37 protein-coding genes, 2 tRNA genes and 1 pseudogene are annotated in these 43,734 nt (G+C 40.1%); 4 read left to right on the top strand and 36 right to left on the bottom strand.

Features of this window, described 5'->3' with window-relative positions:
- Positions 1–245 precede the first annotated feature (245 nt).
- From spx to HMPREF2637_RS10640, 8 genes are all read right to left on the bottom strand, one after another.
- A complete protein-coding gene (gene spx / locus HMPREF2637_RS10675; RefSeq protein ID WP_002886328.1) occupies positions 246–644 on the bottom strand; it encodes a transcriptional regulator Spx in 399 nt (132 codons plus the stop codon).
- Positions 645–810: 166 nt separating this feature from the next.
- On the bottom strand, positions 811–1,950 hold the full coding sequence (gene recA / locus HMPREF2637_RS10670; protein WP_002886327.1) for a recombinase RecA: 1,140 nt from the start codon (positions 1,948–1,950) through the stop codon (positions 811–813).
- 40 nt (positions 1,951–1,990) lie between these two features.
- Positions 1,991–3,256, bottom strand: coding sequence for a competence/damage-inducible protein A (locus HMPREF2637_RS10665; RefSeq protein ID WP_064524947.1), 1,266 nt, complete (start codon positions 3,254–3,256; stop codon positions 1,991–1,993).
- A 96-nt stretch (positions 3,257–3,352) separates the two neighbouring features.
- The gene (locus tag HMPREF2637_RS10660; protein WP_064524950.1) at positions 3,353–3,907 is read right to left on the bottom strand and encodes a DNA-3-methyladenine glycosylase I; all 555 of its coding nucleotides are present in this window, start codon (positions 3,905–3,907) and stop codon (positions 3,353–3,355) included.
- 8 nt (positions 3,908–3,915) lie between these two features.
- Positions 3,916–4,506, bottom strand: coding sequence for a Holliday junction branch migration protein RuvA (gene ruvA / locus HMPREF2637_RS10655; protein ID WP_002886323.1), 591 nt, complete (start codon positions 4,504–4,506; stop codon positions 3,916–3,918).
- Between the two features lie 158 nt (positions 4,507–4,664).
- Positions 4,665–4,886: a hypothetical protein gene (locus tag HMPREF2637_RS10650; protein ID WP_002886321.1), complete on the bottom strand. Its 222-nt coding sequence runs from the start codon at positions 4,884–4,886 to the stop codon at positions 4,665–4,667.
- 130 nt (positions 4,887–5,016) lie between these two features.
- Entirely contained in the window at positions 5,017–6,960 is a 1,944-nt protein-coding gene (mutL, locus tag HMPREF2637_RS10645) for a DNA mismatch repair endonuclease MutL (RefSeq protein WP_064524953.1), read from the bottom strand.
- Positions 6,961–7,009: 49 nt separating this feature from the next.
- Entirely contained in the window at positions 7,010–7,315 is a 306-nt protein-coding gene (locus tag HMPREF2637_RS10640; RefSeq protein ID WP_064524956.1) for a hypothetical protein, read from the bottom strand.
- 178 nt (positions 7,316–7,493) lie between these two features.
- Between HMPREF2637_RS10640 and HMPREF2637_RS10635 the strand changes: the two genes are divergently transcribed.
- Together HMPREF2637_RS10635 and HMPREF2637_RS10630 are read left to right on the top strand one after the other, a co-directional pair.
- Complete coding sequence (locus HMPREF2637_RS10635) at positions 7,494–7,931, top strand: LytTR family DNA-binding domain-containing protein (RefSeq protein ID WP_002886318.1); 438 nt, start codon at positions 7,494–7,496, stop codon at positions 7,929–7,931.
- Positions 7,928–8,383, top strand: coding sequence for a DUF3021 domain-containing protein (locus HMPREF2637_RS10630; protein ID WP_064524959.1), 456 nt, complete (start codon positions 7,928–7,930; stop codon positions 8,381–8,383). The genes HMPREF2637_RS10635 and HMPREF2637_RS10630 overlap by 4 nt, the downstream gene beginning before the upstream one ends.
- Positions 8,384–8,416: 33 nt before the next feature.
- Here the strand turns inward: HMPREF2637_RS10630 and mutS are convergent, their stop codons facing one another.
- From mutS to argR, 3 genes are read right to left on the bottom strand one after another with little or no spacing between them, the layout of a single operon-like run.
- Positions 8,417–10,948 carry a DNA mismatch repair protein MutS gene (mutS, locus tag HMPREF2637_RS10625; protein ID WP_371106637.1) on the bottom strand — a complete coding sequence of 844 codons (2,532 nt, stop codon included), beginning with the start codon at positions 10,946–10,948 and terminating at the stop codon, positions 8,417–8,419.
- Between the two features lie 19 nt (positions 10,949–10,967).
- Positions 10,968–11,327 (bottom strand): YlbF family regulator, encoded by a 360-nt coding sequence (locus tag HMPREF2637_RS10620; RefSeq protein WP_070840199.1) that lies wholly within the window; start codon positions 11,325–11,327, stop codon positions 10,968–10,970.
- Positions 11,327–11,755, bottom strand: coding sequence for an arginine repressor (argR, locus tag HMPREF2637_RS10615; protein ID WP_171963598.1), 429 nt, complete (start codon positions 11,753–11,755; stop codon positions 11,327–11,329). Before argR ends, HMPREF2637_RS10620 begins: the two co-directional genes overlap by 1 nt.
- 154 nt (positions 11,756–11,909) lie before the next feature.
- Between argR and argS the strand changes: the two genes are divergently transcribed.
- Positions 11,910–13,601 (top strand): arginine--tRNA ligase, encoded by a 1,692-nt coding sequence (gene argS, locus HMPREF2637_RS10610; protein WP_045772358.1) that lies wholly within the window; start codon positions 11,910–11,912, stop codon positions 13,599–13,601.
- A gap of 875 nt (positions 13,602–14,476) precedes the next feature.
- Here the strand turns inward: argS and purB are convergent.
- The 6 genes from purB to purD form a co-directional block, all read right to left on the bottom strand.
- Positions 14,477–15,775, bottom strand: coding sequence for an adenylosuccinate lyase (gene purB / locus HMPREF2637_RS10605; RefSeq protein ID WP_070840197.1), 1,299 nt, complete (start codon positions 15,773–15,775; stop codon positions 14,477–14,479).
- 276 nt (positions 15,776–16,051) lie between these two features.
- Positions 16,052–16,279, bottom strand: coding sequence for a phosphoribosylaminoimidazole carboxylase (locus HMPREF2637_RS10600; RefSeq protein ID WP_070840195.1), 228 nt, complete (start codon positions 16,277–16,279; stop codon positions 16,052–16,054).
- 8 nt (positions 16,280–16,287) lie between these two features.
- Positions 16,288–17,238 (bottom strand): ketopantoate reductase family protein, encoded by a 951-nt coding sequence (locus HMPREF2637_RS10595; protein ID WP_070840193.1) that lies wholly within the window; start codon positions 17,236–17,238, stop codon positions 16,288–16,290.
- Complete coding sequence (gene purK / locus HMPREF2637_RS10590) at positions 17,239–18,330, bottom strand: 5-(carboxyamino)imidazole ribonucleotide synthase (RefSeq protein WP_064524976.1); 1,092 nt, start codon at positions 18,328–18,330, stop codon at positions 17,239–17,241.
- Positions 18,317–18,808 carry a 5-(carboxyamino)imidazole ribonucleotide mutase gene (gene purE, locus HMPREF2637_RS10585; RefSeq protein ID WP_064524981.1) on the bottom strand — a complete coding sequence of 164 codons (492 nt, stop codon included), beginning with the start codon at positions 18,806–18,808 and terminating at the stop codon, positions 18,317–18,319. Before purE ends, purK begins: the two co-directional genes overlap by 14 nt.
- Before the next feature lie 199 nt (positions 18,809–19,007).
- Positions 19,008–20,270 (bottom strand): phosphoribosylamine--glycine ligase, encoded by a 1,263-nt coding sequence (purD, locus tag HMPREF2637_RS10580; protein ID WP_064524986.1) that lies wholly within the window; start codon positions 20,268–20,270, stop codon positions 19,008–19,010.
- A 306-nt stretch (positions 20,271–20,576) separates the two neighbouring features.
- On the opposite strand from purD, the gene HMPREF2637_RS10575 reads away from it, so the two are divergent.
- Positions 20,577–21,416, top strand: coding sequence for a CHAP domain-containing protein (locus HMPREF2637_RS10575; protein ID WP_064524991.1), 840 nt, complete (start codon positions 20,577–20,579; stop codon positions 21,414–21,416).
- A 327-nt stretch (positions 21,417–21,743) separates the two neighbouring features.
- On the opposite strand, the gene HMPREF2637_RS10570 is transcribed toward HMPREF2637_RS10575, so the two are convergent.
- From HMPREF2637_RS10570 to HMPREF2637_RS10480, 19 genes and pseudogenes are all read right to left on the bottom strand, one after another.
- Entirely contained in the window at positions 21,744–22,604 is an 861-nt protein-coding gene (locus HMPREF2637_RS10570; protein WP_064524994.1) for a DNA adenine methylase, read from the bottom strand.
- Positions 22,597–24,258 (bottom strand): AAA family ATPase, encoded by a 1,662-nt coding sequence (locus tag HMPREF2637_RS10565; protein WP_064524995.1) that lies wholly within the window; start codon positions 24,256–24,258, stop codon positions 22,597–22,599. Before HMPREF2637_RS10565 ends, HMPREF2637_RS10570 begins: the two co-directional genes overlap by 8 nt.
- 380 nt (positions 24,259–24,638) lie before the next feature.
- Positions 24,639–25,984 (bottom strand): annotated as a pseudogene (locus tag HMPREF2637_RS10560) (IS1182 family transposase); the annotation flags it as partial.
- A 132-nt stretch (positions 25,985–26,116) separates the two neighbouring features.
- Positions 26,117–27,664, bottom strand: a complete 1,548-nt coding sequence (purH, locus tag HMPREF2637_RS10555; protein WP_064524998.1) for a bifunctional phosphoribosylaminoimidazolecarboxamide formyltransferase/IMP cyclohydrolase — start codon at positions 27,662–27,664, stop codon at positions 26,117–26,119.
- A gap of 75 nt (positions 27,665–27,739) precedes the next feature.
- A complete protein-coding gene (gene purN, locus HMPREF2637_RS10550) occupies positions 27,740–28,294 on the bottom strand; it encodes a phosphoribosylglycinamide formyltransferase (protein ID WP_064525001.1) in 555 nt (184 codons plus the stop codon).
- The gene (gene purM, locus HMPREF2637_RS10545) at positions 28,294–29,316 is read right to left on the bottom strand and encodes a phosphoribosylformylglycinamidine cyclo-ligase (protein ID WP_013989890.1); all 1,023 of its coding nucleotides are present in this window, start codon (positions 29,314–29,316) and stop codon (positions 28,294–28,296) included. Before purM ends, purN begins: the two co-directional genes overlap by 1 nt.
- Positions 29,317–29,487: 171 nt before the next feature.
- Positions 29,488–30,927 carry an amidophosphoribosyltransferase gene (gene purF, locus HMPREF2637_RS10540; protein WP_002889568.1) on the bottom strand — a complete coding sequence of 480 codons (1,440 nt, stop codon included), beginning with the start codon at positions 30,925–30,927 and terminating at the stop codon, positions 29,488–29,490.
- Positions 30,928–31,082: 155 nt separating this feature from the next.
- Entirely contained in the window at positions 31,083–34,808 is a 3,726-nt protein-coding gene (locus HMPREF2637_RS10535) for a phosphoribosylformylglycinamidine synthase (RefSeq protein WP_064525004.1), read from the bottom strand.
- Positions 34,809–34,874: 66 nt separating this feature from the next.
- On the bottom strand, positions 34,875–35,582 hold the full coding sequence (gene purC, locus HMPREF2637_RS10530) for a phosphoribosylaminoimidazolesuccinocarboxamide synthase (RefSeq protein WP_037599463.1): 708 nt from the start codon (positions 35,580–35,582) through the stop codon (positions 34,875–34,877).
- A 254-nt stretch (positions 35,583–35,836) separates the two neighbouring features.
- Positions 35,837–36,082, bottom strand: a complete 246-nt coding sequence (locus HMPREF2637_RS10525; RefSeq protein WP_064525006.1) for a phosphopantetheine-binding protein — start codon at positions 36,080–36,082, stop codon at positions 35,837–35,839.
- On the bottom strand, positions 36,082–37,086 hold the full coding sequence (gene plsX, locus HMPREF2637_RS10520; RefSeq protein WP_013989885.1) for a phosphate acyltransferase PlsX: 1,005 nt from the start codon (positions 37,084–37,086) through the stop codon (positions 36,082–36,084). Before plsX ends, HMPREF2637_RS10525 begins: the two co-directional genes overlap by 1 nt.
- A gap of 211 nt (positions 37,087–37,297) precedes the next feature.
- Positions 37,298–38,071, bottom strand: a complete 774-nt coding sequence (recO, locus tag HMPREF2637_RS10515) for a DNA repair protein RecO (RefSeq protein WP_064525009.1) — start codon at positions 38,069–38,071, stop codon at positions 37,298–37,300.
- A complete protein-coding gene (locus HMPREF2637_RS10510; protein WP_049545078.1) occupies positions 38,058–39,233 on the bottom strand; it encodes a pyridoxal phosphate-dependent aminotransferase in 1,176 nt (391 codons plus the stop codon). Before HMPREF2637_RS10510 ends, recO begins: the two co-directional genes overlap by 14 nt.
- Before the next feature lie 91 nt (positions 39,234–39,324).
- A complete protein-coding gene (locus HMPREF2637_RS10505) occupies positions 39,325–40,290 on the bottom strand; it encodes a ribose-phosphate diphosphokinase (protein ID WP_002886286.1) in 966 nt (321 codons plus the stop codon).
- A 211-nt stretch (positions 40,291–40,501) separates the two neighbouring features.
- Positions 40,502–42,013 carry a PcsB-like coiled-coil domain-containing protein gene (locus HMPREF2637_RS10500; RefSeq protein ID WP_064525012.1) on the bottom strand — a complete coding sequence of 504 codons (1,512 nt, stop codon included), beginning with the start codon at positions 42,011–42,013 and terminating at the stop codon, positions 40,502–40,504.
- An 84-nt stretch (positions 42,014–42,097) separates the two neighbouring features.
- The gene (gene mreD / locus HMPREF2637_RS10495) at positions 42,098–42,622 is read right to left on the bottom strand and encodes a rod shape-determining protein MreD (RefSeq protein WP_064525015.1); all 525 of its coding nucleotides are present in this window, start codon (positions 42,620–42,622) and stop codon (positions 42,098–42,100) included.
- A gap of 1 nt (position 42,623) precedes the next feature.
- Positions 42,624–43,454, bottom strand: a complete 831-nt coding sequence (mreC, locus tag HMPREF2637_RS10490; RefSeq protein ID WP_049545166.1) for a rod shape-determining protein MreC — start codon at positions 43,452–43,454, stop codon at positions 42,624–42,626.
- Positions 43,455–43,512: 58 nt separating this feature from the next.
- Positions 43,513–43,600: transfer RNA gene (locus HMPREF2637_RS10485), tRNA-Ser, on the bottom strand.
- Between the two features lie 4 nt (positions 43,601–43,604).
- A tRNA-Ile gene (locus tag HMPREF2637_RS10480) sits at positions 43,605–43,678 on the bottom strand.
- Positions 43,679–43,734: the final 56 nt, after the last annotated feature.

The following is a 43,734-nucleotide window of genomic DNA, read 5'->3' as shown; positions in this document are numbered from 1 at the left end:
AACACTTTTTTTGAAGTTTTTTTACTTCTCGTGTCCGCTATCTCTCGCGAAACAGCTTATTTATAATATCATCTCTAGCTTGTCTTGTCAATAACTTTTTTAAAGTTTTTTTCAAACTTTTTGTTACTGGACAATTTCCTTAAGACTTTATTAGTCTATCAAGTTTGTGAACTAATGTCAATACTTATTTTCTATGCCAGAGTAAACGTAAAAAGAAGATCGCAAGTATCTCCTTTTTTACTTTTTTATAGAGCTGCGCGCATGCGTGCTTGTGAATTTTCGACATTTCTTATTGAACGTGGTAAGAAAGCACGGATATCATCTTCCTTATAACCCACTTGCAATCTCTTATCATCAATTAAGATTGGGCTCTTCAAGATTCTTGGGTTTTCTTGAATCAAATCAATCACCTCACTGACACTGAGCTCGTCGATATCACAATTTAGAGCTTTAGCATAGCGATTTTTTGATGAAACAATACTCTCAACACCATTCTCTGTTTTAGATAGGATGTTTAAGATTTCTTCTTTTGTAAGTGGTTCTTTACCAAGGTTTTGTTCTTTATAAGGAAGTTGATGGTTGTTCAACCATGTCTTTGCTTTTTTACAACTTGTACAACTTGAGATTGTATAAATCTTAATCATGTTAATTCTCTCTTTCTGTCACATGATACTATTATCTTATCACTGTCCTTGATTTAAGAAATCGGTCTAGCGACCTATTTTGAATCTTGAGGACTTTTTCAATTATCATAGACCCTTTTTATTTAGATTAAAACAAAGAAAAAAGAGCTCGTCGGCTCTTTTACACTTATTCTTCAATTTCAATGGTTGAATCTAGGTCTAAAACAAGTTCATCAGATGTTTCTTCAACTTGTGCTTCTTCAACAATATCCTCTTCATCTGGTTCAATCAAACCATAGTGTACACGTACTTTATGATCAATTTCTTCAAAAATATCTGGATGATCTGCCAAATATTTTTTAGCATTTTCAGACCCTTGACCAATCTTCTCTCCATTATATGAGAACCATGCTCCAGCTTTTTGAATAATGCCTAAGTCACTAGCGATTTTTACAAGCTCACCTGTTTGTGAAATCCCTTCACCATACATAATTTCAACAAAGGCTTCTTTAAATGGTGGAGCAACCTTGTTTTTAACAACCTTAATTTTAGTTTCCTTACCAACATTTTGGTCTTTTTTATCGCCAGTCCCTTTGATTTGCGTATTTCCACGTACATCAAGACGTACTGATGCATAGAATTTTAGAGCACGTCCACCAGGAGTTGTTTCTGGATTACCAAACATAATACCAACTTTTTCACGCAATTGGTTAATGAAGATAGCAATTGTTTTTGTTTTATTGATAGAAGCAGAAAGTTTTCGCATGGCTTGACTCATCATACGCGCTTGAAGTCCGACATGGCTATCACCAATATCTCCATCAATTTCTGCACGAGGTACCAAGGCTGCAACTGAGTCAACAACAACCAAATCAACTGCACCAGAGTCAATCAGCTTACCAGCAATTTCGAGACCTTGTTCACCTGAATCAGGTTGTGACAAAAGAAGTTCATCGATATTAACACCTAGGGCTGCCGCATAAGCAGGGTCAAGGGCATGCTCTGCATCGATAAAGGCAGCAATTCCGCCTTCTTTTTGTGTCTGAGCAACAGCATGGAGGGCTACAGTTGTTTTACCTGATGATTCTGGTCCGTAAATTTCGATAATACGACCTTTAGGATAACCACCTGCACCAAGAGCAATATCCAAAGCCAGCGAGCCTGAACTCATAACTTGAACTTTCTGCTCTGCACGCTCACCAAGACGCATCACTGCACCTTTACCAAAATCTTTTTCAATATTCTTCAAAGCATCGTCAAGTGCTTTACGACGCTCATCTCCAAATTTCTTTGTAATTTCTTCTGTTTTCTTTGTTTTCTTAGCCACTTATTTTCCTCTTCTTTCTATAGTTAAAGACAAACTTAAATCAAGTTGTCTCTTGTAATAAAGCTTGGCGAACTAGATTAAAGGCATAGAGGGTACTAATATATCTAACATCAGAACGACTTCTTCCACCTATAACAACCTTGATTGACCTTACTTGATTCCTATCAGCAATACCAATAAATACCGTACCTGCTGGGTGTCCTTCTAAGGAATCTGGTCCAGCTACACCGGTAAGTGCAATTCCATAATCGCTATCTGTTTTAGCTCGAGCACCTTCAGCCATTTTTTCTGCAGTAAAATGACTGACAACACCATGTTCTTCTAGTTGCGACAAGGGAATATCCAACATTTTAGCTTTTTCTTCAATACTATAAGTAACAAAGCCACCTTTAAATACTTGTGAGGCTCCTGAAAAATCAGCAATACTAGCCTGAAATAAACCTGCTGTTAGGCTTTCAGCTGCAGTGATAGTCTTGCCATGGTGCTTAAGCAAACGAAAAGCTTCAAAGGCTAAACTATTAGACTCTCCATATCCATAAATAAAATCAGATAAGGATTTGCCATCTAGAGTTTTAGTCGAACGAATTTGTTTTTCTAAAACATCTAGTTTTTGATCTGCTTCTTCTTGCGAAGAAGCTTTTGTTGACAAGCGAAGTGTTACTTCCCCCACTTTAGCGTATGGAGCTATGGTTGGATCTGTTTGGTTAACAATAAAATCCTTCAGAACAGTCACTAATTGACTTTCTCCAACGCCAAAGAATCTTAGTACTCTCGAATAAAGACTTGAGTGGTTCTCAGTAAGAGCTGGAATAAGTTCTTGATTCACCATAGGTTTGAGTTCACTTGGTGGACCAGGTAAGACTACATAGGTCACCCCTTGAGCAGTAATAATCCCTCCAACTGCAAGACCTGTCGGATTTTGCAAGGGAATAGCCCCCTCAACAATTTGTGCTTGACGCTCATTATTAGGCGTTCGTGTGTGTTTAGGACGAGTAGCAAAGAAACTATCCAGTTTTTTACTAGCCTCCTCATCAAAAACGAGTTCTTTTCCTAAAAATTTAGCCAGTGTTTGCTTGGTTAGGTCGTCCTCAGTAGGGCCAAGTCCACCACAAAGTATGACTAAATCACTACGCTGACTGGCTTGATCAAGAACTGAAAGCAGGCGATTTTCATTGTCTCCTACTGCTGTGTGAAAATACACGTCAATTCCTAGTTCAGCTAGCTTCTCAGATAAAAATTGGGCATTGGTATTGGTGATTTGCCCGGTTAGGATTTCAGTTCCTACTGCAATCAATTCAGCTTTCATTGGTTCACCTATATTACTATTCGTAAAATAATCTCAAAAACATGTTCGTTTATAAACTAACATGTTTTTCTCGTCTTGTCAATCAAATCCACTCATTTATTTGAAGTCACAGTTATTTTCATGATCATTCACAAATCCTGCGGCTTGTAAAAATGAATATATAGTTGTCGGTCCTAAAAATTTGAACCCTCTCTTTTTTAGATTGTTGGCAATCTGTTGGGATAAAGCAGTTGATGATGGGACGTCCTTATATGTGGGTACATTATTTATCAAGGGCTTTCCGTCAAAGAAATGCCAAAAATAATGGGACAGGGAGCCAAATTCATCTTGGATTTTTAGTACTTGTTTGGCATTATTTACGGTTGCTTCTAGCTTAAGTTTGTGCCTAATGATGTCTGGATTTTGAAGCGCATCTTCAAGTTCACTTAGGCTAAACTGGGCAACACGCTCAATATCATAGTCATGAAAAACACGATTAAAGGCCTGTCTTTTATTTAAAACGGTTAACCAAGAAAGCCCTGACTGATAACTTTCTAAGCATAGAAGCTCAAAAAGTTTTTGGTCATCACCAATAGGTTTTCCCCACTCCTTGTCATGATAATCACAATATAATTTATTGTTTGTTGGAACCCAACGACAACGATTGACCATTGCTTACCTCATTTCATCAACATCTTAAGAGCTGATTTAATGTATTGCTCTGCCGTTTCATTAGTTCCTTCGAAGAAGGCCTTGATTTTCTTAAGTTCTGTGGCTTTATAACCAAGAGCAATCAAGGCTTCCATAGCCTCATCCAATTGATGATTCCCTTCAGGTTGACTTGGTGTCGTCTTGGTCGTTTCTGTTGGTAACTCTGCAAATTTCCCTGCCAAATCCAGAACCATTTGTTGAGCTGTCTTTTTACCAATCTTTGGAAACTTCATCAAGTATTTGATGTCACTATTATCAACAGCAGCAACCAAGCCTTGATTATCATCTACAGCAACAATAGCTAGGGCAGTCGTCGGACCTATTCCAGAAACTGAAATAAGCTTAAGGAAGACCTCTTTTTCATCTTCAGTATGGAAACCAAAAAGGAGGTGAGCATCATCTCTAATAACCTGATGAAGATAGACTTGGATAGTCTGATTCATTTGGTCAGAAAAACTATATGGATTCGCTACAGTGACAATATAACCTAAGCCGTTTGCTTCTATAACAATATACTTGGCGGTAATTTTCACTAGAGTTCCCTTGATGTAATCATACATAGCGTGTGATTTCCTTTCTCGTTCGTTTCTTCAATGGGTTTGCTTTATCATTTTATACTTGTAAGATAATTGTCTTGAGTGTTTATTTTGTCATCTCAAGCACTGCTGTACTATTGTAACAAAAAATCCACTCGAAAGTGGATTCTGTTTGCTCTATCTTAAGGATGACTACTCGTCTTTAAAGTATCTGTAATCATCTTTAGACCTAATAGAATATATGTTACAACGCCTAAAGTAAAGGCAATGCTAGAAACATTTACTAGAGTATTCTCCAAACTTGGTTGACCTAACCAGGCCAAAATATAGAAAATTAAGCTAGTCGCTAAAAATGTTAAACCAACAAGTAAAAAGTGTTTATTAGTTTTTGTTAGGTGTCTCATCACTCTACCTCCTAACTTAAAAATCAGGCAATCATCCTACAATAATCCGCTAAAACATTAGAAGATTCCTTATCTTCACCACTATTATAAATCTAACATTCCTATTCGTAAAGCAAGACCAAAAAAAGTTTTAATACTTCCCTAGGTCACGTAGACTGGTATGATTTTCTTGAATTCGACGGAACATTTTTTCCATATCAGACTTTGTAAAGTTGACAAGTACAGGACGTCCGTGAGGGCAATTGTAGGGGTTTTTACACTGTGCAAGCTGCACTAGGAGGTCACGCGCAGAGTAATCATCAAGAGCATGATTGGCCTTGATTGAACGTTTACAACTCATCATGATGGCCAACTCAGCACGGTAGGTCTTAACAGACACTTCATTCGTCAAAAGAAGCATGTCACACATTTCATAGACTGCAGATTCAATCTCTTCTTCCTTCATCCAGATAGGATGTTCACGAAGAATGAAGGTATTATTCCCATAAGGCTCTAAATAGATACCAACCTGGTTCAGAAGGGACATTTTTTCTTGTAAACTAATGTAGTCTGAACCTGAAAATTCAAAGAGATAAGGAACCAAGAGCTGTTGTAAACCGCTGTCAACCTCACCGATCTTTTCACGATAGTACTCATACTTGACACGTTCTTGAGCAGCATGTTGGTCAATGATGTAAAGTCCACCTTGTCCTTGAGCAAAGAGATAGGTTCCATGCATTTGACCAAAAAACTCCAACTCAGGGAAGGTTGATGTTTCCTCATTGTCCAGAGTTTCAAGCATGCGCTTCATTTTCGACTTGTTTTTATAATCAAGTTTTTCGTGTTCGCTATCACCTTCATCTACTGAACGTTGTGCCTGTTTAACAGAAGGTTGTGGTTTGTTTTCTACCGATGAAACTGGAGACTCTGACTCCGATATAAGAGGTTTGATATCTTCTTGGACTGTCTCTGGTTTGACAAAGAAATCATTACGACTGCTATCATAGTAAAGATTGGTTTGTTTGAGTGGGAGACTGGTTTGAACTGGCTTAGTTGCACCTCTAGTACTTGACTTGGCTAGATTTTCAAGGGCATCAGGAATCAAATCCTGCTCTCTAAGGCTTTGAGCAATGGCAGAGCTGATAAGGGCCATAAGCTCTTTTTCTTTAGAAATACGTACTTCCTGCTTGGTTGGGTGAACATTGACATCAGCCAAATAAGGATCAATCTGAATATCAATAACCGCAATAGGGAAGCGTCCTACCATGAGTTTAGAACCATAACCATCAAAAATCGCACGGTTAAGCAGGAAGTTTTTAATATAACGTCCGTTAATGAGAATCGTGATGTAGTTACGATTCGCACGGGTCAACTCAGGGAGACTAACATATCCAGAAACTTCAAAATCAAGGTCAGAATTTGAAATCTCCACCATTTTTTTAGCCGTTGTCAAACCATAAATACCAGCAATAGCTTGACGGAGGTCTCCAGTACCTGATGTCTGTGTCAACTGACGACCGTCATTAAGCAAGGTAAAGGCAACCTCGGGATGAGCTAGACTCAGACGATTGACAACATCAACAATATGGGCCAACTCAGCCTGTAAACTTTTCATATACTTGAGACGAGCTGGGGTATTATAAAATAGGTTTTCAACGGTAATCTTTGTTCCAACTGGTGTTGAAATAGGATCCTGACTCTCAATTTCTCCACCTTTAGCAACCAGTTTAGTCCCATAGGCTTCTCCATCCGCTGCTGTCACAATAGTTAGGTAGCTGATAGAAGCTATTGATGGTAGGGCCTCACCTCGAAAACCAAGGGTTCGAATACGAAAGAGATCTCCTTGATTTTTGATTTTACTTGTTGCATGACGGCGCAAACTCATGGCCACATCAGCTTGAGCCATTCCTTCGCCATTATCTGTGATTTGAATTTTTGAGAGGCCTGATTCTTCAATCTCAATGGTAATTTGGGTGCTGCCAGCATCAATAGCATTCTCCACCAACTCTTTGACCACACTAGCTGGGCGCTCCACGACCTCACCAGCAGCAATCTGGTTGGCTAACACCTCAGGCAATTCGATGATTTTTGGCATAATTATTATTTTCCCTTCTAAAAGGTTGAGAGAACAATGTTTCTAACTGTTACTGATGCTTCCTATAAAGCCATAACTCACACACAACTGTTAGCCAAGATAAGGCTGTGGCTATAACAATCATATCCCCATGACGAAGGTTGAACCAAATGAGCCCAGAAAAAATCAAGAGGTAGATGACTTGGAAAATCCATTGGTAGGTTTTGGGGGAGCTTGTCGAATCCATAAACTGCTTCACAAAGAAATAAAGCAAAAGCAAGTTCAGTGTTAGTGCCTTTTCAAAAGGTGTATAAAAGCTCAAAATCAGACTGCAGACAAGAAAAATTCCTGCTAGCCATTTCATTATAGATTTCATGTGATTACCTCGTCAGTACGTTTTCATTAAGTATAGGGGTTTTCGAAAATATTTTCAACCACTTAGACACCATACAGGACCACATAGACAAACGCTATTGCTGTGGACTAGTAAATAGTGTTTAATAAAGGTGTGGAAGGGAGGAGGCCTCCTCAATTACCAATAAGAAAGGATAGTTATGAAAATAAAAGTTCAGATTGACTCGGTATTTCAAGAAGAAATGTTGCAGATTCAGGCACCTAGTCGGACGCCCAAGATTCAGCAAGTGGTCGAGTTTGTCGAATCTTTGGATGATAACCAACGACTCAAAGGAAAAAAAGATGGCGAAACTTATCTCATCGAGCCTAATGCTATTTCCAGAATTTACATCGAAAATCGCCAAGTTTTAGCTGAAACTATTCTAGGAGAGTACCACTTAGGCTTACGTCTCTATCAAGTTTTAGAAAAACTGCCATCTTACTTTATCAAAATCTCACAATCAGAGATTGTCAACCTCAAAGAAATTGAACGCTTCAACATTACCCCTAACGGCCTCGTTGAAATTCACCTTAAAAACAAGGAAACCACCTACTCATCACGCCGTTACCTCAAAGCAATAAAGGAGAAATTACAATGAAAAAGCAACTTTTTAAATCAGGCACAAAGGGCATCCTTATCGGACTTGCCGTATCCATGATTATGTCTCTTATCTGGGCACCAAGCTACATGCCTCTAAATCCTCACTCAGCCATTGGACAATGGATGACGTCACATCAGGTTCACGGATCTATGGTATTGGCCTACTGCCTCATCACTTGGTTTGCTATCGGTATCCTCTTTGAAGTCGCTAGTTATATTTTCCGTAAGGCTGAGTGGAGTTTACTTCGTGCAACCCTCACTCACTACGCCTTGACCTGTCTAGGTTTCATTCCACTAGCTACCCTCAGCGGATGGTTCCCTCTACGTTTAACTTTCTACATGGAGCTAGTCATTGAATTCAGCCTTATCTATCTCCTCGTTTGGGTCTTCTCTTATTGGAAAATGAAAAAGGATATTGAACAACTCAACCAAGAATTGAAACACCTATAAAAGACAAGAAGCCTGTCAATTGACAAGCTTCTTTTATAGTTTCTGTTTTAAATCTGCTACAGCCATCATGACCTGCATAGGTGTCATATTGTAAATGTCCAAATCACGCAACTCTTGAAGAACTGGATTTTCAGTAAAATCATCAAAGAGAGAGATTTGCTCGTTGACATGCGTTTCAGTGGCAGGCTTCTCTTGAGGCGATACCTTTTCCTGAGGTTGGATGGTAACTGTATCACCCTCTAGTTGTGTCAAGATAGTGTCAGCACGTTCCAGTAAATCTGCTGGTAAACCTGCAATCTTAGCCACATGAATACCATAAGATTTATCGGCTGGGCCATCGACAATCTTGTGAAGGAAAGTCACTTCACCGTCCTTTTCAAGTGTCGCCACATGAACGTTGACAAGGTGTGTCAAACTGTTTGACAGAGCTGTCAACTCATGATAATGGGTAGCAAACATGGTTTTAGCCCCCACCTTGTCATGAATAAACTCAATAATAGACTGAGCCAGAGCCATACCATCATAAGTGGCTGTCCCACGTCCCAACTCATCAAAAATAATCAAGGAATTAGGTGTCGCCCGCTTAATGGCCTGATTAGCCTCCATCATCTCAACCATGAAGGTCGACTGGCCTGAAATCAAGTCATCTGCAGCACCAATACGTGTATAGATGGCGTCAAAAACTGGCAAGTCAATACTATCTGCTGGCACGTAAGACCCCATCTGAGCCATAACGACTGACAAGGCTAACTGACGCATATAGGTGGATTTACCACTCATATTTGGTCCTGTGATGAGCTGAATATTGGTCTGACTGTCAAAGGTAATGGTATTTGGAATGTATTCTTGAACGCCCATAACCTTCTCAACCACTGCATGACGGCCTTGATCAATAACAATACGATGCTCATCATTGAAAATAGGGCGAACATAATGATTGGTCTCTGCTACAACAGCTAGACTCTGAAGCACATCGACTGTCGCAATAGCCTTAGCCAAAGATTGCAAACGGTCAATATAGCGTTCAACCTGCTCACGGACACGCATGAAAATATCATACTCTAGCGTTGATGATTTTTCACGCGCCTCAAGCATCTCACCTTCAATTTTAGCCAATTCAGCAGTTCCAAAGCGCTCTGAATTTTTCAGAGTTGCCTTGCGGAAGAAATGGTCAGGAACCAAGCTAAGGTTAGAGTTGGTCACATGGAAGTAATAACCATCTTTACGATTATAATCAATCTTTAGTGTTGTAATACCAGACGCTTCACGTTCTTTAGCTTCGATATCTGCGATCCATGAGGTTCCCTCACTCATCACCTTGCGATACTTGTCCAAGGTCTCATCAAAACCAGCACGGATAATGCCACCTTCTGTAATGGTTGCAGGAGCATCTGGATCAATAGCCGACCGAATCAAACTCTCTAATTCTGGCAGAGCATCTAACTCTTGTAAAAGACGTGACAAGGCATCGTTATTAAAAGACTCCAAAATCGCCTTAATCACCGGTACTTGAGCCAAAGTATGACCTAGCTGAATCAAATCTTTTGGATTAGCCTTGCCAAAGGAAACACGACTGGCCAGGCGCTCAATATCGTAAACACCTTTTAGACTCTCGGTTAAGTCACTCCGCTCAAAGAAATTGTCCAAGAAAACTTGGATAATATTCTGACGCTCCATGATGGCGGCTTGATTCACTAAAGGACGATCAATCCAAGTTCGCAAGAGACGCATTCCCATAGCTGTCTTGGTTTCATCCAAGAGCCAGAAAAGTGAACCATGTTTCTTTCCCGTCCTAGCATTTTCCAGTAAATCCAAACTTGACTTGGTCGCAAAGGACATCTGCAAATAATCCTTAATCTCATAGTGCTGAGCTTTTTGTAAATGACTGAGCTCACGCATCTGAGTACGGTGCACATACTGGAGAAGTTTACCCGCCACACTGCTTTCCAAATCTGTCAAGCTAGTGTCAATCAAGTGGACATCATCGTAAACTTCTGTTTCCTTGGAGAGAAGCAGGTTGAGTTGCTTCACCAAAATCTGTTCATCAGTTTCAGGTAGATCATATCCAACCACTACTTCACGTGCCTTAAGGTTCTGAATTTCACTACAAACTGAACTAAAATCATCCAACTCTGTCGCAAAAAATTCACCCGTTGACACATCCATATAGGCCAGGCCGAATCGACTTCCAACCTTGTCAATGGCTACTAAGAAATTGTTGGCATTATCAGGTTTAGAGCTGTCAACCACTGTACCTGGCGTGATAACCTGAACGACCTCACGCTTAACCACGCCAACAGCCTGTTTAGGGTCCTCCATCTGCTCAGCAATGGCTACTTTGTAGCCCATCTCAACCAAGACATCAATATAGGCTTGAGCCGAATGATAAGGAACACCTGCCATAGGAATGGGATTATCTGCGTTCTTATTACGACTGGTTAGGCTAATTTCCAAAATTTGAGCAGCCTTAACGGCATCATCGTAAAATAATTCGTAAAAATCCCCCATCCGAAACAGCAAAAAAGCATCTGGATAATTTTCCTTGATATCCAAATACTGCTGCATTCCTGGAGATATTTTTTCCTTAGCCATGTCTTAACTCCTCGTTAATCTTTTCTTCGATAGACTTGGTTACATATTGAATCAAGTCACTGGCATCTTGCATCTTTTGACGGTAATCCTGAACAATGGGCAAATTTTCCAACTCATTCTGAATCAAATCTGCCTGCTCACCTGCCTCCTCATAGGCACGTTGTTTCTCAATTTTTTGAAAAAGCACCGCTTCTTGTTGATAGGCCTTCATCTGTCCAGCCAGATAACTAATCTGAGGGATCTGTCCAATAGCTTTCTCAGCCTCTTGAAAAGCAAGAACCGCCTCATGGTGTTTGAGGAGGTCGATTAACTCTTCTTTGGCTTTTTGGAAATCCTGATGAGGAGTCTTCATCAGTGAAACTCACTTTCCAATCTTTCAGCAACCACTGCGTCCTTACAGATTACCAATAGGGTATCTGCGCCAGCAACAGTTCCTAAAATTTCAGGATTGCCGTCACTATCAATCAAGTTAGCCAAAACATCTGCTTCCCCCAATTCTGTATGGAGAACCAGCATAAACTGAGCACGGGAAACTGATTTGACATAGTCCTTAACCGTAGGATCCAAACTTGAAAGCACATGCTCAGACAAACTATAGTAAAGTTTACCTTCCTCATCACGAAGCTTCAACAGGCCAATCTCACGCAAATCACGTGACAAGGTAGCCTGTGTAACCGTGATACCTTCCGCCTCTAGGCGTTGCTTAATTTCCTCTTGTGTCCCAATCTTATCTCTTGAAATCATCTGTTTAATAACAGCTTGACGATCTCTCTTCATTATCTTTCCTCTTTTTATGTATATTCCTTGCATATTATAACAGAATTTTTGTATTTTTTCATGAAATACTTCCTAATAGATGCTTTCTTGTCCCTACCCTATTAACTAAAATAATGGTAAAATAGTTATGAATGACAAGATTTGAAATGGAGTACCTATGAATACTAAAGAACTCATTGCAGCAGAAATTGCCAAAGTTGTTCCCGAATTGGAACAAGAAAACATTCAAAATCTGCTTGAAACCCCTAAAAATGCTGACATGGGAGACCTCGCCTTTCCTGCCTTCTCATTGGCTAAAGTCTTGCGCAAGGCCCCTCAAATGATTGCAGCAGACATCGCTGAAAAAATTGATGCTTCAAACTTTGAAAAAGTTGAAGCTGTTGGTCCTTACATCAACTTCTTCCTTGATAAATCAAAAATCTCAGCGGACGTTCTTGGACAAGTCATCGCTCAAGGCAGCCACTACGCTGACCAAAACATCGGTCACGGACGTAACATTGCCTTTGATATGTCTAGTCCTAACATCGCTAAACCTTTCTCTATCGGTCACTTGCGTTCAACAGTTATCGCTGACGCTCTTGCCAACATCGTAGCTAAACAAGGCTACAAACCAGTCCGCATCAACCACTTGGGTGACTGGGGTAAACAGTTTGGTATGCTGATTGTTGCCTATAAGAAATGGGGTAGCGAAGAAGCTGTCAAAGCCAACCCTATCAATGAACTCCTTCAACTTTATGTGCGTATCAATGCCGAAGCTGAAGAAGACCCTTCTGTAGACGAAGAAGCTCGTGAATGGTTCCGTAAATTGGAAGCTGGCGATGAGGAAGCAACTGCCCTCTGGCAATGGTTCCGTGACGAAAGCTTAGTAGAATTCAACCGTCTCTATGATGAACTTGGTGTTTCATTTGATAGCTACAACGGTGAAGCTTTCTACAATGATAAGATGGACGAAGTCGTTGACATCTTGACAGAAAAAGGACTTCTCCAAGAATCTCAAGGTGCCCAAGTGGTTAACCTTGAAAAATACGGTATCGAACACCCAGCCCTCATCAAAAAATCAGATGGTGCAACACTCTACATCACACGTGACTTGGCTGCTGCCCTCTACCGTAAACGTACTTACGACTTTGCCAAAGCCATCTATGTGGTTGGTAATGAACAATCTGCCCACTTCAAACAGTTGAAAGCTGTTCTTAAAGAAATGGGCTACGACTGGTCTGACGACATGACTCACGTTGCCTTTGGTCTAGTAACCAAGAACGGTAAGAAATTGTCAACTCGTAAGGGTAACGTTATCTTACTTGAGCCAACTATCGCTGAAGCTGTTAACCGTGCTCAAGCTCAAATCGAAGCTAAGAATCCAAACTTGCCTAACAAGGAAGCTGTTGCCCACGCTGTTGGTGTCGGAGCTATCAAGTTCTACGACCTTAAAACAGACCGCATGAATGGTTATGACTTCGACCTTGATGCCATGGTATCCTTCGAGGGGGAAACTGGACCTTACGTACAGTATGCTCACGCTCGTATCCAATCTATCTTGCGCAAGGCTGACTTCACGCCATCTGCAGATGCCACATACAGCCTAAACGACGTTGAAAGCTGGGAAATCATCAAACTCATCCAAGACTTCCCACGTATCATCAACCGTGCATCAGATAACTTTGAACCATCTATCGTTGCTAAATTTGCTATCAGCTTAGCTCAAGCCTTTAACAAATACTATGCGCACACACGTATCTTGGACGAAAGCCCAGAACGTGACAGTCGTTTGGCTCTTTGCTACGCAACAGCAACAGTCCTCAAAGAAGCCCTTCGCCTTCTCGGTGTTGAAGCTCCAGACGAGATGTAAGCCATATTTAAAACGCCTAAGGGCGTTTTTTTAGTGACCAAAAAAAGAACCCAACACATGGTGTTGAGCTCTTTTGGAGATTATGAAAAAGAAAAGTTCGTTGTTCTACAAAAAGTGTAAGCCAACGAGACTTACTGAACAGCGTTCAGTGAAAGTTATTTAGGAGACTTAAAGTATAACCTCCCTACCTTAAAGAAACCTTAAATCGCAGAAAAAAATCCCCAAAGGGATTTTCACAGCAGCCCAGAGACCACTGAAAAGATACGATTGTACAGGCTTTCCAACCTCTTCTTCCTAATCCTCCAAGGTGACCGCTTGTCCAATAGAATCTTTATATAACTATATTACCTTGTTTTGGAAGGGTTTTCAAGTATTTTCTTAAAATATCCTAATAAAACCTCAAAAATAAGAAAAAAGCCTAGATTTCTAGACTTTCTTCGGGGAGATTTGTTATGAAAAAATTATGTTTACCTCTAGCTCACAAAAGCTAGCTGCTTTATTAGGATGGTTATAATATATCTTAATAAGCTTAAAGGTAACTTAATAAATTATTATCTTGCATCACTTTTTAAAACGATAAGTAAAATAAGTAATAGTAAGCACCCATTAGGAATATCCATATCTAAAAACCAAGAGGGGGCTTTGATACTTCCAAGATCATTCATGATGCGGATAGTATTATAAGCAATGCTTACTATTAGGAGGCTAAGTTCCGGTAAATAGCTAAGTCGTCCTTTTAAGATTTCTAACTTCTCCTTCCTGACAGTTTTCTAGCGATGACTCTATTATAAGGCTGAAAAGGAATCAAAAATAGTGACATAAATGTCACCATCAAAAAAAGCAGGTCTAGCCTGCTTTTTGCTATTTTGTTTAGATTAATCACCCAAACCGATGCGTTCGAAGATCTCATCCACACGTTTAGTGTAGTAAACAGGGTTGAAGATTTCGTCGATTTCTTCTTGAGTGAGACGTGAAGTTACTTCTGGATCTGCTTCAAGAAGTGGTTTGAAGTCTACTTGATTATCCCATGATTGGGCAGTCTTTGGTTGAACAAGGTCGTAAGCTTGCTCACGCGTCATGCCTTTTTCAATCAAAGTAAGCATCGCACGTTGGCTGAAAATCAAACCAAATGTAGAGTTCATGTTGCGGATCATGTTTTCTGGGAAGACCGTCAAGTTCTTGACGATATTTCCAAAACGGTTAAGCATGTAGTCAATCAAGATGGTTGTATCTGGTGTGATGATACGCTCAGCTGATGAGTGAGAGATATCACGCTCATGCCAGAGTGACACATTTTCATAAGCTGTTACCATGTGACCACGGATAACACGCGCAAGACCTGTCATGTTTTCAGAACCGATTGGGTTACGTTTGTGAGGCATTGCTGAAGACCCTTTTTGACCTTTGGCAAAGAACTCTTCCACTTCACGTTGTTCAGATTTTTGCAGACCACGAATTTCAGTTGCCATACGCTCGATCGAAGTTGCGATGCTGGCAAGAACTGCAAAGTACTCAGCGTGAAGGTCACGAGGAAGGACCTGTGTAGAGATTTCTTGAGCACGAATACCCAATTTATCGCAGACGTATTTTTCAACGAATGGTGGGATGTTGGCAAAGTTACCAACCGCACCAGAAATCTTACCAGCTTCCACACCAGCAGCCGCATGCTCGAAACGCTCGATGTTACGTTTCATTTCGCTGTACCAAGTGGCCAATTTAAGACCAAAAGTTGTAGGCTCAGCGTGCACACCATGAGTACGACCCATCATGATCGTGAACTTGTGTTCTTTCGCTTTGTCAGCGATGATGTTAAGGAAGTTTTCAAGGTCCTTGCGGATGATATCGTTGGCTTGTTTGTAGAGATAACCATAGGCAGTATCTACCACGTCAGTAGAAGTCAAACCATAGTGAACCCACTTACGCTCTTCACCAAGCGTTTCAGAAACCGCACGTGTGAAGGCAACCACATCGTGACGAGTTTGCTGCTCGATTTCCAAAATACGGTCGATGTCAAAGTCCGCTTTTTCACGAATCAAAGCCACATCTTCCTTAGGGATTTCCCCCAACTCAGCCCATGCTTCATCAGCCAAGATTTCCACCTCAAGCCAAGCACGGTATTTATTTTCTTCAGTCCAAATGTTCGCCATTTCAGGGCGAGAGTAACGTTCGATCATAATTAAGATATTAAGGGCGTTAAGCGGACACAGTCAAAATAGGAGTTTAGACGAAGAAGCGTCAGCTTCTAGGAAAAACTGTCTTTTTGACCAAGTCCGTAGCCCGTATTCAGTTAAAGAATACGATGCCCTTGTTCCTTTCTTTTTTGTTTATTTAATTCTATCAAAGATTGGACGTTTGAGCTCAAATTAATGGGATCCTATGTCCACTTCTTTTTAGTTTTATATGCAATATTCTTTTGATATTTCACATCAGCTAAGCAACCGATGGAAATCTTATTCAAATTCTTCTTTCCCAATCCACACTGATGGATAGTGATCCAGTGTATTCAAATCAGTATCAATCGGCAAATCATAGATAGCTAAATAGTTTTCAGGATATTGAGCAATCAACTCTTCATACTTAGCTCTCACTTTTTCGTGATTGCTACTAGCATACAAGACTTCGACGACTGCTCCAGTCTTATCTTTTTCAACAAATGCATTAACGATGAGTTGAATCATAAAACCTCCTAAATCGAAATGCCCTTCATATTTACTTCCAGAATAGGCATCTTCACACCTAACTCCTGACCGGTCTGATAAACACTTTGACAACAGTAGAAGATGTCCTGTTTATCATTGTGCAAGGTCATAATTTTTCGGGTCAGCTCATTTTTCGCAAACATGACTTTCATGGCTTTTCCTGCAATCCAAGCGGGAATTTTGTATGGCAATAGTTCTGCTTTGTAAAGCTTCAAATTCACACCACGCGCTTCTACGACTTTCAAAGCTTCTCGAATGGCCTTGATAGCCAATGATAATTCCGACGAACTATTCATCAAGTTCAAAGCCAATTCTTCTGGGTTTTCCAGATTCCCTGAACGTGCAGCTGTCGAAGTAACACCTGCATTAATCGCCATATGAATCCAAATCCACTCGACCATATCATGAGGCACTTCCCACTTCAAATCTGCAGAAGTCAGTAAATCCGTCAAATCAGCATAGTTAGAAATGTGTGCTTTTTGCTCACCTTCTAGCATTAAATGGTCAAACAAGACGCCATCTAAATGGTTCTCCTGCATATGACCACCCGCTGTCGGAAAAGCCAGAATATAGTCGTAATCTCCTGCCCACTCTTGGACCTCTTTTCGAGTATTCCAGAAATTGCAGAAGAAAACGAGAGTGCCTTTGATATTATTTTTTCGCAAGGTTTCCACAGCTTCTTTGACAAACCCATGACGCACACTCAGAAAAATAAAATCATATTCCGAATCAGCTTCTGCCACACGAACCTCATAGGTGTCGTGTTTGTTCTCACCTTTGGAATGATAGCGGCCATCTAGCAGATCAACCGACAACTCCTTGGGAGCATTGTTTTTCTTACTATCTCTCAGTACGTGTTCCACTTGATGACCTGCTTTTTGAAAAGCATAGGCATAAGTAGTCCCGATCACTCCAAGTCCTAGAATCGCTATTTTCACTTAAAAATCAATCCCTTTCCCAAATTCCTCAACCTTATCTGGCTCATCACTAAACAAAGTCACATGACCCATTTTGCGGTTGTGCTTCGCTTCTAGTTTACCATACATGTGAAGGTGGGCGCTTGGATTTTCTGTGACATAACGCTCAGCTGCTTCGACGTGTTGGCCGAGGACGTTGAGCATGACAGCAGGTGCATGGAGGTGGATTGCTGGAAGTGGTACTCCGAGAACGCCCAAGATATGCGTGTCAAACTGTGAAAAGTCACAGGCTTCAATTGAGTAGTGGCCTGAATTGTGTGGGCGTGGTGCGATTTCGTTGACGATGATATCATCAGCTGTCGCAAACATTTCCACACAGAGGGTACCAGAGAGGTTAAGTTGCTCAGCAATCTTCACAGCCATAGCTTTAGCTTTCTCAGCTAGACTGTCAGAAATACGGGCAGGCACAATAGTTTTAGAGAGGATGTTGTTGCGATGGATATTTTCCTGAACTGGGAAAACCGTCACATCCTTGCCGTTACCAGACACGATGACCGAAATCTCGAGGTCGAAGTTGACGAACTCTTCCAAGACACACTCGGCTGAGTTAGCAAGGGCATTTGCCTCTTCCAAATCGTCGGCTGACGTGATGACTTTTTGACCGTGGCCATCGTAACCACCTGTCGCTGTCTTGAGGACGTATTTTTTAGAAAGGTCAATATCTTCCAAATCGAGACTAGATGTCACTACCTTGTAAGGGGCAACGGTTACTTTAGCCTTGTTTGAGAGGAAGTCTTTCTCAAAGATACGGTTTTGCGAAATGCGAAGCAGGTCTGTTCCTTGTGGGAGCTGTCCTTCTTTGATAACAGCGTCAAGGCCGTCAGCGTCGACATTTTCAAACTCATAAGTGAGAACATCACAGCGGTCCGCCAACTGGCGAAGGGCGTCTACGTCGTCGTAGGGTGCCACGATAACCTCAGACACACGAGAAGATGGACAATCTGCTGCAGGATCAAGGGTGATAACCTTGTGGCCCATGTAGATAGCTGAAATAGCCATCATCTGACCGAGCTGGCCACCACCGATGATACCAATGGTTTTAGTTGAGCTCATTTGTAGACTCCTCTGCGATTTTCCCTTGTTCTTCAGCAAAGTTAGCAAGCGCATCTGCAATGGCCTTGTCTTCTACTGAGAGGAGACGGAGGGCAAAGAGGGCAGCGTTAGTCGCACCAGCTTCACCGATAGCCATGGTTGCGACAGGTACACCACCCGGCATCTGAACGATAGAATAGAGCGAATCTACACCGCTAAGAGCACGTGATTTGACTGGCACACCGATGACTGGAAGGGTTGTTTTAGCAGCGACCATCCCTGGCAAGTGAGCAGCGCCACCTGCACCAGCGATGATGACCTTGATGCCACGACTACGTGCTTCTTCGGCATGTTTGAACATGAGGTCCGGTGTACGGTGTGCGGAAACAACTTTCTTTTCGTAAGCGACGCCGAAGTTGTCGAGAACTTCAGCAGCTTTTTGCATGGTTGCCCAGTCGGATTTTGAGCCCATGATGATGGAAATAATTGGTTTAGTCATAATTTTTCCTTTTCTTTTTTGATAATGGTCTTAGGTGGTGGGGACGGAAGCAAACCTTCGGTTTCATTCCTAAACTTTGAGCCTACGGTCTCAAAGTTTCCCCCGACCAGAACAGATCCTGTTCTGGTCTTTTCACCACGGCGACCATTATCTTAGTTTGGCTCGCTTTCGCTCGCCTTTTACGACCTACGGTCGCTGATTATTTGTTTGCTTTGCTACCGATATCCGTACGGTAGAAGAGGCCTTCTGTGTTTTGTTTGTTGAGTTCGTTGTAAATAATGTTTTGGCCGTCTTTGACGGTGTCTGCTGTGGTAACCAGCATATAAACGCGTCCACCATTTGAGAGGAGGTCTTGCCCGTTTTCAGCGAATTTCGCACCGGCATAGTAAGTGATGATGTCGCCTTCTGTCTTGGCTGGAAGTTTGACACCCTTCTCATAAGCCAGTGGGTAGCCGTTTGAGGCTACAACCACACCTAGTGTCACACCCTTATCCGTCCAAGTAATAGCTGGCTCTTTGCCATCCAAAATGTCAGTGATATTTTGCGTAAAATCAGAAGTCAAACGAGGCAAGATGATTTGCGTTTCAGGATCGCCAAAACGTGAGTTGAACTCGATGACTTTAGGGCCGTCAGCTGTCAAAATAAGACCAGCGTAAAGGACACCAGTGTAAGGACGACCTTCTTTAATCATACCTTCAAGGACTGGCTTGACAATAGTGTCAACCGCTGTGTCAACCACACTCTGTGGCAAGTGAGGAACCGGCGCATAGGCACCCATCCCACCAGTGTTAGGGCCCTTGTCCCCATCATAAGCACGTTTGTGGTCCTGAGCCGTTGGCATAATGTAGAATTTATCTCCATTGACAAAGGCAAAGAGAGAAAACTCTTCCCCGTCAAGAAATTCCTCGATGACCACTCGCGCACCTGAATCACCGAATTTATTGTCCAAAAGCATCTCGTGAGTAGCTTCGACGGCTTGCTCAACCGTCTCCGCAACGACGACACCTTTACCTAGGGCCAAGCCGTCTGCCTTGACGACGATTGGAGCGCCTTTTTCCTCGATGTAGGCCTTGGCTTCCTCGAAATCTGAAAATGTGCCATAGGCTGCTGTCGGAACGTCGTATTTGACCATGATTTCCTTAGCAAAATCCTTAGACCACTCCAGCTCAGCCGCAGCCTTGGTCGGACCAAAAGCCTTAAGACCAGCTGCATTGAAATCATCCACGATACCAGCTGCAAGGGCATCATCTGGACCGATAAAGGTCCAAGCAATATCGTTCGCCTTTGCGAAGTCAATCAGCTTAGAATGTTCGGAAATTCCGATATTGATCAAATCAAGACCGTCCAATGTCATCCCGTCATTACCAGGAGCTACGAAAACTTGCTCAACATCCTTAGACTCCAATAATTTCTTGGCAATCGCATGTTCACGACCACCAGAACCAACAACCAAAAGTTTCATTTGAAAGATACCTCAATATCAAATAAGACTAGGGGCAAATGCCCGTTAACGACAATCATTCGGAAAAATTAGCAATTTTCACGAATTATACATAACCATTATAACATATTTGTTCGGAGATATGGGTGTGTATCCAAATTTGGACATAAAAAAGGCGGCCACTTGGACCACCTCTTGGGAGATTATGAAAATGAAAAAAGTTATTTAGGATTAATGATAGTATATCCTGATCAGCTTAAGGGAGGCTTAAACGCAAAAATATCTTCATTTTCCTGAAAAACTGCGAATAGGTAGGTGGAGGTTAAAATGAAGAAAAAATTACTAAATTGTCTCTTACCGCTAGCTTGTCTAGCGACTGTTTCGGTTTCGTGCGGCAGCTCTGCTCAGGCGGCTGTCCTCGGAGATGACTACCCTTCCTCTTGGAAATATGGGGGCTTCGGCGTTGATCCTTGGACCATGTACTGGCGTCAGTGCACATCCTTTGCGGCCTATCGCCTCAGTAACACCAACGGTTTCACTCTACCTGTAGGTTATGGAAATGCCATCACTTGGGGCAGTATCGCACGTGCCAATGGTCACCGTGTTGACATGAATCCTGCTGTAGGGAGTATTGCCTGGTTCTCAGCTGGTGTCAATGGAGCTGGTCACATGGGGCATGTCGCTTGGGTTGCGGAAGTTCATGATGATCAGGTGACCATTGAAGAGTACAACTACGATGCGGGACAAGGGCCTGAGAAATACCATAAACGCAGTTTCCATAAGAGTCAAGTGTCTGGCTATATCCATTTTAAAGACATCGATTCAGGAGCTCAAAATGGAAATCCTACTAACCCTTCTATCAAAGTTGACGATACGGTCCGCTTCACAGGAACCTTCCGTGTCACATCAATCGTAGGAAGTAATATTACTAGCCAAGATTTAGCTGGAGGTACACCAACTAAACACAATATCGTTGACCCTGGACCCGTTCTTGAAGTTGATGGACAAGGCAATCCAACATCAGACCAGTACCTCAATCCTGGTGAGACTTTTACCATTCCAGGTAACTTCAAAGTGCTTGCCATTGACCCACCAAGCGATGGCGTCCTCGTCCAAATCGGCAATCGCAAGACTTGGGTAACTCAGTCTGTCCTTGAAAAGGTTTAAATCTATTGAACAATCGTGAGAACGGTTGTTTTTTTCATGTACTGAAATAAAAAAGACAGTAATCTCAGAATAGCTACTGTCTTATCTCATTTTTCACTTAAAGCCTTGATAGACTTGACAAATGTTAGAAAAGAGCCGTTCTTAGGTGGTTATTCCACAAACTATATAATGAATAGTGAATTTTAGGTACAAAAACTCTTAGGCAAATAGAGACGGTGCTATTTAAAACCAAGCGAAATGAAGTATTCAATAACTGTTTTAGCTCTATATAATTTATCTGGATTCATAATTATATAGATTATCTATCTTATTGAGTACATCCAATCTTTATAACAACTTAAGAAAACGCTTCACTTCACCCTTTTGTGTATTGGGTGAGAAAAAGATATACTCAATACCTTTGCTAGGCTTAGTAACAGAATAGTTTAAATAATAAAGACAACTATCATATGGAGAATAAATATCTCCTATGTTAGGATGATTATCATAAGTTATTATCCATTTTTTACTCTGCATATATTTGGCAATTGTTTTCGATAAACTTTCATGATTCTCATGCCCATAAAAATTTGTGTAAAGTCCTGGTCCCTTTTCATAATAAGGGGGATCAAAAAAAGTAAATGAATTTCTAGTATGGGATATGGATTTCTTAATGAATACCTCTGCATCCAGATTATATAATTTTATACGGTTTCTATAATGGGATATTCTAATAATCCTATCTATGATATCTTCTTTATTAAAACGGCAATCCATCTTATATTTCCCATTTTGTTCCTTCCCACCAATCACTCCCGCTTTAATAATCCCTGAACGATTTACTCTGTTGAGAAACAGCGTTGAAAAACCTAGCTCTAGCAAATCTTCAGTAATTAATTTATTCTTTTGGATTTCCTTTTGCCTATGCCATTCCTCAATACAGATACTTGTCTCCTTTATTTTCGAAACCAATTCATCTGTATAAAATAAGACTGAGTACCAAAATGCATAAATTGATTTATCATAATCATTTATCATGATTTTTTCCACAACATCATTTAAAAGTAATTTTATTGCAACACCTGCCCCACCTGCATATGGTTCAATATAGGTAGTACATTCATTTAAACAAATAAGCTCTTTGATATAATCATAAATTTTAGTTTTTCCTCCAGGGTAGCGTAATGGGGTTAACACTCTTTTATTCATGACTTACACTCTTCCATTCCTTAGGATTTATATCGTGAAATTCTGCAGTTTTTTTAAAAAGTTTAAACAGATTTTCATAAAATTCTGTTATTTCATTTTTATTTTCATCATTCCTAATCCAATAATACAAGACTTGATTCCAAAATTGTTGATAATCTTTAAAAAGACTTTTATTTAACTCCCTTTTTTTACCATGTGAATCGCTATTTTGTTTTGCTTGTTCTAGTTTTGATAGATTATCTTTATATTGCTTCAATATATTATCTCTAAAGTAAATTTTTGTATATCCTTGATTCAATAAGACTTTATTCTCCCAAAAATCATTGTATTCAGATTTCTCATACAATTTTTGTGAATAGGTGAATGCAACTTCTTCCGGAGATAAAGAACCTGGTAGGACAGTAATATTATCACTTAAATTAGTTTCCATATCACCATCTAGAATATTTATAGTTCGCAATGTAGATCTGCTCAACATTTTATCCTCGGCTAAATTTTTTATAGCACTACTAGATAATCTTGCATTAACTAAATGAAAATATCGTTCTATACTATCTTTATAAATTTCTTCATAATAACTCAGTAGCAATGATAAAAACAATCTTGCTTCATCATCCTCAGTAATTATGGGGATTTTATTTCCTATGTAAATTTCATCTTTCAATGATTGATTTAAATACATTTTTATTTTATATATATCTACATCCTCCATTGGTATAACATAGTCAATATTATCTAAAAGATATATTACCTTTGCCTTCTCCTTCAAACACTTCTCTATCATAGTTAAACTGTGAGAGGTACAAATAATTTGTATTTTGTACTTTTTCGAATATTCCAAACAGAGAGCCAGCAGTTTTATTTGGAAGGCAGGATGCAAGGTTGCATCAATTTCATCAATTAACAAAATACTCTCTACAACATTATTTGAATGTATCGATTCAAAATAATATTTTAACGAAACCAACGATAAAAGAATAATAAATAAATTGTCTTCACCAGCAGAAATTGTATTTGAATCAATTCCTTTCGTATCTGTTTTAAAATCTGCCCTATTTTTTATAACTCCCATCTCATTTAACTGTTCAAGCTCTATATTATAACCTGTAAATTTATTATAAAGTTCTCTCAATTCACTTTTTATTTCTATTGGGAGTTTCTGAGTAATGTTCTTAATAGACTCATCATCTGAAAATTCTCCAAAAGCAAATAATCTAAATAAACCTAGATAAATTACCGGCATCATCGGTAGTGCATCGTTCTTTCCAATCTTATATTCTGGTTTTATGGCAAATCTAGTATTATCCGAAGCATTGTGTCTCCTAAATTTTAACTCGTAATCATTATCGTAGGTACATTTGTATAGAGTCCCAGGAACTCCCGGAGCTGGATTATTATATTCTTCGTCACCTCTAGTCAAACCTTCAATTTTAGGATTCAGTATTCTATTAATTTTAGAAATTACTTTAATCGCTTGAGCATCCGTTACGATGTCAGAAGTAGTTTTTATTTTTTGATATGAATTACTAATTAGATGAAGAATTGATGATTTACACGTACCATTCGTACCAGCTATAATATTAACATGTTGAGAGAAATCTATTTGTATATTTTTCAATTTTCGATAAGCCACAAAATCCAGTTGTTTTACCATTTTTAAACTCGTTTCTTCTAAGGGTATATTTCTATTCTATCATAAATAATTAGTCAGAGTAAGAGTTAGAGTTAGACTTAATTAGGTATATTATCAATAAAAATCAATGCCCTGTTGCACTTCATTTTACAACAGGGCTTATCATTTAATTCTACAAATTTACTAAAAACCTTATTATTTTCTTTTTAGAATTAGAAAAAATTAGCAGTCTTGTAGTAGAGATGGTTACAATCAATTAGTTCTTCCATTTTGGGATAGTGAGTTATACATTGCAAAATATTATAAACCCTCTCTATCCTATATTTCTTATAATCCGATGATTTCATTTTTTTAAGTCGTTCTATATTATAGAAAAATTCCATCATTTCAGATGGAATTTCAGAATGAAGACAAATATCGTTTTTAATGTTTGTCTTTTTTATATTCTTACCTAACTCTCCCATACTCCAATAATATTGAGGTATTTGGGTAAAATAACAGGTCTTTCCTGCTATCATTTTTACCAATTTTTGATATTTAGACATTCTAAAGTAAGCCCCACCTTATCTTCCATTTTGGACTTTCCTTTTTCTCTGGTATAACGCAAGTTATGATATTCTTTAGCTGTTCCGAATAACCGTTCTATCGTTTCTTTGTGGTGTTGGCGACTTTCTGTACAAATCGCTAACAAGGGACAGGTCTTACAAATTTTGGGATTGCTTTTATATTCTCTATAACCTTCACGTGTCGTTGTACGGTAAGTTAATACCTGGTTCTCTGGACAAAGATAGCAGTCAAAATGTTCGTCATGGACAAAGTCTTTAGGACGTAGAAAGCCTCTCTTACCTCTTGGTCTAGTGTAAGGAAATACTGGCGTAATCCCTTTTTCCAAAAGAAACTTGGCAATACTAGGTATTTTGTAGCCTGAATCCGCAATAATGAATTCAGGGAAGAAGGGTTCTAACTTGGCAAAAAGAGCAGGGAAGGCCTGACTATCATGGATGTTACCTGCTTCAACTGTATAAGCCAAGGCCCAACCATGTTTATCACAAGCTACCTGAGCATTATAAGCGAAGACTTCCTTGTGCTCTCCCTTGTGAAACCAACCACTGTCTGGATCTGTCGTTGATTGTTTCTTAGGTTTAGCCTCACCTTTTTTGGCGGGCTTTAAGAACTTTTTTGCGTGTTTTCTCCTATCTAAATTAATCTCAATTTCCAGTTGTTCACTCATGAATTTAGCTTTTTGATCAATAACAACAGTTTTGTACTTATGATTATTAGCAGCTACCTTGATATGTGTCCCATCGATGAAGATTTCTGAGGAATCAATGAGCCCCGCCTCCAAAACGTGATGAAGCACATGACTAAAAATGTGTGCTAATAATTCTTTATTTTGAAAGCGTCGGCTATAGTTCTTACCGTAAGTTGTAAAATGTGGTACCTTATCATCCAGAGATAAGCCAAGAAACCATCGGTAAGCCGTATTCACCTCAATATCTTTAATGGTTTGGCGCATAGAACGAATGCCATAAAAACATTGAATCAACGGAATCTTAACTAACAAGACAGGGTCTAAACTAGGACGACCATTATCGGAGGAATAACTATCCTCGACAAGATCATAAATAAAAGAAAAATCAATCGTTTCCTCGACTTTTCTTAGAAAATGGTCTTTAGGCACAAGTTCATCAAGCGTATAGAATCCTACTTGACGTCGATTGTACTCAGGGTTTTCTTTGTGAAACATAGAAGCACCTCATCAAATACCTTTTTCTTTTATTATACTCCTTCAAAGCAAGAAAAGTCCCCAGAAGTATAACTTCTGAGGACTTTGTCTTCCATCTGAAATTCCGTCATTTCAGATGGAATTTTTTATTTCTTAATGTCTAAAATGTCTTACGCCTGTAAAGATCATTGTCAAACCATGTTTATCAGCCGCTTCGATTGACTCTTGGTCACGTACTGATCCACCCGGTTGGATGATAGCTTTAATACCTGCTTTAGCGATTTCTTCCACGTTATCTGCAAATGGGAAGAAGGCATCTGAAGCAAGAACAGCACCATCAAGACGGTCTTTAGCTTGCTCAATGGCGATACGGACTGAAGCCACACGGTTAGTTTGACCAGGACCAACACCAAGTGTCATGTGGTCGTTAGTCACGATAATACCATTTGATTTGACATACTTGATCGCTTTCCAAGCAAACTCCAGAGCTGTCGCTTCTGTATCAGTTGGTTGGCGCTTGGTCACAACTTGCCAGTCAGCGGGACTTTCTTTAACAACGTCTTGGTTTTGAACGAGAAGTCCACCGACAACACCAGTGTATTCTGCTTCCACTTCGCTAGCATCTTGAGCGTCAAATGGCAACTCAAGGATACGCAAGTTTTTCTTCTTGGTAGTCAAGATTTCAAGTGCTTCGTCTGTGTAGCTTGGTGCAATGATGATTTCAAGGAAGACACCGTGCATTTTCTTAGCCGTCGCAGCGTCAACTTCACGGTTGAGAACGACGATACCACCGAAGATTGACACTGGGTCAGCTTCATAAGCGTAGTCCCAAGCTGTTTCAATGTCATCAGCTTGACCGATACCACATGGGTTCATGTGTTTGAGAGCCACAACTGTTGGACGGTCTTTGAAATCACGGATGATACGGATAGCAGCATCAGCATCACGGATATTATTGAATGACAATTCTTTACCGTTAAGCTGTTTAGCTGATGCAATTGAGTAAGCCGTTGACAAACCTTTTTGGTAGAAGTCTGCGTCTTGTTGAGGGTTTTCACCGTAACGCATAGGTTGCTTGAGGTCATAAGTCAAAGTGAGTTTTTCAGGTTTTGTTTCACCCACTTGAGCTGTGAAGTATTCTGCAATCAAAGCGTCGTATGAAGCTGTGTGACGGTATACTTTCGCTGCCAAACGTTGGCGAGTTTCGTAACTTGTTTCGCCGTTTGCTGACAATTCGTCAAGAACAACAGCATAATCAGCAGGATCTACCACAACTGTTACGCTAGCATGGTTTTTAGCTGCTGAACGAAGCATTGATGGCCCACCGATATCAATGTTTTCAACTGCGTCAGCGTAAGTCACGTCTGGTTTGAGAATGGTTTCCTTGAATGGATAAAGGTTTACCACAACAAGATCAATCAATTCGATATTATTGTCCTTAGCCGCTTGAAGGTGGCTATCAAGGTCACGACGAGCGAGGAGACCACCGTGGATATTTGGGTGAAGGGTCTTAACACGTCCGTCCATCATTTCTGGGAAACCAGTCACATCGTCAATGGCAATAGTGCCTACCCCAGCATTGTCAAGGGCAACTTTGGTACCACCTGTTGAGATGATATCCCAACCTAATTTTTTGAGTTCTTGGGCAAATTCAACGATGCCCGCTTTGTCTGAGACTGAAATAAGTGCTCGTTTAGTCATTTTCTTTCTTTTCCTTTTTTAAAAAAGTTCTTTATCTGCTACAGTCGAAAATTTTCTTTCAGCTCTAGCACTTCCTTATTTTCGTGCAACTCCCAAACTATCCAAGACTTCTGGATAGAGCTTATACTCTGCTTCGTGGATGCGAGTTTCGAAAGTATCAAGGGTATCAACTTCAAGGCGTGGCACACGGACTTGTTTGATGACCTTTCCGGTATCAACGCCAGAATCCACCCAGTGAATAGTTACACCAGACTGGTCAACACCTGCATTCCAAGCATCCTCAATACCATGAGCCCCCGGAAATTCAGGGAGATAAGCCGGGTGAATATTGATAATACGGCCTTCGTAAGCTGCTAGCAAGGTTGGGCCGACGATTTTCATATAACCCGCCAAACAAACCAAATCAATCTGGTGATCATCCAAGAGTTTGACGATAGCTTCTTCATAAGCCGCTTTATTGTCAAATTCCTTGAGTTCAAAGGCATGGCTAACCACATTAAGATTCTTGGCACGTTCCAAGACATAGGCATCACGGTGATCTGAAAAGATAAATTCTACTGGAAATTGTTCTGCAATCACCTGGAAGTTTGAGCCGTTGCCAGAGGCAAATACAGCAATCCTTTTAGCCATTATTTAATCACCACACTTGCGCCATCTTTCTTCACAATACGACCGATTTCATAAACAGGTTCGTCAAGAAGTTCTTTGACACGTTCAACATTTTCTGGTTTAACCGCAAGCATGAGACCAATACCCATGTTGAAGATTTCAAACATTTCTTCATGTTTGATTTCACCATATTTTTCAAGAGCTTTGAAAATTGGAAGGACTGGCACTTTGCTTTCGTCAATTTCAGCAGCCAAGTCATCTGAGAACATACGTGGCACATTTTCGATGAAACCACCACCTGTGATGTGGGCAATTCCATTCACCAATTCTTCTTTGATGAGTGGCAAAGCCGCTTTGACGTAGATACGAGTTGGTTCAAGAAGAACGTCTTTAAGTTTTTTGCCTTCAAGTTCTGGGAGAACTTCTTCACCTGTGTAATCAGCAAAGACACGACGCACGAGTGAGTAACCGTTTGAGTGGATACCACTTGAAGCAAGTCCAAGAAGCACGTCACCTTCAGCCACTTTTGAACCGTCAATGATTTGAGATTTTTCTGCGATACCTACCGCGAAACCTGCTAAATCATAGTCGTCTTCACCATACATACCAGGCATTTCAGCAGTTTCACCACCAATGAGAGCTGCACCAGCTTGCACACAACCTTCAGCAACACCAGCAACGACTTGTTCCAATTTAGCTGGTTCATTTTTACCAGTTGCTACGTAGTCAAGGAAGTAAAGGGGCTCAGCACCTGCAGCGATGATATCGTTAACACACATAGCGACACAGTCTTGACCGATAGTATCGTGTTTGTCGTACTTAATAGCAAGCATGAGTTTAGTACCGACACCATCTGTACCTGAGATCAAAACTGGCTCTTTGACACCCGTTTTTGAAAGGTCGAACATACCACCAAAGCCACCGAGAGCTCCCATGACACCTGCACGCTCTGTGCGGGCAACATGTTTTTTGATACGTTCAACAACTTCATAACCTGCTTCAACGTCCACACCCGATTGGGCATAAGCATTTTTATTTGTCATTTGTTTATTCCTTTTCTTTTTTTCGAGAAAAATACTAGTCAGGTCTCCAGCTTTGGCTCCATAGGGCAAAGCGTCTACTGACAAATGCTTTAGCTTTTAGTCAGTAGTTAGACGTGGAGCGTAAGCATTTTTAGACATAATTTTTTACTCTTTTTTCCTTCTAGACTACTCTTAATAGAAAGAAGTGTGTTCTTTCAAACTTTCCAAATAGCGTTCTTCGTAGTCATACAATGGTGTTGGATATTTACCATCAAAGTAAGCCACACAAAGGCCACCGTTCGGTGCATCTGTGTCAATTCCAATAGAATCAATCAAGCCATCAATAGACAAGTAAGTCAAGCTATCCGCACCAATGATTTCGCGTGTTTCCTCAACTGTATGATTGGCCGCAATCAATTCCTTACGTGTTTGAATATCGATACCGTAGAAACATGGATAGGCAAGGGCTGGACTACCGATTGCTACGTGAACCTCTGTTGCTCCTGCTTCTTTTAGCAAATTAACGATACGACGTGAGGTTGTCCCACGTACAATAGAGTCGTCAATCATAACCACACGTTTGCCTTTAACAACACCTGATACGGCAGAGAGCTTCATACGAACCCCTTGCTCACGCAATTCTTGTGTTGGTTGGATAAAGGTACGTTGAGTGTATTGGTTTTTAATCAAGCCCATTTCATTTGGCAAGCCTGATTCTTCTGCAAATCCCATGGCTGCGCTAAGTGATGAATTAGGCACACCAACTACAATATCTGCTTCATGTTTGAATTCACGTGCCAATTGAGCACCCATACGTTTACGAGCTGTATGGACATTGACCCCTTGGATATTTGAATCAGGACGGGCAAAGTAAATATACTCCATTGAGCAAACAGCCAATTGGGTGTCCGTTGTATAGTTATCGTAAGTAATGCCATTATCATCGATGATAACAACCTCACCTGGATTCACATCGCGAATCCACTCTGCTCCAACCACTTCAAAGGCACAGGTTTCAGATGAAACCACAATAGCTCCATTGGCCATCTTACCAATAGAAAGGGGACGGAAACCATTTGGATCCAAGGCTGCAATGAGCTTGTCCTCAAGCATGAGGAGGTAAGCAAATCCACCTTTAACAGTGTTCAAGGCTTCTTTCACCTTACCCATGAAGGACGGGTTATGGCTACGACGAATCAAGTGGGCCAAAATTTCTGAGTCAGAAGTCGAGTTAAAGATTGCACCATTTTTTTCCAACTCACGTCTAAGTGACTCTGCATTAGTCAAGTTCCCGTTGTGGGCAAGTCCAAACTGATTGTCATAAAACTTAAACAAGAAAGGTTGAATATTGTCTACAGAAGCTTCACCAGCAGTCGCATAACGAACATGACCGATAGCAGCTGTTCCAGTTAGCTTGTCCAAGTTGGCTGGATCACGAAAAACTTCTGAGAGAAGCCCCATATCACGATGACGCTTCAATTGACCCGCATCATTTGAGAGAATTCCTGCTCCCTCTTGACCACGGTGTTGGAGACTGTGAAGTCCGAAATAAGTTAATTTGGCAGCATCTGGGTGACCCCAGATACCAAAAACACCACATTCTTCATTAAGAGATTTAACTTCGTATGTCATTTTTTATACCTTTTATTTTTGATATTTTCCTTATGCAAGGCGAACGAAAAACTGTTTCTAGCCTCTCATTTCACTAATTGGAACTCAAGTTTTCAAGCTCTTTAGAACTACTGCTACATTGAAAAATATCATTACTGAGTGCACTTGTCACTCTATTATTTTCCAGTAAAGTATTTAACCGCTGACGCAAAGAGGTGTTGGTCTTTATTTCCTGGAATATTTTGGAAAAGACCGTCTTCGAAACGTTCTGAGTGACCCATCTTACCAATAATTTGACCGTTCTTACTTATGATACCTTCGATAGCATTCACAGATCCGTTAGGATTGTATTTAGAATCCATGCTTGGTTTACCTTCGAAGTCAACATATTGGGTAAAGATTTGACCATTGTCACGAAGCTCTGCAAATTCCTCAGCTGTCACGACAAATTTACCTTCACCATGTGATACTGGGATGGCATGGATGTCACCAACTTCTACTCCAGCAAGCCATGGTGAGTTCGTGTTGGCAATACGTGTTTCAACCATCTTAGCCACGTGTTGATTGGCATCATTGTAGAAGAGGGTTGGACTGGTACTGCTTGCATCTTCAAAGTTACCATATGGAAGAAGACCTGATTTGACAAGAGCTTGGAATCCGTTACAGATACCGATAATCAAACCACCACGTTCGATGAAGCTATCGATGGCTGCACGTACTTTTTCATTGAGCAAGATGTTAACGATAAATTTAGCTGATCCGTCTGGTTCATCGGCTGCTGAGAAGCCTCCTGCAAAGAAGATAATGTTAGCTTTTTCGATATTGTCAACCATGGTGTCAACAGACTTGACAATAGCCTCTTCGTTAAGTGTTACAAATGGTACCAAGTTGACTTTTGCACCTTCTTTTTCAAAGGCCTTAGCTGAATCGTACTCAGAGTTAGTACCTGGGAATACTGGGATGTAAACCACTGGTGTCTCAACTGTTTCTTTAGCTTTGATAACAGCATCTGATGCCACAGCAGGTACTTCTTCCAACTCAGTTGCTTGTGCAAATTCCGTTGGGTAAACCTCTTCCAATTTACCTTGGAAGGCACTGTCAAGTTTGTGTCCATCAAGCGTTACATCATTGACAGTAAGTGTAAAGTCAGCTACTGTTTGTCCAATCTTGGCAACCCCTGAAATCTCTTCCGGAGATGTGAAGACGAATCCACCCAATTGAGCTGTCAAGGCAGTCTCAAGATTTTCAAGGGTTACAGTGGCACCAATATGGTTACCAAATGTTGCAAGAGCAAGCGCTTCAAGGACACCACCATATTTGACAGCTGATGCAGATGTGACTTTATGATCGGCTTGGATGGCTTCAAACTTAGCAAAGTTAGACTTGATAAGATCGAAGTCAATTTCTTGTGCCAAAGCTTGACCTGGGATATAGTAAATATTTTCACCAGCAGCTTTAAATTCTGGAGAAAGGACCTTACGACTATCTGCAGTTGTGACACCAAAAGCAACCAAGGTTGGTGGTACTGTCAATTCTTCAAAGGTACCAGACATAGAGTCTTTACCACCGATAGATGGCAAACCGAGTTGAATCTGCGCTTCAATTGATCCAAGAAGAGCTGATACTGGTTGACCAAAACGCTCTGCTTGTTTATCCATACGCTCGAAGTATTCTTGATAAGAGAAACGAGCCTTAGACCAGTTTGCACCAGCAGCAACCAAACGAGCGGTTGCTTCGATGACCGCATAAGCAGCACCATGATATGGAGACCATTCTGCTACATAAGGGTTGAACCCTTGCGCCATAACAGAAGCAGTTGTTGTCACACCATGTTGGACTGGCAATTTCTGTACAGAAGCTTCAGTTGGTGTGATTTGGTAACGACCACCAAGTGGGTGATTGACTGTTGAACGACCAACTGAGCTATCAAAGATGGTTTGCAAGCCTTTTTGACTGGCATGGTTAAGGTCAGCCAAGACTGCAAGCGTATCTGTTTCAAGGGTTTCGGCAGATGTTTGGCGTTCTTCTGGAAGCTTGACATCCTTGTCAACTACCTTAGCATCCACAACTACACGTACACCGTTTGTATCAAGGAAACGACGTTCCAAATCAACGATGGTTTCGCCATTCCAGTGCATAACAAGATTTGTTTTTTCAGTCACTGTCGCAACGATAACCGCGTCAATATTTTCTTTGTTACATTCTGCAATGAAGGCATCTACATCTTCTGGACGAACTACCACAGCCATACGCTCTTGAGATTCAGAGATGGCAATTTCGGTACCGTTCAATCCTTGATATTTCAATGGTACTTTGTCTAGATCAATTTCAAGACCATCTGCCAATTCACCGATCGCTACGCAGACGCCACCAGCACCAAAGTCATTTGATTTCTTGATAAGACGTGTCACTTCCCCATTACGGAAAAGACGTTGGATCTTACGTTCTTCGATGGCATTCCCTTTTTGAACCTCAGCACCAGCTGTTTCAACAGATTCAACCGTTTGAACTTTAGATGAACCTGTCGCACCACCGACACCATCACGTCCAGTCTTACCACCGAGCAAGATAATCACATCACCTGCTTCAGGTTTTTCACGGACAACATTTTCCTTAGGAGCCGCACCGACCACGGCACCTAGCTCCATACGCTTAGCAACAAAACCTGGGTGGAAGTATTCACGAACATAGGTTGTTGCAAGACCAATTTGGTTACCGTATGAAGAATAACCGTGAGCTGCTGTTTTAGAAATCACTTGTTGTGGTAATTTACCAGCACGAGTTTCAGCAATTGGTGTTGTAATATCACCAGCACCTGAGATACGCATGGCTTGGTAAACATATGAACGACCTGACAATGGGTCACGAATGGCCCCACCGATACAAGTAGCAGCCCCACCAAATGGTTCGATCTCCGTTGGGTGGTTGTGGGTTTCGTTCTTGAACATGAGAAGCCATGGCTCTTTCACACCATTGACATCCACTTCAATTTCAACTGAGCAGGCATTGATTTCATCAGACACTTCCATGTCGTCCAAACGACCATTGGCACGCTCATAACGACCAAAAATAGTCGCCATATCCATCAAGGTTTGAGGTTTTTCGGTACGTCCCAACTCATCACGCATGGCAATATACTTGTCATAAGTCGCTTGCAATTGTTTTTCAAATTTAGAAGCAGAGAAGTCGATGTTTTTCAACTCAGTCTCGAAAGTTGTGTGACGACAGTGGTCAGACCAGTAAGTATCCAACACCTTAAGCTCAGTCTCAGTTGGCACACGACCAATAGACTTGAAGTAATCTTGAATGAATAGAAGGTCATCCACTTCCATTGCCAATCCTTGCTCTGCCTTATACTTAGCAAAATCTTCTGCCGTATAAGTTTCAAAGAAATCCAAACTTGGAATGGTCTTGTCAGACTCAGAGAAATCCTGTTTAGCAATGCCAACAGTGATGTCTTTGAAACGAGAATCCACTGGGTTCAAGAGGTAGTTTTTGACAGCTTCCAACTCATTCGCATCAATATCCTTGTTAACCAAGTAAAGTTGCGCTGTGTTCACCGTTACATCATTTGAACTACCAAGCAAAAGCAAAGCTTCCTGTGAAGATGCCGCACGTTGGTCAAATTGACCAGGCAAACTTTCGATAGCAAAGAAAGCATACTTCTCAAGATCAGCCTTAACCGCAGCTTCATCCAAAACAGTATCGGTCACTTGCTCAGAGAAGATGTGTTTTTCCGCACGCGCAAACAAGTCCTCTGCCAAATTAAAGACATCGTAAACTTGAACAATACGAAGATCATTCAAAGTTTTCAACTGAAGATTATGCTTTAATTCTTTTACTAAAGAGTGAGATTTCACACGAAAATCAGCTTTTTTCTCAACGAAAATACGTTTATCCATTTTATTTCCTTTATCTATTTCTACTTAAAGATTGTAGTGAAGACCAAGTATTCTATTTGTAAAAGGCTACTTCAATCCTTGTAATTTTTCCAATACAACTTCATAAACATCTGTCAAGCTACCAAGATCACGACGGAAGACATCCTTGTCCATATGGTGCCCCTCAGCATCCCAAAGGCGGCAGTTATCTGGTGAAAATTCATCTGCCAAGATAATTTTGCCATCCTTATCAAAACCGAATTCCAATTTGAAGTCAATCAAACGAAGACCAATTTGTGCAAACCAATCTTTCAGCAATTCATTGATACGACGCGTTTCTTCCTTGATATAAGCAATTTGTTCATCATTGGCAATATCCAAGAACTTCACATGCTCATCATTGATGAATGGATCATCCAAATCATCGTTCTTATAGTAAAATTCAACGATAGGAGTTTTCAAGTCCAAACCTTCTTCCACGCCAAAACGTTTAGAAAAAGAACCCGCAGTCACGTTACGAAGAACAACCTCCAAAGGAATGATTTTCACTTTCTTGTTGAGTTGTTCTGTGTCAGAAATACGTTCGATAAAGTGAGTAGCTACACCCGCAGCATTCAATTTTTCAAAAATAAGAGACGAAATCTGATTATTTAGCACACCCTTTCCCTTAATAGTCTCCTTACGAGCACCATTAAGCATAGTTGCTTGGTCCTTATAGACCGACTTAATCACATTTTCGTCTTCTGTACTATAAATATCTTTAGCTTTACCAGTATAAATTAGTTGGTTTGACATGGTATTGTTCGCCTTTCAAGTTTATTCTTCCTAATTATACCACACCAGAATCCAAAAACCAATATATAGCAAACTTTATTACTTTAGTAAAAAAACAACGTTCGTCTTTTGATTCTTTTTTAGAGTTTCCTAATAAAAAATGTATAGAAAAAAGGAGTGTGACAGAACTAAATCCATATAACATTTAGTTTCTTGCCTCACTCCCACAAAATAACAATCGTATAGTACACAACTATTATCTATCTCTAGCTTTCTTATTCTTTATTCAATTCCTCAGACAAATAGTTCAACAAATCAGCTACCTTAACCATATGGTCAATAGTATCATCGGAAATCTCAAGAGCAAACTCATCCTCCAAATTAATAATGAATTCCATAAGCTCTATTGAATCTACACCCAAGTCATCTAATTTGGTGGCTTCGGTTAAAACAATGTCCTCTTTACCCATCTGCTCTTGAATAACGAGCTGCATTTTCTGAAGAATTTCTACTCTACTCATCAGTTAGCCTCCTCTTTCGGACTAAAGGCTTCAACTAGCTGCTCAACAACCTTAGTATCAAGCATCGTACGAACCTGCTTAATGGTGTAGTAAACTGCCTTAGCATCACTAGATCCATGACATTTTACTACGGGAGCTTTAAGACCAAAGAGAACCGCACCTCCGGCGCTAGAGTAATCCATAGTCTCTTTCATACCTTTTAGACTATCCTTCAATAGGAAGGCACCTAACTTAGCTTTAAGACCACCATTCATGATAGCTGACTTAAGAGTCTTCATGGCACCAAGTCCCGTTCCTTCAATTGCCTTAAGAACTGCATTTCCTGTGAAACCATCAGCGACTACTACATCAGCAGCTCCTGACATAATTTCACGCGCCTCAACATTACCAACAAAGTTAATACTTGGCTCCTTAGATAGGAGTTCAAAAGCCTCCTTACGAAGACTATCCCCCTTTGTTTCCTCAGTCCCATTATTAAGGAGACCTACACGAGGGTTGGCAATGCCACGCACATTTTTAGCATAGAAAGAGCCTAAAATAGCATATTGATGCAAATGACTAGCTGTATTTTCCGCATTTGCACCTAAATCAAGCATATCAAAGGGTTGACCAGTAAAACTTGGCATTGTTGACATAAGACCTGGACGCTCAACTCCCTTAATACGTCCGACCACGAAGAGACCTGCGGCAAGAAGGGCACCTGTATTTCCCGCAGAAATCACGGCACCTGCTTTTTTCTCCTTAACAGCTTGTGCACCTAAGACCATTGAAGCTTTTTTCTTCTTGCGAATAGCTTTAGCTGGCTCATCATCCGAATTTATCTTTTCATCAGTATGCACAATGCTCACACGTTCATTCGCTGTCAAATAAGTCTTGATTTTAGCTTCATCACCATAAAGCTGGATTTCAATATCTTTGAAATCTGCTATAGCTTGGTTGACTCCCTCTACAATTGCTTGTGGCGCATTATCGCCACCCATAGCATCTACTGCAATTACATGCATAGCATTCTCCCTCTCGTCCTCTGCCATAAAAAACAAACTCAGATTTCTTTCAATAAAATATTAGGTAACTAAAATAGACTAGTTCACTGTTTCTAGCAGAGTCTTTCAGCTTATTATCTTATTATTATAGCACGAACTGACCTGCATTTTAACCCCTGAGACTGAAAACCATTACTTTCCTGTTTCACGTGAAACAAAAAGAAGATAATGTCTAGTCAGCACTATCTTCTTTATTCATAATATGGCCCCAAGAATTTAGATTATCAATAAACTTCTTACTTTTAAGATGTATTCCAACATAATTATCATAGAGGTCATCGATAAAATATCGTAGCTTTCGTTTCATGTCATCCTTAACAGATATGCTTCTCAATTCTTCAAAGGAAAGCCCCTGAAAACAATCTAAAAGATAAGGCACATTAGGGTCCAAGTGACTACGCCTTTCATCCTCTGCATAGTGATTTGGACAAAGTAGCCCCGAGAACTTAAACGAGAAATCAAAAGGAAGTCCTACACGATGACAAAAGACACACTCGTGAAAATTCAAGCGTACGCCGAAACGGTCTAAAACCTGAATCTCAAAGATATTAGTCAATATTTCATAATCCAAGCCTTCTTCCATTAATTCAAGCGTCTTCTCCAAGAATACAAATAATTGCGCATCTGTCACACCATCAGCAATAGTAGCATCTGTCAATGCAGCCAAATAAGTCGCATAAGACAGCTTGAAAATATCGCTTGTAATTTCCTTGAAGGATTGTGCCTGGCTATAATCTTCTATGAAAGATAGACCTTCATCATTTACAGTCATCATGAATTCAGCGATGGTCAAAGGTTGAATGACAGCACTTAATTTACCTGCCCCACCACCTCTAACAAAAAACATCCGTTTACCAGCTTGCTCGGTAAAAATTTTAACTAGTTTATCATTCTCACGATAATTACGATTGAAGAGGACAAGCCCTCTACTCTCAAGCTTCTGCATGTTCTTCCATAAACTCTTTCAAACGAGTCATAGCTGTTTCAATAGTATCCATGCTAGCCGCATACGACAAGCGAACAAAGCCTTCGCCATACTTCCCAAAAGCGACCCCTGGGATAATCGCAATAGCTTTTTCACGAGCAAAGTCTTGGCAGAACTTAAAGGAGTCTTGAGTATACCCTTCTGGAATCTTAGCAAAGATGTAGAAAGCACCATCAGGTTTAATAATTCTGAAACCAAGTTCAGTCATTTTTTCAAGAATATAATCGCGACGCTTCAAGTACTCAACTTTCATTGGTTGGGCATCATCCTTACCAGCAGATAAGGCTTCAATAGCTGCAAATTGTGCCATTGTTGCTGCAGCTGTTACCAAATATTGGTGACTCTTAATCAACTGAGCCGTCAAGACTGCAGGTGCGAAAATCAAACCAATACGCCACCCTGTCATCGCATGAGATTTAGACAAACCATTAATCAAAATCGTTTGTTCCGGTAAATACTCAGCAATAGATACATGGTGATCCACATAAGTTAGTTCAGAGTAAACTTCATCACTAACAACAAAAATATCGTATTTTTTCAGAACTTCAGCCAGATCTTTAATCTGTTGACGTGAGTAGGTCACACCGGTTGGGTTGGTTGGGTAGTTAAGCAAAACGGCTTTAAGCTTATCTCCCTGCTCCAAAATTGCCTTTTCTAACATCTCCGGAGTCAAAACAAAATCATTAGCTGTTGTATCAATTTCGACAATTTCAGCACCAACTAGATTTGCAATCGGCTCATATCCAGGATAGGCTGGTGCAGGTAAAAGAATCGTATCTCCTGGCTCCAAAATAGCAGTCAATGTTGCAGAAAGGGCTTCTGTAGCTCCAATAGTCACCAAAATTTCATTATCTGGGTTATAAGTAAGATTGTATTTTTCCTTAACAAACTCCGCAGCTGCCTGACGTAAGGCAGGAAGCCCTGCCATACCTGTATAGTGCGACTGGTTAGCATCGATAGCAGCTTTAGCAGCCTCTTTTACATGATCTGGAGTTGTAAAATCAGGTTCACCAAGTGTCAACTTTTTGATCCCTGGTACATCTGAAATTGATTGGTCAAACTGACGAATCATTGAAACTTCAATCTTATCTAAATTTTTATTAAAACGTTGTGTTAAATCCATCACGGTCACCTCTTTGCAATTATGCCTTACATTATATCAAAAACTCAAACGCATTTAAACACCAAAAAAGCTAGCCTAGGCTAGCTTTAGTCTATTTATGGCCCATTTCAAACAAAGGTGACAATGGACGTTTTTCATGAATACGAATAATTGCCTCTGAAATCAAATCAGCAATTGAAATTTGTTCAATTTTATCAATCAAACGTTCTTCTGGAAGATAAATCGTGTCCAATACGACAAGCTTCTCAATAGCAGATTTTTGAATATTATCAAGTGCTGGACCTGACAATACAGGATGAGTACATGAAGCATAAACATGAGTTGCACCAGCTTCAGCAAGCGCATCCGCCGCATGACAGATTGTACCCGCAGTATCAATCATATCATCAATCAAGATACATGTTTTACCTTCAACGTTACCAATAATATTCATAACCTCAGAAGTGTTCATTTTATCAACACTACGACGCTTATCAATGATTGCAATTGGTGTTTTCAAACATTGAGCAAGTTTTCGTGCACGAGTCACACCACCATGGTCTGGAGAAACAACAACAACATCATCCCCAGTAAGACCAGCACGATCAAAGTAATCTGCGATAAGTGGTGCACCCATCAAATGGTCTACAGGAATATCAAAGAATCCTTGAATTTGAGAAGCATGGAGGTCAACTGTCAAAAGTCGATCAACACCTGCAACCTCAAGCATATTAGCAACCAACTTAGATGTGATTGGTTCACGTGAACGTGCCTTACGGTCTTGACGTGCATAACCATAATAAGGCATAACAACACTGATTGTTTCTGCACTGGCACGTTTTAGTGCATCAACCATAATCAAGATTTCCATCAAGTTATCATTTACAGGGGAGCTTGTAGATTGAAGAATAAAAACGTGATGACCACGGATAGATTCTTCAATATTAACTTGAATCTCACCATCTGAAAATTCACGAACACTTGATTTTCCGAGTTCAATACCCATTTTATCAGCAACTTTTGCTGCTAATTCCTGGTTAGACGATAAAGCAAACAACTTCAAATTCGTATAAGACATGATTTCCTCCAAAATATCTACTAAACCATTCTACCTTTTTTTAGATTGATTTTCAATGCAAAATAAATGGTGTCACAGTAACTTAACAAGACTAAAAAGATTTAACCTTAACCTCGACATTTTCCCGTCTAAAAGCAGTTCCAGAAAGTAAAGACATTTTGCCATAAAATAAAAACGATTCGAGAAAATTCGAATCGCCTTTTTGTATTCATTATGGGTAAATATAGTATACAGAACCACCATGAGCTGATGATGTTGGATCAAATGTACCACGGTAGTTACCGATTGACATGTTACCAGCATAGTTTGATTCCATAACTTGAATTGAATTTGTACCTGATGCTGATGTTACGTAAGCTACGTGACCATAACCACCACCATCATTTGGCCAAACCGCAATTGCACCGGCTACAGGAGTCGTACCAACTGAGTGACCAGCTGCTTGTGCGCTAGCAATCCAGTTTTTAGCATTACCCCAGTAATTACCAACCCATGAAGCTAATGATTTAGCACCCCAAGTACATTGACCAACTGGATATGTATTAGGAGTTGATGCTGCTGATACTTTAGGTGTTTCAGCAGCAGGAGCTGGTGCTTCTGAAGCTGCAGGTGCTTGACTTGCTGGTGCTTCAGATGTTGCTGCAGGTGCTTCGCTAGCAGGAGCTTCTGAAGCTGCTGGAGCAGCTGATTCTGGTTGTGCTTCAGATGTTACTGGGGCAGCAGGCTCTTGTTGTGCCTCTGACGCAGCTGATTCTGGCTGTGCTTCAGATGTTGCTGGAGCAGCAGGCTCTTGTGTTGCTTCTGAAGTTGCAACAGTTGGCTCTTGAGTAGTTTCTGAAGTTTCTGATGAAACCGGTTCTTGTGCTACTTCTGAGGCTGTCGCTGTTTCTGAAACAGTAGCTTCAGAAGGTTGAGCTACAGCTTCTGAAGTTGCTGCCGCCTCTGATTGAGCTACAAATGCTGCCGCTTCTGAAGATGCTACTGCTTGTGCTGCTGCCTCTGATTCTGCAATTGCTTGAGACTGAGCAACTGATGCTGCAGTTGAAGCTGCCACAGCTTCTGCAGTTGATTTAGCAGAAACAAGTGATGTTTTTTCATCTTGTGCTGTAGCCAATTCTGCAGCCAAAGTAACTTGTGCTGCTTCTAGTTCAGCTTGTTGAGTTGTCAAACCAGCTTCTGTTGTTTCAAGCTCAGCTTTATTAGTTGCAATTTCATTAATAGCAGCTTGGTTTTGTTCTTGCTTTGCAGCAAGCTCTTTTTGATCAGACTCTTGTTTTGTCAACATGTCATTATTAGCCGTAACAACTTTTGAAATAGCTGTGATACGAGTAATAGCTTCAGAGATTGACTTAGAGTTCAAGATAGAGTTGATGTAGCTAGTCGCAGTATTATTTTGTTGAGCACTACGAGCTTGTTTCGCCAAAGAATCTTGACGAGCTACAATTTTACTTGATAATTCTTGAATTTCAGATTCCAAATCTGCTGACACTTTTTCAAGTTCAGCATTTTTAGTTTCCAATTCTGATTTTTGTGTTCTAAGTGTAGATACTTGAGATTGGATTGTAGCAACTTGCGCTTGTGCAGTCTCTTGTTGAGAAGCAAGGTTACTAATTGCATTATCTGCAGCAGCGATTTGCGAATCATAATCCTCTGCATGTACTGATGCAGCTGCTGATAAGGTTACACCACTTACCAACACTGCTGAAAGAATACGTTTTTTCATAATATAAAATACTACTCCTTTTCGATAAGACCTTCTTATTGTAACAAAAAATGACGCAAACTTTGTTACGCCAATATTACAGTTCTATTTAAATCTATCAACTGACAGATATAAAAATAATTTTTCAAGAATAGGTTTAATAAAGATAAAGATCAAAAGATTAAATACTATACTAGGACTTAGTTGATAAATAATAAAATCAGTCACAGACTCATTGGTGAAACCATAAAATACGGCAAAGCCAAAATTTATGGTATCAAAAAGAAATAAGAATAAAAACATTAACAAAAAATCAACATAGGTATTCCTCTTAACAATTCGAGCTAGCTGAGTTAACAGATAGCATAATAGTGGCAGAGTTAGAATTACTATACCAACTGTTTTGAAATAATAGGTATCATAAAGAAATCCAAAACAAATAAGGTAAAGAAATGCATACTTATTTGGAAAATCAAGAGTTAAGATGAAAATATAAATAATAAAAAGATGAGATGATAGAAAAAATTCAGGGGATAAATAATGATTAAGTATCATAGAAATATGACCATCCCATAGAAAAGGGACAATACTCAGTAAGAAAGGAATAATAGAATACTTGGATAATTTCATATTATTTACCATCTCCAACTAAAGTAACATAAGAAATTTTATCAAAATCAGCATAAGGTTTTACCAAAATCGTACGATTTCCTTCATAATCAATAACAGAGTCTACAGTACCAATTGGAACATCCTTTACTGATACATCATCAAGACCACTTGTGACTACTTCAGTGCCGACCTTAACGTTAGAAGATGAATTAAGTTGTGTCATCTCTAATAGCTTCTTTTTATTATCATAACGTGATATAATCCCGAAAATCTGATTATCGTCCTCTGATTTAACACTAGATGCAAGGTAACTATCACTAGAACTACTAGAAAGTAAAGAAATAGTTGTTGTATCATCATAAACTTTAGTTACAAAGCCAATAACTCCACCATTAGAAGTTGCTAGCATAGATTTACTAACATTCTTAGACTTACCCACATTAATAGTTAACTCTTTTAACCAAGTCACAGAAGGTCTCATAGAAACTTCAGCAGTGAGAACATTATCACGACTTAGCTTGTCCGAAAGATTAAGCGATGCTCTTAAAGAATCATTCTCTTCTTGCAAGTTAGAAATAATAGCCGATTGATTCTCTAAATTTGATAAAGATTTTTTTAAATCACGATTCTCAGAATAAGTTGATAAAAGATCAGAAAGAACATTGTGAGATTTTGATAGTGCAGTAAATGGAACAGAAACCACAGAGTCTACTTTTGTAACTAAACCAGATACATTAAAAGAGATATCCTTCGTTAATTTTTTATTAGTAAAGACAAAAGAAAAAAGCATTACAAAAAATAGAATAATAATAAACCCATAAAGAAGAAATCGATAAAAACTATTTTTCATTTTGTCACCTCAAAAAAAAGAAAACGAATTATCTAAAAGATAATTCGTCATAATACTACGGAGAATGGGGGATTCGAACCCCCGCGCCAGTTACCCGACCTAACGATTTAGCAAACCGTCCTCTTCAGCCTCTTGAGTAATTCTCCAATATGGGCACGAGTGGAATCGAACCACCGACCTCACGCTTATCAGGCGTGCGCTCTAACCATCTGAGCTACGCGCCCAAGCAAATGCTTGGCTATAATATCCAAATAAAGCGGGTGACGAGAATCGAACTCGC

This window comes from Streptococcus sp. HMSC065H07 (assembly GCF_001837325.1).
Lineage (GTDB): Bacteria > Bacillota > Bacilli > Lactobacillales > Streptococcaceae > Streptococcus > Streptococcus salivarius_H.
The sequence above is the reverse complement of the archived record's forward strand: the minus strand, read 5'-3'. Positions and strand labels throughout refer to the sequence as shown.

Excerpts from the sequence above, each read along its gene's own strand:
- plsX (WP_013989885.1), bottom strand. The coding sequence starts at position 37,086 with ATGCATGTAATTGCAGTAGATGCTATGGGTGGCGATAATGCGCCACAA.
- HMPREF2637_RS10500 (WP_064525012.1), bottom strand. The coding sequence starts at position 42,013 with ATGAAAAAACGTATTCTTTCAGCAGTGTTGGTAAGTGGTGTAACCTTA.
- mutS (WP_371106637.1), bottom strand. The coding sequence starts at position 10,948 with ATGCAGCAGTATTTGGATATCAAGGAAAATTATCCAGATGCTTTTTTG.
- HMPREF2637_RS10665 (WP_064524947.1), bottom strand. The coding sequence starts at position 3,256 with ATGAAAGCTGAATTGATTGCAGTAGGAACTGAAATCCTAACCGGGCAA.
- purE (WP_064524981.1), bottom strand. The coding sequence starts at position 18,808 with ATGACTAAACCAATTATTTCCATCATCATGGGCTCAAAATCCGACTGG.
- mreC (WP_049545166.1), bottom strand. The coding sequence starts at position 43,454 with ATGAAAAATAGTTTTTATCGATTTCTTCTTTATGGGTTTATTATTATT.
- purN (WP_064525001.1), bottom strand. The coding sequence starts at position 28,294 with ATGGCTAAAAGGATTGCTGTATTTGCCTCTGGCAACGGCTCAAACTTC.
- purK (WP_064524976.1), bottom strand. The coding sequence starts at position 18,330 with ATGAGCTCAACTAAAACCATTGGTATCATCGGTGGTGGCCAGCTCGGT.
- HMPREF2637_RS10660 (WP_064524950.1), bottom strand. The coding sequence starts at position 3,907 with ATGGTCAATCGTTGTCGTTGGGTTCCAACAAACAATAAATTATATTGT.
- ruvA (WP_002886323.1), bottom strand. The coding sequence starts at position 4,506 with ATGTATGATTACATCAAGGGAACTCTAGTGAAAATTACCGCCAAGTAT.
- HMPREF2637_RS10525 (WP_064525006.1), bottom strand. The coding sequence starts at position 36,082 with ATGAGTAGAGTAGAAATTCTTCAGAAAATGCAGCTCGTTATTCAAGAG.
- recO (WP_064525009.1), bottom strand. The coding sequence starts at position 38,071 with ATGCAGAAGCTTGAGAGTAGAGGGCTTGTCCTCTTCAATCGTAATTAT.
- HMPREF2637_RS10570 (WP_064524994.1), bottom strand. The coding sequence starts at position 22,604 with ATGAATAAAAGAGTGTTAACCCCATTACGCTACCCTGGAGGAAAAACT.
- purH (WP_064524998.1), bottom strand. The coding sequence starts at position 27,664 with ATGACTAAACGAGCACTTATTTCAGTCTCAGACAAAGCGGGCATCGTT.
- HMPREF2637_RS10620 (WP_070840199.1), bottom strand. The coding sequence starts at position 11,327 with ATGAAGACTCCTCATCAGGATTTCCAAAAAGCCAAAGAAGAGTTAATC.
- HMPREF2637_RS10650 (WP_002886321.1), bottom strand. The coding sequence starts at position 4,886 with ATGAGACACCTAACAAAAACTAATAAACACTTTTTACTTGTTGGTTTA.
- purC (WP_037599463.1), bottom strand. The coding sequence starts at position 35,582 with ATGTCAAACCAACTAATTTATACTGGTAAAGCTAAAGATATTTATAGT.
- mreD (WP_064525015.1), bottom strand. The coding sequence starts at position 42,622 with ATGAAATTATCCAAGTATTCTATTATTCCTTTCTTACTGAGTATTGTC.
- spx (WP_002886328.1), bottom strand. The coding sequence starts at position 644 with ATGATTAAGATTTATACAATCTCAAGTTGTACAAGTTGTAAAAAAGCA.
- HMPREF2637_RS10630 (WP_064524959.1), top strand. The coding sequence starts at position 7,928 with ATGAAAAAGCAACTTTTTAAATCAGGCACAAAGGGCATCCTTATCGGA.
- HMPREF2637_RS10565 (WP_064524995.1), bottom strand. The coding sequence starts at position 24,258 with ATGGTAAAACAACTGGATTTTGTGGCTTATCGAAAATTGAAAAATATA.
- argS (WP_045772358.1), top strand. The coding sequence starts at position 11,910 with ATGAATACTAAAGAACTCATTGCAGCAGAAATTGCCAAAGTTGTTCCC.
- HMPREF2637_RS10505 (WP_002886286.1), bottom strand. The coding sequence starts at position 40,290 with ATGTCTTATACGAATTTGAAGTTGTTTGCTTTATCGTCTAACCAGGAA.
- HMPREF2637_RS10640 (WP_064524956.1), bottom strand. The coding sequence starts at position 7,315 with ATGAAATCTATAATGAAATGGCTAGCAGGAATTTTTCTTGTCTGCAGT.
- HMPREF2637_RS10575 (WP_064524991.1), top strand. The coding sequence starts at position 20,577 with ATGAAGAAAAAATTACTAAATTGTCTCTTACCGCTAGCTTGTCTAGCG.
- HMPREF2637_RS10535 (WP_064525004.1), bottom strand. The coding sequence starts at position 34,808 with ATGGATAAACGTATTTTCGTTGAGAAAAAAGCTGATTTTCGTGTGAAA.
- purM (WP_013989890.1), bottom strand. The coding sequence starts at position 29,316 with ATGACAAATAAAAATGCTTATGCCCAATCGGGTGTGGACGTTGAAGCA.
- purF (WP_002889568.1), bottom strand. The coding sequence starts at position 30,927 with ATGACATACGAAGTTAAATCTCTTAATGAAGAATGTGGTGTTTTTGGT.
- mutL (WP_064524953.1), bottom strand. The coding sequence starts at position 6,960 with ATGCCAAAAATCATCGAATTGCCTGAGGTGTTAGCCAACCAGATTGCT.
- purB (WP_070840197.1), bottom strand. The coding sequence starts at position 15,775 with ATGATCGAACGTTACTCTCGCCCTGAAATGGCGAACATTTGGACTGAA.
- purD (WP_064524986.1), bottom strand. The coding sequence starts at position 20,270 with ATGAAACTTTTGGTTGTTGGTTCTGGTGGTCGTGAACATGCGATTGCC.
- HMPREF2637_RS10635 (WP_002886318.1), top strand. The coding sequence starts at position 7,494 with ATGAAAATAAAAGTTCAGATTGACTCGGTATTTCAAGAAGAAATGTTG.
- HMPREF2637_RS10510 (WP_049545078.1), bottom strand. The coding sequence starts at position 39,233 with ATGGATTTAACACAACGTTTTAATAAAAATTTAGATAAGATTGAAGTT.
- HMPREF2637_RS10600 (WP_070840195.1), bottom strand. The coding sequence starts at position 16,279 with ATGATTCAACTCATCGTTAATGCATTTGTTGAAAAAGATAAGACTGGA.